The organism is Tannerella forsythia, assembly GCF_001006485.1.
Classification (GTDB): Bacteria; Bacteroidota; Bacteroidia; order Bacteroidales; family Tannerellaceae; genus Tannerella; species Tannerella forsythia.
Genome location: NZ_JUET01000076.1, coordinates 1 through 57,671, shown reverse-complemented (window position 1 = coordinate 57,671; position 57,671 = coordinate 1). Strand labels below are relative to the sequence as shown.

At 47.2% G+C, this 57,671-nt stretch carries 49 protein-coding genes and 1 pseudogene (1 of these 50 running past the window's edge); 27 read left to right on the top strand and 23 right to left on the bottom strand.

What is annotated here, in order from left to right; translation table 11 throughout:
- The 5 genes from Tanf_RS06745 to Tanf_RS06730 all read right to left on the bottom strand — a co-directional run.
- On the bottom strand, window positions 1-797 hold the 5' portion of the coding sequence (locus Tanf_RS06745; RefSeq protein WP_046825330.1) for a proline dehydrogenase family protein. 373 nt of this gene lie to the left of the window's left edge; 797 of the gene's 1,170 nt are visible here — the first part of the coding sequence; it begins with the start codon at window positions 795-797; the stop codon falls past the left edge of the window.
- Between the two features lie 87 nt (window positions 798-884).
- Complete coding sequence (locus tag Tanf_RS06740; RefSeq protein ID WP_046825329.1) at window positions 885-2,225, bottom strand: alpha-L-fucosidase; 1,341 nt, start codon at window positions 2,223-2,225, stop codon at window positions 885-887.
- 303 nt (window positions 2,226-2,528) lie between these two features.
- On the bottom strand, window positions 2,529-2,999 hold the full coding sequence (locus Tanf_RS15510; RefSeq protein ID WP_052449037.1) for an Lcl domain-containing protein: 471 nt from the start codon (window positions 2,997-2,999) through the stop codon (window positions 2,529-2,531).
- Window positions 3,000-3,449 (bottom strand): DUF2150 family protein, encoded by a 450-nt coding sequence (locus Tanf_RS15505; protein ID WP_052449036.1) that lies wholly within the window; start codon window positions 3,447-3,449, stop codon window positions 3,000-3,002. It lies immediately after the preceding gene.
- A gap of 20 nt (window positions 3,450-3,469) precedes the next feature.
- A complete protein-coding gene (locus Tanf_RS06730) occupies window positions 3,470-4,384 on the bottom strand; it encodes a hypothetical protein (protein WP_087879709.1) in 915 nt (304 codons plus the stop codon).
- 152 nt (window positions 4,385-4,536) lie between these two features.
- Here Tanf_RS06730 and Tanf_RS06725 point away from each other — a divergent pair, with 152 nt between their 5' ends.
- Window positions 4,537-5,118, top strand: coding sequence for a DUF4143 domain-containing protein (locus Tanf_RS06725; RefSeq protein ID WP_060828202.1), 582 nt, complete (start codon window positions 4,537-4,539; stop codon window positions 5,116-5,118).
- Window positions 5,119-5,196: 78 nt separating this feature from the next.
- Here Tanf_RS06725 and Tanf_RS06720 read toward each other — a convergent pair whose 3' ends face one another.
- Window positions 5,197-6,459, bottom strand: a complete 1,263-nt coding sequence (locus tag Tanf_RS06720; protein WP_046825328.1) for an amidohydrolase — start codon at window positions 6,457-6,459, stop codon at window positions 5,197-5,199.
- Window positions 6,456-7,814, bottom strand: coding sequence for a dipeptidase (locus tag Tanf_RS06715; RefSeq protein ID WP_014225858.1), 1,359 nt, complete (start codon window positions 7,812-7,814; stop codon window positions 6,456-6,458). Before Tanf_RS06715 ends, Tanf_RS06720 begins: the two co-directional genes overlap by 4 nt.
- Before the next feature lie 150 nt (window positions 7,815-7,964).
- On the opposite strand from Tanf_RS06715, the gene Tanf_RS06710 reads away from it, so the two are divergent.
- The 5 genes from Tanf_RS06710 (at window position 7,965) to gldH (ending at window position 12,473) form a co-directional block, all read left to right on the top strand.
- Complete coding sequence (locus Tanf_RS06710) at window positions 7,965-8,516, top strand: hypothetical protein (RefSeq protein ID WP_052449034.1); 552 nt, start codon at window positions 7,965-7,967, stop codon at window positions 8,514-8,516.
- A gap of 71 nt (window positions 8,517-8,587) precedes the next feature.
- Window positions 8,588-9,334 (top strand): tRNA1(Val) (adenine(37)-N6)-methyltransferase, encoded by a 747-nt coding sequence (locus tag Tanf_RS06705; RefSeq protein ID WP_046825410.1) that lies wholly within the window; start codon window positions 8,588-8,590, stop codon window positions 9,332-9,334.
- Between the two features lie 123 nt (window positions 9,335-9,457).
- Window positions 9,458-10,645, top strand: coding sequence for a serine palmitoyltransferase (gene spt / locus Tanf_RS06700; protein ID WP_014225855.1), 1,188 nt, complete (start codon window positions 9,458-9,460; stop codon window positions 10,643-10,645).
- 9 nt (window positions 10,646-10,654) lie between these two features.
- Complete coding sequence (locus Tanf_RS06695; protein ID WP_046825327.1) at window positions 10,655-12,010, top strand: PSP1 domain-containing protein; 1,356 nt, start codon at window positions 10,655-10,657, stop codon at window positions 12,008-12,010.
- A complete protein-coding gene (gene gldH / locus Tanf_RS06690; protein ID WP_014225853.1) occupies window positions 12,003-12,473 on the top strand; it encodes a gliding motility lipoprotein GldH in 471 nt (156 codons plus the stop codon). Before Tanf_RS06695 ends, gldH begins: the two co-directional genes overlap by 8 nt.
- A gap of 6 nt (window positions 12,474-12,479) precedes the next feature.
- Here the strand turns inward: gldH and lipB are convergent, their stop codons facing one another.
- From lipB to Tanf_RS06655, 7 genes are all read right to left on the bottom strand, one after another.
- A complete protein-coding gene (lipB, locus tag Tanf_RS06685; protein ID WP_014225852.1) occupies window positions 12,480-13,163 on the bottom strand; it encodes a lipoyl(octanoyl) transferase LipB in 684 nt (227 codons plus the stop codon).
- Window positions 13,160-14,002, bottom strand: a complete 843-nt coding sequence (gene mtgA, locus Tanf_RS06680) for a monofunctional biosynthetic peptidoglycan transglycosylase (protein WP_014225851.1) — start codon at window positions 14,000-14,002, stop codon at window positions 13,160-13,162. Before mtgA ends, lipB begins: the two co-directional genes overlap by 4 nt.
- A gap of 13 nt (window positions 14,003-14,015) precedes the next feature.
- Window positions 14,016-14,477 (bottom strand): DUF4293 domain-containing protein, encoded by a 462-nt coding sequence (locus tag Tanf_RS06675; protein ID WP_046825326.1) that lies wholly within the window; start codon window positions 14,475-14,477, stop codon window positions 14,016-14,018.
- Window positions 14,477-14,812 carry a DNA-directed RNA polymerase subunit omega gene (locus Tanf_RS06670; protein WP_041591334.1) on the bottom strand — a complete coding sequence of 112 codons (336 nt, stop codon included), beginning with the start codon at window positions 14,810-14,812 and terminating at the stop codon, window positions 14,477-14,479. The genes Tanf_RS06675 and Tanf_RS06670 overlap by 1 nt, the downstream gene beginning before the upstream one ends.
- A 28-nt stretch (window positions 14,813-14,840) precedes the next feature.
- On the bottom strand, window positions 14,841-15,647 hold the full coding sequence (locus Tanf_RS06665) for an outer membrane protein assembly factor BamD (protein ID WP_041590894.1): 807 nt from the start codon (window positions 15,645-15,647) through the stop codon (window positions 14,841-14,843).
- Between the two features lie 67 nt (window positions 15,648-15,714).
- Window positions 15,715-16,140, bottom strand: coding sequence for an ACT domain-containing protein (locus tag Tanf_RS06660; RefSeq protein ID WP_046825325.1), 426 nt, complete (start codon window positions 16,138-16,140; stop codon window positions 15,715-15,717).
- Between the two features lie 55 nt (window positions 16,141-16,195).
- Window positions 16,196-16,732, bottom strand: coding sequence for an NUDIX domain-containing protein (locus Tanf_RS06655; RefSeq protein ID WP_080948577.1), 537 nt, complete (start codon window positions 16,730-16,732; stop codon window positions 16,196-16,198).
- Between the two features lie 452 nt (window positions 16,733-17,184).
- On the opposite strand from Tanf_RS06655, the gene Tanf_RS06650 reads away from it, so the two are divergent.
- From Tanf_RS06650 to Tanf_RS06615, 8 genes are all read left to right on the top strand, one after another.
- Window positions 17,185-18,474 (top strand): alginate export family protein, encoded by a 1,290-nt coding sequence (locus Tanf_RS06650; protein ID WP_014225844.1) that lies wholly within the window; start codon window positions 17,185-17,187, stop codon window positions 18,472-18,474.
- A gap of 44 nt (window positions 18,475-18,518) precedes the next feature.
- Window positions 18,519-19,262: a (Fe-S)-binding protein gene (locus tag Tanf_RS06645; RefSeq protein ID WP_046825324.1), complete on the top strand. Its 744-nt coding sequence runs from the start codon at window positions 18,519-18,521 to the stop codon at window positions 19,260-19,262.
- Window positions 19,259-20,650, top strand: a complete 1,392-nt coding sequence (locus tag Tanf_RS06640) for a lactate utilization protein B (protein ID WP_046825323.1) — start codon at window positions 19,259-19,261, stop codon at window positions 20,648-20,650. The genes Tanf_RS06645 and Tanf_RS06640 overlap by 4 nt, the downstream gene beginning before the upstream one ends.
- Window positions 20,647-21,228, top strand: a complete 582-nt coding sequence (locus Tanf_RS06635) for a LutC/YkgG family protein (RefSeq protein ID WP_046825408.1) — start codon at window positions 20,647-20,649, stop codon at window positions 21,226-21,228. The genes Tanf_RS06640 and Tanf_RS06635 overlap by 4 nt, the downstream gene beginning before the upstream one ends.
- Before the next feature lie 42 nt (window positions 21,229-21,270).
- Window positions 21,271-22,830, top strand: coding sequence for an L-lactate permease (locus tag Tanf_RS06630; RefSeq protein WP_046825322.1), 1,560 nt, complete (start codon window positions 21,271-21,273; stop codon window positions 22,828-22,830).
- Between the two features lie 242 nt (window positions 22,831-23,072).
- Window positions 23,073-24,977 carry a biotin/lipoyl-containing protein gene (locus tag Tanf_RS06625; protein WP_046825321.1) on the top strand — a complete coding sequence of 635 codons (1,905 nt, stop codon included), beginning with the start codon at window positions 23,073-23,075 and terminating at the stop codon, window positions 24,975-24,977.
- Window positions 24,978-25,634: 657 nt separating this feature from the next.
- A complete protein-coding gene (locus Tanf_RS06620) occupies window positions 25,635-26,066 on the top strand; it encodes an META domain-containing protein (protein ID WP_014225838.1) in 432 nt (143 codons plus the stop codon).
- 273 nt (window positions 26,067-26,339) lie between these two features.
- On the top strand, window positions 26,340-27,899 hold the full coding sequence (locus Tanf_RS06615; protein WP_046825320.1) for an Omp28-related outer membrane protein: 1,560 nt from the start codon (window positions 26,340-26,342) through the stop codon (window positions 27,897-27,899).
- A gap of 146 nt (window positions 27,900-28,045) precedes the next feature.
- Here Tanf_RS06615 and Tanf_RS06610 read toward each other — a convergent pair whose 3' ends face one another.
- From Tanf_RS06610 to aspS, 9 genes are all read right to left on the bottom strand, one after another.
- Window positions 28,046-29,722: a putative transporter gene (locus Tanf_RS06610; RefSeq protein WP_046825319.1), complete on the bottom strand. Its 1,677-nt coding sequence runs from the start codon at window positions 29,720-29,722 to the stop codon at window positions 28,046-28,048.
- Between the two features lie 114 nt (window positions 29,723-29,836).
- Window positions 29,837-30,439, bottom strand: a complete 603-nt coding sequence (locus tag Tanf_RS06605; protein WP_014225829.1) for a response regulator transcription factor — start codon at window positions 30,437-30,439, stop codon at window positions 29,837-29,839.
- The gene (locus Tanf_RS06600; RefSeq protein ID WP_014225828.1) at window positions 30,436-31,128 is read right to left on the bottom strand and encodes a hemerythrin domain-containing protein; all 693 of its coding nucleotides are present in this window, start codon (window positions 31,126-31,128) and stop codon (window positions 30,436-30,438) included. The genes Tanf_RS06605 and Tanf_RS06600 overlap by 4 nt, the downstream gene beginning before the upstream one ends.
- Window positions 31,129-31,359: 231 nt before the next feature.
- The gene (ahpC, locus tag Tanf_RS06595; protein ID WP_014225827.1) at window positions 31,360-31,926 is read right to left on the bottom strand and encodes an alkyl hydroperoxide reductase subunit C; all 567 of its coding nucleotides are present in this window, start codon (window positions 31,924-31,926) and stop codon (window positions 31,360-31,362) included.
- Window positions 31,927-32,187: 261 nt separating this feature from the next.
- Window positions 32,188-34,164 carry a transcription termination factor Rho gene (rho, locus tag Tanf_RS06590; protein WP_041590892.1) on the bottom strand — a complete coding sequence of 659 codons (1,977 nt, stop codon included), beginning with the start codon at window positions 34,162-34,164 and terminating at the stop codon, window positions 32,188-32,190.
- A gap of 223 nt (window positions 34,165-34,387) precedes the next feature.
- A complete protein-coding gene (tilS, locus tag Tanf_RS06585) occupies window positions 34,388-35,707 on the bottom strand; it encodes a tRNA lysidine(34) synthetase TilS (RefSeq protein ID WP_046825318.1) in 1,320 nt (439 codons plus the stop codon).
- Window positions 35,708-35,782: 75 nt separating this feature from the next.
- Window positions 35,783-36,577: a zinc ribbon domain-containing protein gene (locus tag Tanf_RS06580; protein WP_041591332.1), complete on the bottom strand. Its 795-nt coding sequence runs from the start codon at window positions 36,575-36,577 to the stop codon at window positions 35,783-35,785.
- 206 nt (window positions 36,578-36,783) lie between these two features.
- The gene (locus Tanf_RS06575; protein ID WP_046825317.1) at window positions 36,784-37,881 is read right to left on the bottom strand and encodes a Nif3-like dinuclear metal center hexameric protein; all 1,098 of its coding nucleotides are present in this window, start codon (window positions 37,879-37,881) and stop codon (window positions 36,784-36,786) included.
- A gap of 14 nt (window positions 37,882-37,895) precedes the next feature.
- Window positions 37,896-39,668, bottom strand: coding sequence for an aspartate--tRNA ligase (gene aspS, locus Tanf_RS06570; protein WP_046825316.1), 1,773 nt, complete (start codon window positions 39,666-39,668; stop codon window positions 37,896-37,898).
- Window positions 39,669-39,953: 285 nt separating this feature from the next.
- Here aspS and Tanf_RS06565 point away from each other — a divergent pair, with 285 nt between their 5' ends.
- The 13 genes and pseudogenes from Tanf_RS06565 to Tanf_RS06500 all read left to right on the top strand — a co-directional run bounded on the left by Tanf_RS06565 (window position 39,954) and on the right by Tanf_RS06500 (window position 57,429).
- Window positions 39,954-42,401, top strand: coding sequence for an FtsK/SpoIIIE family DNA translocase (locus tag Tanf_RS06565; RefSeq protein WP_014225820.1), 2,448 nt, complete (start codon window positions 39,954-39,956; stop codon window positions 42,399-42,401).
- Window positions 42,398-43,042, top strand: coding sequence for an outer membrane lipoprotein periplasmic chaperone LolA1 (gene lolA1, locus Tanf_RS06560; RefSeq protein WP_046825315.1), 645 nt, complete (start codon window positions 42,398-42,400; stop codon window positions 43,040-43,042). Before Tanf_RS06565 ends, lolA1 begins: the two co-directional genes overlap by 4 nt.
- A gap of 41 nt (window positions 43,043-43,083) precedes the next feature.
- The gene (gene trxB, locus Tanf_RS06555; protein ID WP_014225818.1) at window positions 43,084-44,022 is read left to right on the top strand and encodes a thioredoxin-disulfide reductase; all 939 of its coding nucleotides are present in this window, start codon (window positions 43,084-43,086) and stop codon (window positions 44,020-44,022) included.
- 13 nt (window positions 44,023-44,035) lie between these two features.
- Window positions 44,036-44,818 (top strand): glycerophosphodiester phosphodiesterase, encoded by a 783-nt coding sequence (locus tag Tanf_RS06550; RefSeq protein ID WP_041591331.1) that lies wholly within the window; start codon window positions 44,036-44,038, stop codon window positions 44,816-44,818.
- Between the two features lie 7 nt (window positions 44,819-44,825).
- Window positions 44,826-46,307, top strand: coding sequence for a glycoside hydrolase family 10-like protein (locus Tanf_RS06545; protein WP_046825314.1), 1,482 nt, complete (start codon window positions 44,826-44,828; stop codon window positions 46,305-46,307).
- A gap of 5 nt (window positions 46,308-46,312) precedes the next feature.
- Window positions 46,313-46,807 carry a UpxY family transcription antiterminator gene (locus Tanf_RS06540; protein WP_236684398.1) on the top strand — a complete coding sequence of 165 codons (495 nt, stop codon included), beginning with the start codon at window positions 46,313-46,315 and terminating at the stop codon, window positions 46,805-46,807.
- 143 nt (window positions 46,808-46,950) lie between these two features.
- The gene (locus tag Tanf_RS06535; protein WP_046825312.1) at window positions 46,951-50,580 is read left to right on the top strand and encodes a glycosyl hydrolase 2 galactose-binding domain-containing protein; all 3,630 of its coding nucleotides are present in this window, start codon (window positions 46,951-46,953) and stop codon (window positions 50,578-50,580) included.
- Between the two features lie 1,096 nt (window positions 50,581-51,676).
- Entirely contained in the window at window positions 51,677-52,033 is a 357-nt protein-coding gene (locus Tanf_RS06525; RefSeq protein ID WP_046825310.1) for a hypothetical protein, read from the top strand.
- Window position 52,034: 1 nt separating this feature from the next.
- Window positions 52,035-53,453: a M10A family KLIKK metalloprotease karilysin gene (locus tag Tanf_RS14245; protein ID WP_074450159.1), complete on the top strand. Its 1,419-nt coding sequence runs from the start codon at window positions 52,035-52,037 to the stop codon at window positions 53,451-53,453.
- A gap of 477 nt (window positions 53,454-53,930) precedes the next feature.
- Window positions 53,931-54,356, top strand: a complete 426-nt coding sequence (locus Tanf_RS06515) for a hypothetical protein (RefSeq protein ID WP_014225809.1) — start codon at window positions 53,931-53,933, stop codon at window positions 54,354-54,356.
- Window positions 54,353-54,571, top strand: a pseudogene (locus Tanf_RS06510) (hypothetical protein); the annotation flags it as partial. The gene Tanf_RS06515 and the pseudogene Tanf_RS06510, both read left to right, overlap by 4 nt.
- 76 nt (window positions 54,572-54,647) lie before the next feature.
- Complete coding sequence (locus Tanf_RS06505) at window positions 54,648-55,256, top strand: hypothetical protein (protein ID WP_046825307.1); 609 nt, start codon at window positions 54,648-54,650, stop codon at window positions 55,254-55,256.
- A gap of 1 nt (window position 55,257) precedes the next feature.
- A complete protein-coding gene (locus tag Tanf_RS06500; protein WP_046825306.1) occupies window positions 55,258-57,429 on the top strand; it encodes a T9SS type A sorting domain-containing protein in 2,172 nt (723 codons plus the stop codon).
- The last annotated feature ends 242 nt before the right edge of the window (window positions 57,430-57,671 follow it).

Below are 57,671 nucleotides of genomic sequence, written 5' to 3'. Positions count from 1 at the left end.
GTTTTGAAAATCGGATCAGGATATCCCATCGCCGTGGCACGAGCACGCTCGTTTTCCATATAAGCTCCACGTACAAATTTTATTCCGGCAATGTATCCTTTTTCCTTGGCATCGGTAAGGATTCGATGCAGGTAGGGGAGGCGGTCATGACGATACATCTGAAGCGTAGCGAATACGATTGCACGCTCTTTATTAAAGAGCCGCATGGCTTCGTCCGTCATGCTGTCTATTGCATCCTGAAAACAATAATCCTCAGCATCCACCAGAATACGTACTCCATTCTCGTAGGCCCTTCGGCACAACGTCATGAAACGCTGTTGAAAAATCTCATAATCGCTGCTTTCCGCATCAGTCAACTGATCCGGATGTTCGGATGCTTTCGATAACAATGCATCGGTCGTTATCGTTGATGGTTTGAATACAGCATAAGCGATATCCGGATTATCCTTTGCATTATCGATTGAGCGTAAGGTTTCTTCCATGGTCTCCTTGATGCCATCGGGGCTCTGTTCTCCCTCTGCCGAAAAATCAAGCGTCGACTTAACACCGAAACGCTTCAACAGACGGATTGTTTTTTGGCAGTCTTGCAACGTTTCTCCTCCTACAAACTGTTTATATAATGTAGGCTTTACGATCCATCCTAAGGGAAAATGTATTTTCAATGCAAGATCGCTCCCCCACTTCGCAAGTTTTACGAGAGAAGGATGCTTAATGGTATTAAATAATATGTACGCATTTCTCAATTCTGCGTCTGTCTTTGCTTCAAAAGCAATTTTTGTGTTATTAAAATCCAACATATTGATGTGTATTTTCAGGTAAAAAACGCGCTGAATTAACCTTTATGAAACACCCCATCAATAGGATGTTTCATAAAGATATTTCTGTTAGTTTAGAGGCAATTCATTGGCAAATGTCAGTTCCAGCACATAATCGGGCGAATGGGGTTTGTCCGTAAATTTCAGCAGAATGCCGTCTCTATCTTGGATGAATCGAACGGATTTACGACTTTGGTACTCTACCGCACTTTTCAGTTTATTGCCCGCATAAGGAAGGAACAGGGCTTTATCGTCGAGATTCAGCACATGCACATACAGTGTTTTTCCTTTCTGAGTCGTTACTCCCCAGTCGCGCGGAGTGACTACTCCGCCCCGCGTACCCTGTATGGTGGGAGCATAGATTTTCATCCATTCACCCATTTCGCGAAGCCGCTGCACTGCCACGGTCGGCAACTCACCATTTGGCTGAGGACCTACATTCATCAGCAGATTAGCGTTTTTTCCGGCGGCTTTGACAAGATACTGAATCAATATTTTCGTCGATTTATAATCTTGGTCGGTAATTTTGTAGCCCCACATTCCATTCATTGTCTCGCATGTCTCAAGTGGCAACCGACTGATATCCTGTCCCGAAAGTCCAGCCTTGTTTTCGCCGGGCAGGTCTCGCTCAAATATCTGGATATCCTCCCCCGCGAACGGAGTGATGTGGTGATTATTCCCGATCAAACAAGCCGGTTGCAAACGATGTATCAAAGTATATTGTTCATTGAGATTCCATGTTTTGGCTGTCATCCCGTCGGGATAGATGTCCTTGTCCCACATTCCGTCAAACCATATAGCTCCGATGGGGCCGTAGTTAGTAAGCAATTCCGTCAGCTGATTGTTCATGAACGCACAATAATCTTCCCATTTGCCCTGTGTGGTACGACCGGTTCCTTTTCCTGTGCGTCCCAACGGATAATAATCGTCGCGTCGCCAGTCCAAATGTGAATAATAAAGGTGCAGACGGATGCCCTGCTTACGGCATTCATCAGCCAATTCGTGAATCACGTCACGTTTAAACGGCGTGGCATCCACAATATTATAATCAGACTGTTGGGTAGCATACATGGAAAAACCGTCGTGATGACGCGAAGTAATCGTGATGTACTTCGCTCCCGAAGCCTTGATAGCAGCAACCCACTCTGCCGCATTAAACTTGGCCGGATAGAAGCCCGAGGCCAGTTTGGCATATTCTTCCCAATTCAGGTTTTTGTTGTGCATGACCCATTCGCCATCGGCCAGCATACTATAAATGCCCCAATGGATAAAGATACCGAACTTGTCGTCCTGAAAAGTTTCCCGGGCTTTCAGATTGTCTGCCGAAGGCGTATAACCGGGCTGTGCCGGAGCGTGCACCAGGTTTGTGAAAGCCATCGTTGCACAAAGAAGTAATGTTCTTGTTTTCATAGAATAATTTTTGTTTATTACTAAAAAATAACGGGTACATGCTGTTACCCGACTTTACAAAGGTAAATGTTTTTTTCAAAAAGGGAGAAAGGAGATACTAAAATACCTTTTTAGAGCCTAAAACGCCTAATTTGGGGAATTTTCCAAGCAAATCAGGTCTCGTTTATCAGTTTATGACTTTTGTTCTGTAATCGTGCCTTTTGCACCCCATCCGTGGGATATCCCGGCAAGTCACTCGTGGAGTACGATGATACCCCACGAGTGGGGGGCTTATCGCGTCATGCCCGTGGGGGCAAGGCAAATTCATGGGCGGACGGGCCGCACCGAGAACCCGTAGTAGCGGCCGTTGTCGTACCAGCCGCGCGCGCCCGAATCGAAGCCGAGGTAGCGGGCGAGGCCGCTGTAGGCCGCGCAGAGCGAACTCGACCAGTAGTCGCCTCCGCTGCCGGCATAGTAGAGTAAGGAACCTTTGCGGTAGCCGGCGGCAGGCAGGAAGATGGAGTTGCCGTTCGGGCCCTTTACCTCGCAGCCGTTCACACCGTCCTGCGTCGTCCAGTTCCAAGTGCAGTGGTCTAAAAGTTCCCGAATTTCTTCCTTGGTCGGCATGCGCCACGGAGAGCCGAGCTTCCGGGTGGCGGCGTCGTCGGCCGCTTCGAGGGTGGTCTTGTTGTCGCCGATGAAGGTGCCGCCGGCGTCATACCAGATGCCCTCGGTCTGGCCGTCGGCGATGGTGTACTTGGTAACGTGCTTCCAGTCGGACTGGCCCGCCTGCATCTACTTGTAGGTTGCCCAAGTGTATTCTGCTTTGGGTTCTGTCTCGCCCCATGCGTAGTAGTCGCCGTAGTCGAGCATCGCTTTGATGGCTGCCTCGATAAGGGCGAGCTTTGCTTCGAGCGAAAGGGTCTGTGCCTTGATGACCGCCTCAATGGCTGCAAACTTGGTTTCGAGCGTGGCGTTCACGGAGGTGAGCACGTCGATGATGGCCTGCAGCTTGGTCTGCCGGTCAGCGTTCATCTTGTCGATGGCCTCGGTGAGCTTCCTGATGGCTTCCTCGTGATCGAGTTTACCTTTATTGATTTCTTCCACGACCTTGGTGAAGTCGTTGATGACCGACACGCTCAAGGTGTAATGGATATCGGGTGCGTCCTCCTGACACGAGGTGAAGAACGCGGGTGCTGCCAACAGCATGGCGATGGCAAGCAGAATGGATTGAATTCGTTTCATATTTCAGTTGGTTATTGGTTTTATTTTACGAAAGTATAGCGCAGGGTCACCAGTCCGAAGACAAAACGCTTCGGAGCGATGCCCTTGCGGTTGAAGAGCCGGTCCGTCTCGCCTTTCAGGCCGATGCTGAACTCCCGGCTCATGTCGGCCTCGATGTGGAGCGAGGCGGGAACGTAGAGCGTGTTGAACTTCTCGTGGCGGTTCGTGCTACGTATGCTGCCCGTGATGGTTACTTCCGAGTCGTTGCCGATGGTTGTTCCCTCGCCGATGGGCGTGGTTTGTCCGCCCTGCGTCTGCGTGTTGCTGATGTAGATACCGTACTCGTTGCCCTTGGCAAAGGTATAGCCTGCGCCCGTGCCCACCCAGATGTTGAGCCACTGCGCGCGGCGGCGGGGCCACAGCTCCATGAAGTTGAAGCCTAAGCCGAGTTTGGCGTTGTGGTAGTTCATCAGGTAGTTGCCGTACGCCTTGATGGGCGTCGTCTTGGTGTCGAGCACGGAGAAGCGCTGCTCACGGCGGTAGCGCGACCAAAGATACTCCGCCCCCACGCGCACCCAGGGGCGGATGGTGAAGTCCACGCCGCCACCCATGGCGGGCGACTGTTTGTAACTGCGCTTGGCATCGAGATTCTGATACCATACGTCGCTTGCCCACGACAGTCCGCCCTCGGTATAAATACTCCAAGTGCGGGTGCGCAGCTCGCTGCTTTGGTCTCGCGGCAGCTGTGTTCCGCTCCCGTCTGTGCTCTGCGCCTGTGCGCCGACGGCTACGGTTGCGGAGAACAGGACGCTGAGACCCACTCGTGCCCATCGGCCGCTGAGCGGCGGAATAAGCGGTTTTGTTCGCTTTCGCGCACCTTTTCTCGCCGTGGCATCACTCAAGCCGGGCTTGGTGCTGCTCATCCGGCTGGTCGAAAATGTTCGTCTTTTGTTCATACTTGTTGCTTGAATTAAATTAAAAGAGTTGATGATATTGTCGTCTTGTCTCACATACCTTATTATAACAGGCCACCTGTGAAGAACCCCATGAGCCGTTGCCGGAGGATGCGGCGGGTCTGTTTTTCTGCTGCAAAATTAAAGGTGAAACGATGGGAGGAAACTATCAAAGGAAGGTGGGCAAGTCCACTGCCGTGAGAGAACTCGGCAAGCAGTTCCGCTACTTTGTGGAGGTAAACCTTGAAAAGCAGCCCGGCCTGCGACAGCTGTTCGCAGGCTACATCAAGTATCTTTTCTTTGACTTGGGCGTCATGCAGACCATGCTCAACATCCCTGCCGCCGATATTCTTATGGCTACCGAGGTTGATTTCGTGAACAAGGGCGGTGCCTCCGAGATGTTTGCCGGATTGGAGATGATGAAATACGGCGACTGCTTCATGAAACCCGACCTGCACTACTGGCAGAATCATGCCAGGAACAGTCAGGCAGAGGTTGATTACGTCAAAGTCCAAAACGGCAAGATACTCCCCATAGAGGTTAAAGCCAGTACGCAGGGAAGCATGCAGAGCCTTTGGATTTTCATGCGCGAACGCAAGCTCTCCCGCGGCCTCCGTACATCACTCGAAAATTTCGGTCATCTGTCCTACTGCGACAAAAAGGACGATCATGCGGAACGGCACGTGGATATCGTACCGTTGTATGCTTTGAGCAACTTATTTATAATACACCCATAAACAAACATAAAACGTTCGAAGATAAGAAAACCCTCAAGGAAACGGGCAACCTCGGTCCGTACAATCGACTGTTCAATCTTATCGCTCTCTCTTCATCAGATCATAGGCCAACGCTGCAGTGTGCTCCATGATCTCGTCTTCGCCCGGCACTTTTCTGTCGCGCATCACGATGCGTCCGTCGCAGATCACCGTATCGACGCAACTGCCATTGGCGGCATAGACGAGATTCGACACGAAGTGGTGATTCGGTGAGAAGACCGGCTGATGCAGGTCGATCAGACACAAATCGGCCAGACAACCCTCGGCGATGCTCCCGGCATTGATCCCGAGTATCGCCGCACCGGCTTCGGTAGCGGCATACAGCATCCGGTCGCATCGCATGGCTTCCGGATCACCGCGCCACACTTTACCCAGCAACGAGGCCAGCTTCATCACCTCGATCATATCTAAATTGTTCGACGACGAACAGCCGTCTGTGCCCAACCCCACCGTCACGCCGGCGGCGCACATCTCTTCATATTTGAACCGATAGCCCGAAGCCAGCTTCATGTTCGAGGCCGGGTTATGCACCACTTTCACCCCGTGATCGGCCAGCATCCTGATCTCCTCGTCGTCGACATACAACCCGTGCGCCATGACAAGACGCGGCGAAAGCAGTCTTAATTTATTCATGTAGCGCACCGGCGTAAGTCCGAAACGTTGGAGACACTCCTTCGTTTCATACTCCGTTTCGGCCAGATGCGTATGAATGAGCAGGCCATGATCGGCGGCAAATGCATCGGCCCATTGCAGTAGTTCACCCGAAACGGTATAGATGGCATGCGGCCCGAGAGCGTAACGTATCCGGTCACTATAAGGCGAGGACCATGAGAAACGACGCGTGATCGTCTGTTTGTTTCGCTCGGCAACGGCCGGCTTGAAATGATCGAAGCACGCTTCGGAAAGGACGGCACGCAACCCCATTTCTTCGACAGCGCGCGCCGTAGCGTCGAGTTTATGATACATATCAAGAAACGCCGTCGTTCCGCTACGCAACATTTCAAGACATGCCAGCTTGGCCCCCCAATAGACATCCTCCTCGGTCAGCTTGGCTTCGTTCGGCCAGATCACTTGTTCGAGCCATGGCATCAACGGCATATCATCGCCATAGCCGCGAAAGAGCGTCATGGCCGCATGCGTATGGGCATTGATAAGTCCCGGGATGACGGCCTTGCCTCGCCCGTCAATTACCGTATCGGCCGGCCGGTCGATCATCGGTGCCACCTGCGCTATAGTCTGCCCCTCGATCAGAAGATCCGTCGGCCGACCGTTCCATTCGACGGATTGAATCAGGATGCTCATGGACGATAGTGGTTATAAAATTCCGCCACCGCCTCGATACCGGTATAAAACATATCCAGCCCGAAACTCTCGTTAGGCGAATGGATGGCGTTACGTTCCAGTCCGAAGCCCATCAGCACGGATTTCATGCCGAGGATTTTCTCGAAGGCGGGGATAATCGGGATGCTTCCGCCGCGGCGCACCGCCAGCGGCTGTTTGCCGAATGCAATCGTAAAACCTTTTTCGGCCGCCTTGTAGGCCGGCAGATCGATCGGGCAAACGTACGCGTCGCCGTCGTGTTTATGAACCACTTTGATCTTTACGTAGCGGGGAGCCACAGACACAAGATGGTCAATCATCAGCTGCGTAATCTTGTCAGGCTGCTGGTTCGGAACGAGGCGGCACGACAGCTTGGCGTACGCCTTCGACGGCAGGACGGTTTTCGCTCCTTCCCCCGTGTAGCCGCCCCAGATACCACATACATCGAACGACGGACGGCAACTGTTACGCTCAAGCGTCGAATAGCCTTTCTCACCAAACAGTTCATCCACGTCGATCGCCTGTTTATACTTCGTTTCGCTGAACGGCACCTGCGCAAGCATGGCTTTTTCCGTGTCAGACAATTCTTCCACATCGTCGTAGAAACCGGGAATCGTAATGCGCCCGTCGGCATCCGTAATATCGGCAATCAGTTTGCAAAGTACATTGATCGGATTGGCCACCGCTCCGCCGAAGTGTCCCGAATGCAGGTCACGGTTAGGCCCTGTCACCTCTACCTCCCAATAAGACAATCCGCGCAGGCCGGTCGTCAGGGAAGGCGTTTCCTCGCTTACCATACTCGTATCCGAAACAAGAATGACATCGGCGGCGAGCAACTCTTTGTTAGCCGCACAGAAATCGCCGAGACTGATAGAGCCGATCTCCTCTTCTCCTTCGAGGATAAACTTAAGGTTGCAGTTCAAAATCCCCGTCTGCAAAGCCGTCTCAAACCCTTTAACCTGAATCATCGCCTGCCCCTTATCATCGTCGGCACCACGTGCATAGACCCGTCCGTCGCGTATCTCGGGTTCGAAAGGGTTGCTCTTCCACAGCTCCAGCGGCTCGGGAGGCATCACATCGTAATGTCCGTACACGAGCACCGTCGGCGCCGAAGCCGAAACGATACGCTCGGCATACACCACCGGATTGCCAGCTGTCGGCATCACTTCCGCACGCGTCGCCCCCGAAGCGAGCAACAACTCTTTCCACCGCTCGGCACACTTGACCATGTCCGCCTTATGCTCGCTCTGCGAACTCACCGACGGGATACGCAACAAACTGAACCACTCGTCACGAAAGCGGTCCTTATGTCTTTCGATATACGTTCTTATTTCCATAACATTTTTTAATTTCAAGCCGTAAAAATACAACTATTTTACAAATCACAAAATCGCGTCGGAGAAAAAGAATTGTCCCGAATTTTCACTTGCCGGATAAACCTTCGGCAACCGAACACGTCTTAATATCGATTTTATTCTTTTGACGATATGAAAATGAACGTATTTTATATAGCTACGATGAGTTTCTTGTTGTGCGGCTCACAAACAAGGGCACAAGACAACGCCGTGCAGGGCGAAAAGTGCTGTCCTGAAAATATCGGCGAACGTATCAAAATGAAAGTCGAACGAGTAGCCGGCCGGCTCATGCTTGACGACCGGACGGCAGCCCGGTTCAAGCCAATGTACGAGTCTTACCTCAAAGAGTTGCAGGAATGCCGTTCGGAATGCCCAAAGGCCCGCCATGACGTCGCAAGCATTAACCGGCCGACAGACAAAGAGCTTGAAAAACGATTCAAAGAACATTTGAAAAATGAGCGTAAAAGGCTCGACATCCGCGAAAATTATTACGCTGAGTTTTCCAAGATACTCACCCAAAAGCAGGTGATGACGGTACTCTATCCCAAACGGCACAAACATAGCCATACAACCGAGAAACAGGATGATGACAACAGACGCATCCAAGATTTTATCAACGAACGACGGGAGATTCGGGAACATCATCGAATGCGCTTCGAGGCAGACGGAAAACAAGGGAGATAAACGGATAAACATGGCACCGCAATGATAAAAACATCTATCTTTGCGGCCGTTTCATCATGATTTTTTTGACGATGTCCAATCCGTATTTCCGTTTCAAACAGTTTACCGTATGGCACGACCGTTGCGCTATGAAAGTAGGGACCGACGGCACCCTGCTCGGAGCATGGGTCAATGTGCATGGCCGGATGCGGATGCTCGATGTCGGGACGGGTACCGGACTGATTGCGCTGATGCTGGCGCAGCGTAATACCGAAGCGCAAATCGACGCCATTGATCCGGATGCCGACGCTTACCTCCAAGCGCAGGAGAATATACGCCAGTCGCCTTTCCGCACACGTATCCGGATTGTTCACACTCCATTTCAGGCCTACGCATTGACTGTGATCAAACCGTACGATCTGATCGTCTCCAATCCTCCCTATTTCAAGGGATCAATGAAATGCCCTGAAAGAAAACGCCGGCTGGCTCGACATGATGATACCTTGACACTCGCCGATCTGCTTCACACGGGAAAAGCTCTTCTTGCCCCTCATGGACGAATCGCACTGATCCTGCCTTTCGCACAACGTGACGATCTGATAAGCACAGCCGAAAATGAAGCCCTGCATACCATACGCGAGACCCGCGTCATCTCAGTTGAAGGAGGCTCTCCCAAACGCCTGCTCATAGAACTGTCCTCCCTTCCTGCCGAAGCGATCACAGCCGACGAACTGATACTCGAAGACTGGATGCACCGACGCACAGCCGCTTACCGACAACTGACACAGGCATTCTACCTGTCTGAAAACAGCATATCGAAAGAGAAAAGCAAAGACTGACAATCACCCGACCGGGGCAGCGATACGTTAGTCAATATTTTAACCCCCATTGTATATATCTTGATTTTTTACTACTTTTGCCGCTGATTTTTTTTCAAAAGAAAAGGCAAACCTCGACAATATATGAATTTATTAAGAGAAAAACTAGCAAAATACGACGCTCCGCAACGGGCGAAAGCTGCCGGTATCTATCCATATTTCCGCGAAATCCAAAGTGATCAGGATACAGAAGTTATTATCGGCGGAAAAAAAGTCTTGATGTTCGGGTCCAACTCCTATTTGGGACTAACGAACCATCCGAAAGTCAAAGAAGCGGCGATGGAAGCGATCCGAAAATACGGTACCGGATGTGCCGGTTCGCGGTTCCTCAACGGCACACTTGATATACACGTGCAATTGGAGAAACGGTTGGCCAAGTTCGTCGGTAAAGAAGATGCTATTTCTTTCTCAACAGGCTTTCAGGTAAACGAAGGGGTCATTTCATGCATCACCGGACGCGAAGATTACCTGATCTGGGATGAGTTAAATCATGCTTCCATCATTGAAGGAATCCGTCTCTCATTCTCAAACAAGCTCAAATATAAGCATAACGACATGGAGTCGTTGGAAAAACAACTCCGTAGATGCGAGCCGGACAAGGTGAAACTGATCGTCACTGACGGTGTCTTCAGCATGGAAGGAGACGTGGCCCATGTGGCCGAAATCGTACGGCTGGCCAAGCAATACAATGCCAGCATCATGGTGGATGAAGCCCATGGAATCGGTGTACTTGGCAATCACGGACGCGGTACATGCGATCATTTCGGTGTCTCGAAAGATGTTGACTTGATCATGGGTACTTTCAGCAAATCATTTGCTTCGTTAGGTGGGTTTATTGCAGCAGATAAAGATACGATTAACTACCTTCGTCATCATTCACGTACATATATTTTCAGTGCAAGTTGTACACCGGCCTCTGTGGCTGCTGCCAACGCCTCGCTGGACATCATGCTGAACGAACCGGAACACATGGAAAATTTGTGGAAACTGACGCATTATGCACTGGACGGCTTTCGCCAAATGGGTTGTGAGATCGGACATACTTCAACTCCGATCATTCCGCTTTTCATCCGAGATAACGATTTGACGTTCCTCATTGTGAGGGAGCTTTTCGACGAGGGTATTTTTGTCAATCCGGTTGTTTCGCCGGCTGTTGCTTCGCAAGATACGTTGATCCGGTTCTCCCTGATGGCTACGCATACGCAAACACAATTGGATTACGCCCTTGAAGCTATCCGGAAGGTATTTAAAAAACACGATCTGATCCCCTGACAGCACACAATGGATTTCGTACAAAATACGGGAAACTGTGCCATGGGACGTGGAGGATGTTGTAAGCATTCGAAAGGCAAACTTTCTACATGCAACTGGCTCTGTGACCTTCCCGAAGCAGAGCACGCCACGGATTATGTCGAAGTGCAGTTTAAAAATACTCGTAAAGGGTATTATCTGAACGAAGCGAAAATTCCACTCAACAAAGGCGATATCGTTGCAGTAGAAGCGAATCCGGGACATGACATCGGCACGGTTACGCTGACGGGTAAACTGGTGTTGTTTCAGATGCGAAAAAATAATGTTCGTCAAGACAATACAACCGCCAAGAAGATTTATCGTATCGCCAAACCCGGCGATTTGGAACGTTACGAAGAAGCGAAAGCCAAAGAACACGAGACGATGATCCGCTCACGGCAAATCGCTGCCGATCTCGGCTTGTCGATGAAAATTGGCGATGTCGAATATCAGGGCGATGGAAATAAGGCGATCTTTTATTATATTGCCGAAGGACGAGTTGATTTCCGGCAGCTGATTAAGGTCTTGGCCGAAAACTTTCATGTGCGTATCGAAATGAAGCAGATCGGCGCACGACAGGAAGCCGGACGTATCGGTGGGATCGGTCCGTGCGGACGAGAGCTTTGCTGTGCTTCGTGGATGACGAACTTCGTATCGGTCGCTACAGAGGCCGCACGTTTTCAGGATATTTCCATGAATCCGCAAAAATTGGCAGGGCAATGCGCCAAGCTTAAGTGCTGCATCAACTACGAAGTAGATGCCTATGCCGAGGTACAAAAGCAACTGCCCTCGCGAAAAATCGTACTGGAAACAAAAGATCGGACGTATTATCATTTCAAGACCGATATTTTCAAGAAAGAGCTCACCTACTCTACCGATAAAATGATTGCAGCAAATATCGTCACTATCTCGGCAGCAAGGGTGTTTGAAGTCATCGGCCTGAACAAAAAGGGGATTAAACCCGATACGCTGGAGCCGGAACATCTGGCAGGAGCCAACGTCAAACCTATTGATACGCACGACATTTTGGATGGCAATGTCAGTCGATTTGACTCGGTGAAAAAGAAAAAGAAAAAACGGTTGGGAAACGGAGAAAAGAATGCCAACACCGAACAGTCCGGAGCAAACAACAAACCCGGCAACGAAAATCCGCGTGAGCGGATGTCAGGCGAAAATCGTCCGGAGACAAAAGTCGGAGACGCTCCTCGCCGAAAAAGCGGTAGAGGAAACCTTTCAAGAAATAACGACAATACGCCGCCAAAGAAAAACGAGGGAAATAATGCACCGAAGAACGACCGTCCCGCCTCGAAAAGAAAAACATCTCAAGAAAGGCCCTCCGATGAATAAAAGTCGACTCCGGCTGCTATCGGCACTATGGATAGTGAGACTTCTTCTATTATCTTGCACCAATACGGCACATTACGATTCCTATCAGAGGATTGAAAATCCCTGGCAAAAAGATAAGGAATATTATTTCACGTATGAAATCGAAGATATTACAATACCTTACGATATCTCATTAGAGATTCGAAACAACAATTTCTACCCGTACCAGAACCTCTGGTTGCTTTGTGCAGAAGAACGCCCTGTCGGACCCATGGTGCGCGACACCATAGAATGTATCCTTGCCGACAATTACGGCACATGGAAAGGCCATGGAATTTCGATTTATCATAATACGATTTCCGTTCGTAATCGCTATTTATTCCCGCACAAAGGACAATACACACTCTGTATCCGGCAGGGAATGCGTGACGAGCAATTAAAAGGTATTGAAACAATCGGGCTGCACATTGAGAAAGCAGAATGATAACAGTCAGCCAATGCCGCCCCGTGGGAACATCTCCTCAAAAAGACTTGCCAAACGTTTCTTTGCCACGTTAAAGTCCGGAACGCTTTTACATTCCGCAGCTAAAGAGGTCACTCCTTTATCTACCAATCCACATGGATGAATCAGGGAAAAATAAGACAGATCCGTCAAAATATTCAGGGCAAACCCGTGCATGGTCACAAAACGGCTGCTTCTGACCCCTATGGCACAAATCTTGCGAGCTTTCGGGGTATCAGTATCAAACCACACCCCGGAAGCACCGGTCATACGTCCGCCTTTCAACCCGTAGAGTGATAGAAAGCGAATGATCGTTTCCTCTAAACGGTCAATGTATGCTTTCAATCCCAAACCGAACTGCTCCAGATCAAATACAGGATAGCCGGTAATCTGCCCCGGTCCATGGTACGTAATATCCCCTCCCCGATTCGTGTGATAAAAAGAGATGCCGTGCTGATTCAATCTCTCTTCGGAAACAAGCAAATTCGTCTCCTTGCCATGCTTCCCCAATGTAAAAACCGGTTCGTGTTCACAGAAAAAAAGTACATTCTCACCGCTTTCACCCTGCACTTTTCTCGTAATTAAGTTATTAAATGCATTTGTTTGAACGATCAAGGCCTTTTCGTACGAGATACGCCCCAAATCACAAAATGTAAATGAAGAGGAAGTCATTCGGTAAATACTCCGGCGGAGTCACGGTTCACGGTATCCGTAAGCTGAGGATATCTTGTTTCTTCTTGTCCTGCAATCTCTTCGGGCAAAGACGTTTTTTCCTGCTCCTGATCCGCCTTTTTTCTGTTCATCTCCTCCGCTTCGGCTTTCATCGGACGTCGATATCCCAACGGCACACTTTCAACTTTACGCATCAGGGACAAGATTTCGCTTTGCCGCTGTAACATATACGCGGACGGACTGCCCGGATTCCGTTTCCGCGGATTAGGTAATGAGGCTGCAATGAGCGCAGCCTCACCCCGTGTCAATTCGATGGCTGACTTGGAGAAATATGTTCTTGAAGCTGCTTCGATCCCATAAATCCCTTTCCCCATTTCAATTGAGTTAAGATAAACCTCCATGATACGCTCCTTTCCCCATATCAGTTCGATCAGCACCGTAAAATACGCTTCAAGTGCCTTCCGAAAATAGGTCTTGCCCGGCCACAGAAACACATTCTTGGCCGTCTGTTGTGAAATCGTACTGGCTCCTCGGCGGCGACGTCCTTTTTCGGCTTCGTCCATGGCCTTACGGATTTGTTCTCGGTCAAATCCGTGATGTGTCATAAAAAGATTATCCTCCGAAGCTATTACAGCCAAAGGTACGGACTGTGAAATTTTTTCGATCGGCACCCAGCGATGTTTACGTGAAGGAACCGCCTGTTCACTCGAACGAATGAACATCAGCGGCGTATAATAAACCGGTATCCATTTGTAGAGAACGACAAGCAGAATACTAAAAAAGAACAAGAAGAGCAGCGTATTCCTGCCCCAAACAAGCAAGTGTTTGACAACCTTCATCGCAGAAAGACGCCTACCGTAACCGATCGAGCGAACGCACCAATGCTTCGTCTGCCCCGATTTGGCGAATCGCCAAATAATTCAGGATCAAACTCACTAAGGGGAAAGCAACAGCAATCCGCATGCTGAAATGAAATGGCTGAGAAACAGTTGCAATTTCCCAGAGAGAAAAAGCAAACAGCGCGTAAAAACCAATCATCAGCAAGGTGTTGAAAATACAAAAGCGGATTTGCAAGATCCGTTTCTTATAGAGAAATATCGTGACGAGCGCAAGCAAAGAGATGATGGCTGACAATGCCATCAAGCCCCATGTCGGATAAACCAATTCGTGAGGAGGCTCGGGCATGCTCATCCCCGAAGCACCAAAAACATAAAACGTCTTCCCCGACTGAATAACGGCCAACGGCAGAAACACGACAGCCAAATTCAATGCAGCGACAATCAGCAGATAAACGGTTTGAATACGCTGAATCATCAAAAATTATCTTTTTCTCTTGCAGGATTCCTGTGATACACCTTATCCTCAGTATATTCCTGAGTAGCAATAAGCGTAGGTTTCGGCAATTTTTCGTAGTAACGGGAGATTTCGATCTGCTCGCGATTCTCGAACACTTCTTCCAGGTTGTCGTTAAACGATGCGAACTCCTGCAACTTCTTTTCCAAGTCCTGCTTCATCTCGGCAGCAATCTGATTCGAACGTTTAGCGATAACCATCACCGTTTCGTACACATTATCTTCATTACCGTGACATAATTTGATCATGTCGCGAGTAATGGTCGTCGTCGGAGCGTTTGTCTTGCGATAATCCATCATTTTATCTTATCAAAGTCGATTTAAATTAATAACTTGTCGTAATTTGAGAGTTGGCATAGTCGAAAAACTTCTGTACCTGCTTCATATACTTTCCTTCCGGAAATTCATTCTTATAATTATAATACTCATCGACCACGTCGCGGTAACGACCTTGCAAACGGTCTTCCACACTGACAACAGCCAATTCGTATTTCGATCTGATTTTGAGAAATATCAAATCCTCCCGATATTTGGAGTAGGGATAGTCACGCAAAGCGTTATCAGCTGTGATCACACACGAACGATAGTTATTCCCCATATACGTCCCCAAATCGTAATATAACTGTGCAGCAAGCAGTTCTTTATATGCAAGTTTTTCCTGCAGTTCGAACAGAATTTCCTGTGCCTGTTTGGCACGCTCGCTCTGTGGGTAATACTCCATATAGAGTTGCATCTGTGAGATCGCTTCATACGTTTGCGACTGATCAAGGCGCGGATCAGGCGAGTCAAGATATAACCCGTATCCCGAATAGAAGCGTGATAGCTCTGCAAACTCTCCTTTCGGATAGGTGTTATAATATGTCTTAAAATATTCGGAAGCGGTCTGATAATCTTTTTGTCCGTAGTAGGTCTGTGCCAAGAGATACAATGACTCTTCAGCATAAGTAGACCCTTTAAATATCGGTACGACCTCTTCGAGCAGAGTAGCTGCCTTAGCGTATTTCTTTTCGTTGAAATATTTCTTGGCATACGAATACTTCAACTCATAGTCCGTACTTTTCAGCAGTTTATTGTACTCTCCGCACGAGGCGCACAACAAACCTGTTATCATTAGATAGATAATCTTTTTCATCTTCCTGCATTTGGCTTGCAAAGATAATGCTTCTCCCCGAAACTTTCCTCTTCTCGAACGTTAATATTTACAACTCATACAAGTCACTCATAGACGTCAGTTCCAATTCGCGCTCCATTAAGGCTCGGGCACATTCTTCAAGATTATCCGGACGAACAATCACATACCCTGAACGGCCTTCCGAAAAGGCATACATATATTCAATAAAAATTCCGGCTTGCGTAATGATATCCATCACACGTCCAAGTGCACCCGGTTGATTCGGACAACGGAGTTGAAAAACATCCACCTCCGTGACTGCATACTTATGACGGCGAAGTATGTCAAGCGCCCGATCCGTTTCATCCACAATCAGGCGCAAAATGCCGAAGTCCGCATTCTCGGAAACGGAAAACGCCGTCATATTAACTCCTTCCTGCCCCAATAATTGGGCAACTTGTGTAAAACGCCCCTGTTTGTTTTCCAGAAAAACAGATAATTGCCTGATTAACATACTAATTTTTATTTGGGTTCGACTATCATTCGTTGGGTTCTCAAAAAATCACTGATCAAAAATTTCCGGACAAAAAAATCTCAATCCCTTTCCGTATGGATTCCAATCCAAAATCACTTGTTTTCAATTTGCTTCGCGGTATCCAAAGCAATTCCGATGCATCATCGCACGCAATTGGCACAGACGAAGCAGGTACCTCACAGCGGAAAAACAGATCGGTCGTATGTACCCAAAATCCGGAGTAGAGGTAACGGTTGGGCAATGAGAATAAATAGATCGTACGCATTACGTCCAATCCTGTTTCTTCATGTACCTCACGCATAACACCTTCTTCGGCCGTCTCGGAACAATCACAAAATCCTCCCGGAAGATCGAAAGTGCCGCATGCCGGTTCTTGTGCACGCCGACAAACCAATAACTCATCACGCTCATTCAAAATGAGGGCTGCCGTCGATGCCGCAGAATTATAATAATACACAAAGCCGCAACCTTCACAACGCTTCGATTTACCATCGTGTATAACGAAGCCTGATGTCCCGCATTGGGGGCAATATTGAAAATCTTCCAATGGATGAACATTCATTTCCGTCATTTTGGGGTACAAACTTACAAAAATTTTCTCTTACCCGATAAGTTTTGCAGAGATTTACTCCATGAAACTTATGAAACAAGTTGAAATGCCTTTAAAACAGACGAAAATAGAAAAAACAAAACAAACAGTACAAACCCACAGTCGATAAAATAAAGTTAAAATACAACCAAAATAAATTGATATCATCAAATAAATATTAAAAAATCAAAGAAGGAAATCTTTTTTACACTTTTTATTTGGCAATACAAAGGAAGACTCCGTATATTTACGAAAAAAAAATGTGTAAAACATGCGATCTAAGTCACCACAAGAAAGCACTATATACACGCTTTTTGCAGATAGAAGGCGTGCAGGTATGATTGACATAGGTCTCTCATCCTTATTCCATGTATCATGCATCAATCAAGGACCATAGTATAATAAAAAATATGAATCTAAAACCGACCAAACCAATGAAAAAGTATGTATTTATTATCATTTGCCTTTTGATGTGCTTATGCCACATCAAAGCACAGGAAACAGAGAAAGACTCCAAATTCAAACTGTCTTTTTCCGAACGGGTCCGCCTGACGACCATTGACAAAGCCATTACATTGGACAAAGACAAAGATGTCTTAACATTCACACGATGGCGAACTTACCTGGGTGCGGAATACACTCCGAATACGCATTTGGGAATGAAACTTGAATTGGGCAATGAGGCCCGTATCTGGATGTCTCCTTCATCCAGGAAAACAACACTGGACGAAATCTTTGTCAACCAGTTATATATTAATTATCAAAACGTTGCCAACTTACCGCTTGATATTCGTCTCGGACGGCAAAACATCATGCTGGACGAAGGGTTTATCTGTATCGACGGTAATCCGTTGGTGGGTTCACGTTCAAATTACTTTAATGCGCTAAAAACGGTCTATCGCTTCAATGATCGGAATAAACTCACGGCATTTTTCACCTATAACACCAGAAAGGAAGAATTTCTTCCCATTCTCCACGAGAAAGATCCGTATCAGCCTCTGGAAGAACAAACAAACAGCGGATTAGGAGTACACCACCATGCGAAGATCAAGCAGCTTGACTGGTCAACTTATTATTTTTATAAGAATTATCTCAAGTATGATGCACTGCCGGAAGCTCATACTCATACGGTAGGTACCAGATTATCTTTGCCGTTTCTGAATGGTTTCTCTTTCACCACAGAATTTGCTTACCAGTTAGGGAAAGTTGATCGGTTCAACAGACAATCTTACGGAGGATATTCCCGTTTAGATTATAAATTAGGAGGATCTGTTCCTCTGCTTGACTGTATATCGGCTGGCGCATTCTATCTGAGTGGCGACGACCCCAAGACAGAGAAAATAGAAGGATGGGATCCCCTCTGGAGTCGTTGGCCGAAATGGAGTGAATCGTACGTGTATACGCTGATCGCTGAAAATAAAGGGAAAGCAGGCTATTGGTCGAATATCAATGCAATTAATCTCGGCTTTGGCGCTACACTCGCCTCGAATGTAAAGTTTAATGCCGACTATTTGCATTTATCAGCACCCCAACCTAACGAAACGGCTTTTTGTTCGGGCGGAGGAAAAACACGAGGCAATTTATTTATCATGAAACTCAGTTACCAGATTCATAAAAACTGGACAGGACATTTCCTTTTCGAACACTTTACTCCCGGAAATTTTTATTTCAATGGTGCCGACCCATATAACTGGGCGCGATTTGAGTTGAAGTACACATTATAATTCAATTAAATTAGTTGTTTCGATAATAAAAAAATTACGTGGTTATGAAAGTAGGATTATTTATTCCCTGTTATGTCAATGCCGTCTATCCGCACATCGGCATCGCGTGTTACAAACTGCTTACAAGTCTTGGGATAGACGTTGATTACCCTCTCGGACAAACCTGCTGCGGACAGCCGATGGCGAATGCAGGATTTGAAGGAGATTCGTTGAAGTTAGCCAAGCGCTTCGAGCAATTGTTCAAAAACTATACCTATGTCGTAGGTCCTTCGGCCAGTTGCGTGGCTTTCGTCAAAGAAAACCATTCCCGTATTCTCTCCGAGCACGGTGAACACGTCTGCGAAACGAGCAAACACATCTACGATATTACGGAATTTCTTCACGATGTAGTAAAGCCTGAACATTTTGCCTCTCATTTTCCGCATAAGGTCAGTTTGCACAACAGCTGTCACGGCGTACGAGAACTTCACCTCTCTTCCGCATCGGAGTTGACCGTTCCCTATTACAACAAGATTCGCGCTCTACTCGAGAAAGTGCCGGGCGTTACAGTCGTAGAGCCCGAACGCGTGGACGAATGTTGCGGCTTCGGTGGAATGTTTGCAGTCGAAGAGTCCGAAGTATCGGCCTGTATGGGACGCGACAAAGTAAAAGATCATATCGCTACCGGAGCCGAATATATTACCGGGGCCGACAGCTCCTGTCTGATGCATATGGGAGGTGTTATCGAGCGAGAGCACTATCCGATCCGTACAATCCATTATTTAGAAATTTTATCCGCACAATTATGAGTACTACACACGCCAAGGCAGCCAAAGCCTTTTTATCCGACAAAGTGAATGCCGAATGGCATGACAAAACATTATACATGGTACGTACGAAACGCGACCGACTCTCACATGCGATACCCGAATGGGAAGATCTCAGACATGCCGTACGCGATCTTAAACTCTACAGCAACTCACATCTGCCGGAGCTGATCGAGGAATTCGAAAAGAAGGCGACGGCCAACGGTTGTCATGTACATTATGCCAAAGACGCCGAAGAATATCGCTCGATCATCGAAGGGATTCTCCGTGACCATGGTGCACGCAAGTTAGTAAAGAGTAAATCGATGCTTTCGGAAGAATGTCACCTGAATCCATACCTGATCGAAAAAGGGTACGAAGTCATCGAAAGCGATTTGGGAGAACGGATTCTTCAGCTTCTCAATGCCCATCCGAGCCATATCGTCATGCCCGCCATCCACATTAAACGTGAGATTGTCGGTAAGTTGTTTGAAGAAAAATTAGGCAGCGAAAAAGACAATTTCGATCCCACCTATCTGACCCGTCAGGCGCGCAGGGCTCTTCGTCAAGACTTCCTGAACGCCGATGCCGGTATGACCGGAGGCAATTTTGCCGTAGCCTCGACAGGCGAAGTGGTCGTTTGTACGAACGAAGGAAATGCCGATATGGGAATGTCGTGCCAGAAGCTCAATATCTGCGCGTTCGGGATTGACAAGATCATCCCCGACCTCGAATCGCTGGGTATCTTCACGCGTCTGCTTGCACGTTCGGCAACGGGACAACCCATCACGACATATACCTCGCATTTCGGACGACCCCATACGGGAGGCGAACAACATTTTATCATCGTGGATAACGGACGCAGCAAGATTTTGGGTATGCCTCAACATCGCAAAAGCATGAATTGCATCCGCTGCGGAGCATGTATGAATACTTGCCCGGTATACCGTCGGAGCGGAGGATATTCCTATTCGTATTTTATTCCCGGCCCGATCGGCATCAATCTCGGTATGCTTCATGACCCGCAGAAACACAGCGGAAACGTCTCTGCCTGCTCACTATGCCTTTCATGTTCAAACGTTTGTCCTGCCATGGTAGACCTCGGCGAACAGATATACGTATGGCGTCAGAAGTTGGACGGATTCGGACAAGCCAATTCACAGAAGAAGATGATGAGTAAAGGGATGCAATTCCTGATGGAACGCCCGTCTCTGTTCCACTCTGCTCTGAAAATGGCTCCCATCGCCAATAAACTGCCGCGCTTTTTCCTGTACAACGGGTTGAACGCATGGGGCAAAGAAAGAGAAATGCCGTGCTTTGCCAAACAGTCGTTCGAAGCGTGGTGGAAACAGAATCATCAAAAGAAAAATACGAAACAAGAATCGAAATGAACAGCAAAGATTTTATCATTCATCGTTTGAAGGAAAACATTAAGGAGTCTTTTCCGCGTCCCGAAGTGAACATTTCACATGTTGTTTACCCCGATAAACTCAAACAGTTTATCGAGATATCAGCCGGAGTAGGCGGTCGCGCGGAAGTACTCGGCGAAGGCGAATCGATTGACGATGCCGTGCGACGTCTTTTCCCCGATGCGGTACGCATCGCCTGCAATCTTCCGGAAGTCACTTGCGCCACGTATAACCCCGACGATATCGATACGCCGGCTGAATTGAACGGCACCGATCTCGTCATCTGCCGCGGTATTTTCGGTGTGTGTGAAAATGCAGCCGTATATTTTGAACAGGAATACTTGCAACGCGGCATCTATTTCATTTCCGAATCCCTGCTGATGCTTCTTCCGAAAGACCAACTGGTCGATACCATGCACGATGCTTACCAACGTGTACCCAACGAACATCCCAGAGAATTCAGGGGCTTTATGTCCGGTCCTTCCAAGACGGCCGACATCGAACAGGCACTCGTTATGGGAGCACACGGCCCGCGTCAGGTTACAGTACTGCTTATATGATTACAATTCATTTATTTACAAATCCAATTAAATAAACATGTCATGAACATTTTATTATCTGTTTTCCCGATCCTGCTCTTGTTCGTACTGATGCTTGGTGTGAAGATGGCCGGGCACAAAAGCGCCTTCTTTACCCTTGTCGCAACATTGCTGATCGCGTGGCTTGCTGCTCCTATTCTCGGATTTACACCTGAGAATTATACTCAGGACGGGGTGTTGTGGGCTTTTGTGGAAGGCCTTCTGAAAGCGACTTTCCCGATCTTGATCATCATTCTGATGGCTATTTACAGCTACAACACGCTGCTTGAAAGCGGAGAGATCGAGATCATTAAAAAACAGTTCACCTCGCTCACGAATGACCGTGGAATCATCGTGCTTCTGCTCGTATGGGGTTTCGGAGGTCTGTTGGAAGGAATGGCAGGATTCGGAACAGCCGTTGCAATCCCCGCTGCCATCTTGATCAGCTTGGGATTCAAACCGGGGTTCAGCGCATTGGTATCGCTGATTGCCAACAGTGTGCCGACAGGGTTCGGTGCGGTAGGTGTGCCGGTGATTACGCTGGCCAATGAGGTCGCCCCTTCGGGCAGTGCGACGCCTGAAGCCATTTGCGACATAGCCTCGAAAGTGGTCATACAACTATCGCCTTTGATGCTCCTTATTCCGTTCGTGATCCTTACACTCACCGACAGCTCGCCCAAAAAGATTCTCAAACACATCTTGCTATCCTTATGGGTAGGCGGTATTTCGCTGATCGTGCAATATATCTGCGCACGATATTTAGGCGCAGAAACACCGGCCATCCTCGGAAGCGTGGCAGCCATTTTAGCCATTGTCGTTTATGCACGTCTTTTTGCCGGAGGACACGAACCTGCCGCAGTTTCGGCAAGCGAAGAACCTATTACCTTGTCGCGGGCTTTACGGGCATGGAGCGTCTACGGTTTCATTCTGTTTTTTATTGTCATCAGCGGACCTTTGGTGAAGCCGATCAATGAGTTTCTCCGGACACACCTTGTCAGTCATGTGCATCTGCCCATCTATGCCGAAGGCAAATATTTTTCGTTCGGATGGATATCCAATGCCGGATTGATGCTTTTCCTCGGTACGTTTATCGGCGGAATGATTCAAGGCGTTTCGGCAAAGAAACTGTTTGTAGTTTTAGCCCGTACCGTGAAAAATCTGAATAAGACCGTGATTACGATCATGAGCCTCGTTTCCATCGCATCGGTAATGAACTATGCGGGCATGATCGGAGTGATTGCTTCGGCGCTTGTTTCCGCTACGGGGGCTTACTATCCGTTGTTTGTTCCGCTGATTGGAGCCATCGGTACGTTTGTTACGGGCAGCGACACATCGTCGAACATTCTGTTTGGCAAGCTGCAAGCCAATGTAGCTTCTCAATTGTCGTATTCCGATCCTAACTGGTTAGTCGCCGCCAATACGGCAGGAGCAACCGGCGGAAAAATCATTTCACCGCAAAGTATTGCTATCGCAACGGCCTCGTGCAATATGCCTGGACGTGACGGAGAGATCCTTCGCAGTGCTCTGCCGTATGCCATCGGCTATATTATCCTGGCCGGACTGATGGTTTATTTTGCTTGTTGAACGAAAGGATTTTTTCTATTAAAGAAATTTTTCTCTAATTAGGGGATGTTTCTTCAGAAAAAGTATTTACTTTGCAGCAGCATGGTATTTTGTATTAAATAAAACTATCTAATAAACGAGATAAAAGAGATTGGTTTTCATTGCTATTCGATCGAAAATGCAGCGAAAACCTATCTAATAATAAGATAAAAGAGCAAACCAAATTATAAAAACGAATCTCATTCAAAAAAAAACGATTAATCATGAAGCAGAAACTTTTAATCAGAGACTTAACACTGAGAGACGGACAACAGTCAGCTTTCGCAACACGTATGAACCAGTCGCAGGTCGACAGAGTGTTGCCTTACTACAAAGATGCCAATTTCTATGCCATGGAGGTATGGGGAGGAGCCGTACCCGACTCGGTCATGCGATATTTGGGAGAGAATCCGTGGGACAGACTTGAAAAAATTAAAGCCTCCGTTGGTAACGCCTCGAAGCTGACAGCCTTGTCACGCGGACGCAATCTTTACGGTTATGCACCCTATCCCGACGAAATCATCGACGGATTCTTCCGTAACGCGGTAGCTTCCGGGTTGGACGTGATGCGTATCTTCGACGCTCTGAACGACGTAGATAACGTAAAATCGAGTGTTAAATCCATTAAAAAATATGGCGGCATGGCCGATTGCGCCGTGTGTTACACCGTAGACCCCAAGTATGACGATGTGTCGAAGGCCGAAACAAAAAAAAGAGGCTTTTTCAGCGGTCTTTTCGGGAAGAAAGAAGTTGAAGCCCCCAAGCATGAGTTAGTGTTCACCGATGCATACTTTGTGAACAAGGCGAAAGAGATGCTGGCTCTCGGCGCTGATATGATCACGATCAAAGATATGAGCGGCCTTATTCCGCCTTCGCGCGTGGCCACGCTGATCCCGCTGTTCAAAAAACACCTGAATGTTCCAATCGATTTCCATACACACTGTACACCCGGATTTGGTTTGGGCGCAGTTCTGACAGCGATCTATCACGGTGTCGATATTGTGGATACGAATATCTGGAATTTTGCAGGTGGACCGGCTGCCCCCGCTATCGAGCTGATCTACCTCTTCTGTAAGAAACTCGACGTCGAACTCGATGTAAACATGGAAGCTGTGGCAAAGATCAATCAGGAATTGCTGGGTATCCGCAAAGAACTCGACGCGTTCGATGCCGTAAAACAATTCCCGAAACCGTTTAACCCACTGACCGATACGCTTCCGGCAGAAATCGACCGTGAATTTGACAAAGCCATCGAAGCTGTACGCCACAACGACGAACCAGCCTTGCTGGCGGCTTGTCATGCCATCGAAGCTTACTTCAACTTCCCGAAACCGAATAATTTAGTGAAGGATGCCGAAATCCCCGGCGGAATGTACACGAACATGGTGGCACAGCTCAAACAGTTCAACTCCCTCGACCTGCTCGAAGAAGCTATGAAGCTGATTCCGAGCGTACGCCTCGACGCCGGTCTGCCGCCGCTCGTTACCCCCACCAGTCAGATTGTAGGAGCGCAAGCTGTCGTATCGGCTTTAAACATCAAGAACGGCCGGCCGAAATATGCCAACCCGTCCAATCAGTTCATTGCACTGGTGAAAGGGGAATACGGAAAAACTCCCGTTCCGGTCGATCCCACATTCCGCGAACAAATCACCGGCTCTCCGGTAGAAACGCCGTACGATACGTCGAACTATAAACGTCAGGACAATCCCGTACTCGAAGAGTTCGGAGGCGTGCAATTGGCCAAAGACGAAAAAGACAGTTTGTTGATGGAGTTGTTCCCTGCCGTAGCCAGCGGATTCCTCCGCAAAAAACGCGAAGAAGAATTCAATGCTCAGGCTAAACAGGCAACCCCTGCCGAGGAAGCGAAAAGCGAGACAAAGCAAGAAGCCGCACCGACAACCGAAAAAACAGTCAAAGGACACATCATGGAATGCCCGATGCCGGGAAGCATCATGCGAATCATGGTCAAAGAAGGAGACGTGGTGAAAAAGAATGACAGTCTGCTTATCCTCGAATCAATGAAGATGGAGAATGACATCACTTCCGACTATAACGGAACGGTACTTCGCATCTACGTGAAACAAGGCGACGCTATACAAGCCGGCGCCCCCATGATTGAAATCGGATAAAAGCAGATGCCCGCAGCACACTATTTATCGATTAAATGATAAAAGCGGGAGAACCAATTGAAAGGTTCATCCCGTTTTTTTTCATTTCCCCCCAATAAATCCGCCCCTTCTTTGGGGAATGTGATAGAGCAAAACTGTCACATTTTATGATCTATGAATATACTTACTTTGTGCCATGCACAAAGATAACATTCTTCACTTCAATCGACTGAAAATTAATCTATAAGAGATTATACATTAATAGTATCCCTCAAAGATAATTCTAATTGTGCCATGAGCACGCGTTTAAGACAGAAAATCCATGCAGGCCTTGACATTTCCTTTTCACGCGAAGCTCTTTCGGGGACTGCTCCGTGGTTTTTTATCTACACACGGAGACCTCTGCAAAACCTCATATAGATAGCGAAATTATAAATATAACTCATTGATTATCAATAGTGGCTTTTGGGTGTAAAAAGACTTTTGCAGAGGTCTCACACGATTCAACACAAACCCCAATTATTACGATGCCAGTAAAAAGACAAGCAGATACAAACGACCTATTATCAAGGATTTTATCAAATCTAATTTGTTAATTTTATCTAAAAACACCTCTTTTACAAAACATTTTGCTTTCTTTTCGCGTCTTATCGTTGTATAATTGATAAAAACATAACAATGAAAAAAATGAATGGGATGTTGGCGATGGCATGTATCGCCGCAATGATTGCCTGCGATAGCGGGAAGCGTGTAACGGCCGAGAAACTGATCGGTCGCTGGAAGATTGTGGAAGTAAACGGCAAAGCTGTAAAGGCAGAAAGAGCCTTCTTTAAATTCGTAAAGGAAGGCAACACCCTCCGTCTGCACGGAAATGCAGGGTGCAACCTGATGAATACGGAAACGGAATTTGATGCGAAGCAACCTTCCTCCTTGTCGTTTTCCGAACCGCGCGTAACAATAATGGACTGTCCTGATCTGGAAACGGAAAGCAAAATATTGGATGCTTTTGAAAAAGTAACGCAAGTAAAACCGGGACAATCGGAAAAGCAACTGCATCTTGCCGATAAAAACGGAAAAAGCATGTTGACCCTTGAGAAGGCAGCCCCATGAGGCCGCCTTTTCTATTTTTTTAAGAATATCACGTTTCGTTTTTCAACAAAATTATCCATAAATACTCTATCGAAAATTCGATCCATCTTCACTGACGACAGACAATTCACTTTCAATTTTTTTTTTTGCATACTTCGGGAGATATGCCTTCATATCCCAAGTTCATGAACAGTCTATAACGACCAACCATTCCAAAAATGAAACTTTTTTTACATTTTGTTCAAACAATAAATCCGTACTTTTACGCCGTATTTTAAACATAAACGTCAATAAATGAAAAATTATAGATCATTCAACCTTATTGCAATCATTCTATTCGTTTTAAGTATCTTCGGATGTTCCGATAAAAAAGAAAACATACCGGTATCGGTAACCTTGTCGGCCAACAAAACAACCATCAAAGCCAACGGGAAAGATTCTTTGACTTTTACCGTCAAAGTCGATGGAAAAGAAACGGTTGAAGGTGTGGTTATCGTGCCTTCATCATCGACCTCGACCGAAGGACTTAATCAGTTCAACTTTGCCACGTCAAAAACCGGCACCTATTCTTTTTACGCTCTATATGATGGACAAAAGTCGAACGAGATCACTGTCACAGCCACACAAGTTGTCATTAAGTTGATAACCGATAAGGCGAACCTCAAACCGAACGGCACGGACATCATTCGGTTTACCGTGAAAGCCGACGATGAAGATGTAACTTCATTGGCAGTCATTACACTGAAAGGAGAGAACGAAACGAAGCTCGAGAGCCATAGCTTTTCGACCGAGAAGTCCGGGATTTATACTTTTTACGCAACATACAACGGAGAACAGTCGGAAAAAATAACGATCCGATCGGCAACGGAAGCCGTTACGTTGACACTGAGCAAAAGCGAAATCAAAGCCAACGGCTCGGAGGAAACGGTTTTCACGGTTTTCGCAGACGGGAAAGATGTGACCGGGAAAGCCGTGATCATGCAAAAAGGATCGCTTGACACGGTTTACGACGGAAAAACATTTAAAACGACCGAACCCGAAACATATACCTTCTATGCCGTTTACGACAATGTAAAATCGGATGAGGTTTCTCTTAAAGCAACCTATGTGCCGCTGTCTTTCATCAAACAGTTTTGTATCATACAATTTGCATCGGCCGCCTGCAACACGTGCCCCATCATGACGCAAGCGATCAACGATGTAAGGAAACAACGACCCAACCGAATCGTCCCCATTGTATTGCACGTACAGAACCGCTGTATCAACTATGAAACACTCTATGGCGTACTTGGCAAAACAGCTGATATGCTTTGCCCCTCGTGGCCATCTTCACTGGTCGATCTCAACCAAAAGGTGAATATTTATCCGACGAGTACCCCCCAAAAATTGATCTCGGCAATCGATTACATGAATGCTTTCTGTCCTTCACAAACCGGTATTGCTATGGAGTCAAAAGTAACGGATGGAACGATTCAGTTCACAGCCAATATTCTGACGAACAAAACCGATCGTTATCATTTCTATGCGTTCGTTGTCGAAGACGGGATCGTATATGGTCAAATGATTACCCATGAGGAGGTAGACCTCAACTATGTACATAATCATGTGGCCACATATAAACTCTCCGATGACGACCCAAGAACAGGCATTGATTGGGGAGAAATCAGAACAGGAAAGAAAGCCTCCCGCACGTTTACGATCGATACGAAGCCGATCAAACTGAAACGAACCGTGAACCTGAATAATTGTCGGATTGTAGCGTATACACTGCGAACCGTCAATGGGGTACATTGTATTGACAATGTCACATCGTGTCCGGTAAACGGAACGGTAGATTATAAATACAGCAAATAATAGAAAAACTACTAATAAATAAAAAACGGGTCTAAAGACTTACCCCGTCATCGGTGATTAAAAAACGAGACCACGGAAAACGAAGCCGGCTACCCTGCAAAGAAGAGATGAGGTAGCCGGTTTTTGTATGCCCGAACTTCATGGGATCAGGCGAAAAACAGAATCATCAGTTGTGCTGTAAGCACACGCAGGAACATGGTCAGCGGATAAACGGTTGCATATCCTACCGCGGGGGCATCGTTACCGGCCGTTGCATTCGAGTAGGCGAGTGCCGGCGGATCGGTGGTGCTTCCCGCGAGCAGTCCCATTAATGTAAAATAATTCACTTGGTAGAAATACCGCCCAATCGCACCGATTATCATCAATGGCAAAACGGTAATGATGAAACCGTACCCAATCCATAAAAGTCCGCCGCCGTGGATGATCGTGTCCACAAAGCCTTTTCCGGCACCGATACCGACACAAGCCAAAAATATCGTGATACCGATTTCACGCAGCATCAGATTAGCGCTGGCCGTCGTGTAAGTCACCAATCCATATTTATATCCGAAACGACTCACCAAAATAGCGACAATCAACGGTCCCCCGGCTAATCCCAATTTTACCGGCTGCGGAATACCGGGAAAAGAAATCGGAATACTTCCCAGAAAGACTCCGATCGCAATCCCCAGAAAGATTGAAATCAGATTAGGCTCATTCAATCGCTTCATCGAGTTGCCCAGCGCTTTTTCGACTGCTGCAATCGATGCCTCCGTTCCGACAACATTCACCCTGTCGCCCACTTGCAACACCAGATGAGACGTCGCCACCAAATCGACCCCGGCACGACTGATCCGCGTGATGTTGATACCATACGATTTGCGCAACTTCAATTCTCCGAGTTGCTTGCCGTTCACCTCCGATTTTGTAACCAGAATACGGCGGTTGACGAACTGGCTCTCCAGATTTATCCATTCCTTACGATCCATCTGAATCTCTTCGCCGATGAACGTCTTGATCGCCTCCGCATCATTCTCGGTAGTGACAACCAATACCTTGTCGTTTTCGTTCAGCACCGTATCGGCCGAAACAATCTCCATCTGTTTGCTGTTATTGTACCAGATACGCGAAAGCACAAACTCCCGGTCTCCCACCAGTGCCGACAACTCGCCGACCGTTTTTCCGAACACCGCCGGATTCTTCACGAGCAGCGAAACAGGAAATGGTTCATTTTCATGCTTGTTATCTTCAGCATTCAAGCGTTCCGATTCCTTTTTCAAATCAATCCTGAAAAGAAAACGGATACTCACGATAGCAAGGATAATTCCCACAACTCCTAACGGATAAGCTACGGCATAGCCGAGAGCAATCGTAGGGGCCGTTTCGCCGTGTATATCGGAATAAGCTTGTTGTGCCGCACCCAGTCCGGGGGTGTTCGTCACCGCACCGGAAAGAATGCCGACCATCGTTTCCATCGGAACGCCCGTTACATAATGAATAACCAGTGTCGTCACCACTCCTAAACACACAACCCCGGCAGCCAGCATATTCAGCGTTATCCCTCCTTTTTTGAACGATGAAAAAAAGCCGGGTCCTACCTGCATCCCGATTGAATAGACAAATAGAATCAACCCGAACTCTTTGAAGAAATGTAAAATCTCCGGATGAATCGAAAAACCGAAATGCCCCAGAAAGATGCCGACAAACAACACAAACGTAATTCCCAACGAAATACCTCCGATTTTTACCTTTCCCAACAAAATTCCGCCAACAATAACCAATGATAACAACATCACGGAATGGGCGATTCCCTCGCCCCATAACAATTCATTCAGCCAATCCATAAACAATCTTATTTTTTAAAATTTGGCCACAAAGGTACATTTTTTTTTAGTTATGAGCCCTCCCTCCCACTATCGGATGGTCAATCCAAGTAATGAAAGAGCTTATAGAGCGGATCAAATGGAATCTTCTTCGACAAGATTATTCATCAGTGCGTACATCGCAAGTCCGGCAACAGATTTGATGTTTGTTTTACGAGTGATGTTTTTACGATGAGAGATGACCGTATGTACGGAGATGTGAAGCCGGTCTGCGATTTCTTTGCTCATCAACCCTTTAGCAACCAGAACGAGGACGTCTGTTTCTCGCTTCGTAAGTTCGTAGTTCATTGCATCCATCGGAAGTTTATGGGTGGATGCTGAGGTTTGAGCTTCGGTAAGTATTTCGGGAATACGTTCTCGTGCTTCCCTGATTTCGAGAATACCGTGAAAAGACTGTAGGACTGAGCTATCGATATATTGGTAGACAAGGGCGACGATCGTCATCCTGGGATAATCTTGCAAAAGACTGAAAACGGCTGGCCTCTTGGAATAAGGAAGCATGGTAGGATTAATCAGGAGGATATCAGGTCGAGCTGCGACGAGACGTTCCCTGAAATCGTCCATATCTTCGAGGGGAGGAAGTATTTCAAATTCGGAAAATTCTTTGAGAATCCGCATAAGCCCTTCGATTACGATGGCTGCGGGCTCGACAATCAGTATTTTTTCTTTGCGGCTCATTTCTTTTTTCTCTCGAGCATTTCTACATAGGGTACAAGAATCTTATCTTCAATCAGGGCATGTTTATTAAGATCGGTCGAAAGTTGAAAAATGTCAAAGACAAGTTCGATCGATTCTTTGGGTGAAGCGTTTGCGGGCAGATATTTGAAAATGATTTGAGTTAAATCATTTAATTTATCTTCGATGTTGCTATGCGCTTCGGCAAAATCGCGAATACGGTAAGAGTCATGGACCTCGCCGGACAAGAGCGCCTGAATATGCGGAAATACGGTCTGCTCTTCGTATTTGAAATGTTCTCCAACCTCGCTTTTGTAATCGTTAAAGAATCGCTTGAGCACCTCTCCATATTTGGGGTTTACTTTATCGATAACATTTAAAAGATGACATTCGATATGGGGCAGATGTTCGTACATGTAATAACGATGCGAAGCCAGAAGATAAGGAACAAGCAAGCGCATGTCAGTCGATTCGATCATTTTCCGTTTAGGAAGATATGAATCAAAGGCATAAACGTTGCACACAAGCAAAAAAAAGTCTGCCGATACATCGTTCATGAGGCATATTTCCTTTACACTTTTATCTCCGAATCCAAGAGGAATGCCAAAACGCGGCAACATAAGTATGAGACTATGATTAACCGAGATGAGATCGGCCAATTTCATTTTTTCCGAGAACAGCAATTTCTCCATAGATTTTTTCTTTTTTTGATGACAAAGGTAATTGTTTTTATCACAAAACCGGTCATTTTTTCTCCCTATTTATGGGGATATAATCTGATAAATCACCATAAAAGGGGATATCGTGAAGCCATTTGGATTAGCAGGTTCTGTTGAACGGGATTGAGGGAAGATGAGAAGAGGCTATCTGTGCACAACACACAAAGACAGCCTCTTCCCAAAAGAAAACCCTACATCTGTAACTTAAATCTTACCGACGAGATCAATGCTGGGTTTAAGTGTAGATGCACCTTTTTTCCATTTTGCCGGACATACTTCCCCGTCATTTTCAGCAACAAATTGAGCCGCTTCAACTTTGCGAAGCAATTCGTCTGCATTGCGTCCGATGCCGGTATCGTGAATTTCAGCGACCTTCACCTTACCCTCGGGATTTACAACAAACGTTCCACGATAAGCCATTCCGGACTCTTCAATCATCACGCCGAAAGCGCGCGAGAGCAATCCTGTCGGGTCGGAAAGCATCGGATACTTGATTTGGCGAATACTCTCGGAAGCGTCATGCCATGCTTTATGGACAAAGTGCGTATCGGTACTCACGGAATAAATCTCTACACCCATCGCTTTGAATTGATCGTAATTCTCGGCCATGTCAACCAGCTCCGTAGGACAAACAAACGTAAAGTCGGCCGGATAGAAGAAGAAGACAGCCCATTTACCTTCAATATCCTTGTTCGATACGGTTTTAAACTCTCCATTGTGAAATGCCTGAACTTTAAATTCAGGAATTTGCGAATTAATAATCGGTTCCATAATTTAATGAATTTGTTTTTTTATATAATACCAAATTGAAATCATTACAATTTCGACACAAAGATACGTATTTTTCTTTTCCCGTGCAACTTCCGTCCGGGAATATTTTTCGACGTCTCCATCTTCATTCATAGAGTTTTCTTTATTTCACACATTGACCATGCTTCTTGAAAACCTATCCGGACAAACAAGGCTATCCGTTCGATCTTCGACCTTCGGACAGCCCTGCTCCTGCTCTTATTCGTTTGATCAGATGATTGTTTATCCGTTCATCGAGGCCAAAAATTCCATATTATCAAGGGTATTTTCCATCTGTTTCTTCACAAACTCCATAGCTTCGATCGAGTTCATATCCGATAGGTATTTACGCAATACCCACATTCGGTTGATGGTGTTATCACTCTGCAACAAATCATCGCGGCGCGTGCTTGAGGCAATGATATCGACAGCGGGATATACTCGTTTATTCGAAAGTTTCCGGTCTAACTGCAACTCCATGTTTCCCGTACCTTTAAATTCTTCAAAAATCACATCGTCCATCTTCGATCCTGTGTCGGTCAATGCTGTAGCCAGAATGGTAAGACTGCCTCCGTTTTCGATGTTTCGGGCTGCACCGAAGAAACGTTTCGGTTTTTGTAATGCATTGGCATCCACTCCTCCCGAAAGCACTTTTCCGGAAGCCGGTTGGACGGTGTTATAGGCGCGTGCCAAACGGGTGATGGAGTCGAGAAGAATAACCACGTCATGCCCGCATTCCACCATTCGTTTAGCTTTATTAAGTACGATATCGGCAATTTTTACGTGGCGTTCAGCCGGTTCGTCGAATGTAGAAGCGATCACTTCGGCGTCGACACTGCGCGCCATATCGGTTACTTCTTCGGGGCGTTCGTCGATCAGCAGGATAATCATATACACTTCAGGGTGATTGGCTGCAATTGCATTCGCAATGTCTTTCAACAGCATCGTCTTACCCGTTTTCGGCTGGGCAACGATCAAACCGCGCTGTCCCTTACCGATCGGAGAGAAGAGATCGACCACTCGCACTGCAATATGATCAAACACTTTCGGCGATCGACGGGCAGTCAGCATGAATTTTTCATCCGGGAACAACGGGGTCAAATGATCGAAAGGCACACGGTCACGCACTTCTTCGGGTAAGCGTCCGTTGATTTTGTCGACTTTCACCAGCGGGAAATACTTCTCCCCTTCTCGGGGCGGACGGATAGGACCTTCGACGATGTCTCCCGTTTTCAATCCAAAAAGTTTGATTTGGGATTGCGATACATAAATATCGTCCGGCGAAGTCAGGTAATTATAGTCCGACGAGCGCAAGAATCCGTATCCGTCTTGAATGATTTCCAATACCCCTGTTCCTGTCAGGATTCCATCGAAATCGTACGCCGGCACATTATTGGCCGGAACATTGCGTTGGTTGGGATTGTTATTATTCGTCCGATTATTATATTGCGGCTTGTTCTTCCCCTCGTTCGGTTGTTTTTCGCGTTGAGGAGTAGGTGGTTGCATCGGCAACACTTGATCGAGCACCGAAGGAGTATCGTTCGCATGTTTAAATATCAGCCTCCTGGGACTTTCTTCCGGTTGCGATTCCGTCTTTTCTCTGCGAGCCGGATCGTCTGTTTTCACGACCGTTCCGGTTAGGGCTCCGGTTTCGACCGAAGTTGCAGAAGTCGTTTCAACCGGTTTCGTTACATGCTCGTTCACCGTTTCGGCAAGCGGCAACACTTCCGGAATAGGTTTTACCGTTGGAGATGATACGTTCTGTGTCGAATCATTTGTTTCTTGCGGCTTCTCTTCTATCCTCTGAATCTTTCTGGGACGTCCCGGTCTCCGACGAGGCTTTTCAGCGAGGTCGGTCGCTTCGACTTTAGGAGGAACAGGAGGGGGGACAATGGGGTTCTTACGCGGTCGTCCCGGTCTTCGCTTTACTTTTTCTGTTTGCGTGCTGTTATCGGAATCCGTTGGAGGAACAGCTTTCTCAGTAACCCGGTTTTTACGTGCAGTAGCCTGTTTAGCTTTCTGCTCCGATTTACGAGCTTCTTTTTCCTTTTCTTTTTCCATTTGGATACCGGCTAATGAAACAGCCTGCTCGTCAAGGATTTTGTAGATCAAATCCTGCTTTTCAAGGGATTTCATCTTTTTAATTCCCAAATCGCTTGCGATCTGTTGCAATTCGGGAAGTTCTTTTTCCGTGAGTTCAAGAATATTATATTTCTGCATACGATATAAATAGAGCAAATGAGTTTCGGTATTCCGGAAAGTCGATCATCCTGTGATGAACAAGATACCCTCCATACCTTCTTTGCTTTTGTTAATAATCAGTCAAAATTTATGTAGTCCGGATTGTTTGTCTTTTCCCCGAGAGAGAGATTATTCGTTTTTACCCTACTAACGGTTGAAGACGCTGCAAATATAGCGTTTTTTTTTATGAACGACAAATTTTTTACTCAAAAACAGTTGCAATCAACACATTTTTGGTAGTGCTCCCAACACGGTAACGATGATCCGTACGTCTGCCGACAATCCATACAATATTTTCTCCGGAGCAAAGCAACCACGTCTGTTCTTTTTGCAAGCGACTGAATTTATGGTCGGAAAAGTAGTCACTTAGTTTTTGGCGTCCTTTCATCCCGAAAGGAATGAACCAGTCTCCCCGACGCCATGTGCGTAAAGTCAACGGAAGGGTCAATTTATCGCAGTCGAAGGTGGCTACGCAAGGATGCTTATGAATAATAAACGAAGGATCGACGGCCCGTACTTCCGTTCGGAGGTTGATGGGAGTATGGAGTATGCCGTCGACTTCGACCGGATATATCGTTTCGTCTCGGTTGTGCTTTTGGGATAAGATCAGGTGTTCCCTGTCTTTCAAAATCTGATAATCGGTTTCGGGAGCAAAGAATGTTTTGCCCGGTTCACCGCATAGACTGTTGAAGATCGTCTGTGTCAATTCACGTGTAAATCCGTAAGGTTTAATCAGTTCATAAAGAACAGTGGGGGGCGCTTCCGACTGTAGCAGACGGCTGATAGAGATGCGCTCCCGATCGTCGAGCAGGCTGGCGCGTTTTTTTTCGATGTCAGACCGGTATATCATTTCAACATCAGACAAATGTTGGCTGGTTCGCAAGATCGCTTTCCGCACGGACGGGTTGATTTTTTCCATCAGAGGAAGGAGGCGGAGACGAATAACGTTACGGGTATATGCATCTGAAAGGTTCGTGCTGTCCTGCCGGTACGTTATTTTTTGCTGTTCTAACCATATTTCGATGGTAGATCGGCTGACGGCCATCAGCGGCCGGACGACGTATCCGTTTTTCGGTCGGATGCCGTGCAGTCCGCCGATACCGGTGCCCCGAATCAGGTTCATGAGTACGGTTTCAATGCTGTCGTCTTGATGATGGGCAACCGCAATAGCCTGAGCATGGTAAGTTGTGCGAAGCGTCTCGAACCATCGGTAGCGCAACTCTCGTGCAGCCATCTCGATAGAGATTTTGTGAGTATTAGCATATCCTACCGTGTCGAAATCTTTCTTTTCGAATGGGATTTGGAGCGATTCTCCAATCTGACGGGCAAAGGCTTCATCGCGATCCGCTTCTGCTCCGCGCAGGTGAAAGTTACAATGGGCTGCGATGCATGGGTAGTTCAGTCGGTTCAATACATGAATCAGAGCCACGGAGTCCGCTCCTCCGCTGAGCCCCACGATGATCTGAACATCAGGCTGGAGCAGATTGTGCTGTTCGATGTATTTGCGGATGGTTCGGAGCATATTGGGAGAATAAAAAAGCAGAGATACGGACAAGCATCCCGATATCCCTGCTGAAAACAATTTCCAAATATATAATTAAGACTTATTCTCTTCGGCCAACACCGGATCGATCATGATACGGCCACAGTACTCGCAAACGATAATTTTTTTGCGTAGCTTGATGTCCATTTGTTTCTGAGGCGGAATTTTATTGAAGCAACCTCCACATGCATCACGTTCGATACCAACAACAGCCAGACCGTTTCGCGCTCCTTTGCGGATACGTCGAAAAGCAGTCAACAAACGGGATTCGATCGTTTCTTCCAATTTTTTGGCTCTGTCGCGGAGCTTCTCTTCCTCCTGACGCGTCTCGGATATGATTTCCTCCAACTCGCTTTTCTTCATATCCAAATCCCCTTTTCGCCCTTCGAGTATTTCTTTACATTGCTTGACTTCCTGCTTCTTGACATCAACCGCAGCGTTCAATTCCCGGATTTTTTTCTCTGCAAATTCTATCTCCAACCCTTGATACTCCACTTCTTTCGAGAGGTTATCAAACTCACGGTTGTTACGCACATGATCCAATTGTGATTTATATTTTTCCATCAGTTCTTTCGACTCGGAAATCTTATTTTTATATGCAATCACATTCGTCTTATTCGTTTCAATATCGGTCTGATAGTTTTGAAGCCGCGTTTCCAGTCCGGCTATCTCGTCTTCCAAATCCTGCACTTCTAACGGCAACTCTCCACGCAACGTCTTGATCTTATCGATTTCCGTCATGATGGTTTGCAACTGATAGAGCGAACATAACCGTTCTTCTATCGTATATTCTTTATCTTCGTTATCAGCCTTACCCTTTGCAACCGGAGTCGAAGTTCCCTCTTCCATGATTATTCCTTCTGTTCGGGCAACGGTGGGGTGCGCTTTCGTTTTCTTTACTTCCGGAGCGGCTTTCTTTTTTCCTGTCTTTTCCTTCTCCGTTGCAACAACGGAGGACTTTTTCGTTGTTTCTTTCTTCTTTGCAGGCGCCTTTTTAGCCGCTGTTCCTTTCTTTTTTACCGTTTCTTCTTTCTTTGTCGCCATGTGCTCTGTTTCTATATATAATTTACGGGATTCGAATTTATTGTCGAAAATTGTACGGCAAAGGTAGGAAATTTTTTTGATATGATATCACGGAAGATATGTTTTGTGCATCTCTCGCTTTCATAGTGTCCGATGACAGCCAGCAGGATGCGGTCTTCCACATCAAAAAAATCATTGTATTTTGCTTCGCCGGTAATAAAGAGCTCTGCACCGGCAGCGATCGCTTCGGGTATGAGGAAAGCTCCGCTTCCTCCGCACAACGCGACCTTGCGGATTTTTCTTCCCGTAAGGTGCGAATGACGGAGAGAGTGCAGTTCCAGTGTCTCTTTGATGCGTTGTAAAAACATCCGTTCGTCTTCTTCTTCAGGCAACGAGCCGACGATGCCTGATCCGGCCTGCTGCCATTCGTTTTCGAGCGAATAAAAGTCGAAGGCCGGTTCTTCGTAAGGATGGGTGGCGAACAATGCACGAAGCACCCTGCTTTTAAGATATTTGGGCAGGATGGTCTCGATGCGAATTTCCGGTTCCCGATGGAGCGTACCGACACTTCCGACAAAAGGCTGACACCCTTCCGAAGCGCGAAAACTCCCTTCGCCCCGGATGTTGAAGCTGCAAGCATCGTAAGCACCGATATGGCCGGCCCCGGCCTCGAAGAGCGCCGTGCGTACAACTTCGGCCTGGGCTTCGGGTACGAATGTGGCCAGCTTCAGCAGGATGCCTTGTTGCGGGTTGAGGATGCGAACGTTTTGCAAGCCAAGGTATTCAGCCAGCTTGAAGTTTACTCCGTCTGTTGCATTATCCAGATTCGTATGAGCAGCATAAACGACCAGATCGTTCTTGCACGCTTTCATGATGCAACGCTGTACATAGTTTGCTCCCGTCAGCGACTTGAGGGGCTTAAACACAAGCGGATGGTGTGCAATGATCAGATTACATCCGAGTTCGACAGCTTCATCGATCACCGCTTCGGTCATATCCAGACAGAGAAGTGCGCCTTGTGCCGGCTGATTGACATCACCCACCTGAACGCCTGAATTGTCGAACGATTCCTGCAACCACAGCGGCGCATGACGTTCGATTTCTTGCAAGATATCTCTGATACGTAACATAGGCGTATGAGGATTTATTGTTTTCCGCGAATTTCCGAATCAATTTCCAGATGCAACTCTCTCAACTGACTTTCCTCCAAAACCGAGGGTGCATCGAGCATCACGTCGCGTCCGGAGTTGTTTTTCGGGAATGCCATGCAGTCGCGGATCGAGTCAAGCCCTGCGAAAATCGACACCAATCGGTCTAACCCGAAAGCAATACCACCGTGCGGCGGGGCGCCGTACTTGAAAGCATTCATCAGGAAGCCAAACTGCTCCTGCGCCCGTTCTTCCGTAAAACCAAGTATGTTGAACATCTTGTCTTGCAGTTGACTGTCGTAGATACGGATTGAGCCGCCACCGACTTCGACGCCGTTGATGACCAAGTCGTATGCGTTCGCACGAACGGCTTTCGGATCACGTTCGAGCAAAGGAATATCTTCAGGTCTGGGCGAGGTAAAAGGATGATGCACGGCATAAAAGCGCTGATCTTCTTCGTTCCATTCGAGCAGCGGGAAATCGACAATCCAGAGGCACTCGAATTTGTTTTTGTCGCGCAAACCAAGCTGATTTCCCATCTCCAGACGCAGTTCGCAGAGTTGCTTGCGTGTCTTGTTTACCTCGTCTCCGCAGAGGATCAGCAGCAGATCGCCCGGTTGAGCGCCGAAGGCCGCTTTGACTTCCTGCAATTTCTCCTGCGAATAAAATTTGTCGACACTCGACTTCACGCTTCCGTCAGCTTCTACACGAGCGTAAACAAGTCCTTTGGCGCCGATCTGAGGTTTTTTAACAAATTCGGTCAATCCGTCTAACTGTTTGCGGGTATAGCTTGCCGCTCCCTGCGCACAGATACCGCCAATATATGTTGCGTTATCGAATACCGGAAAACCCGCCCCTTGAAGTATCTCAGTCAGTTCGACGAATTTCATGCCGAAGCGTACGTCCGGTTTGTCCGATCCGTAATATTTCATGGCATCGTGCCACGTCATACGTGGGAACGGAGTATCGAACGTTGTATCAAGTAACGTTTTGAAAAGGTGTTTCGTCAGCCCTTCGAAGATGTTCAGTACGTCGTCTTGCTCCACGAAACTCATCTCGCAGTCGATCTGCGTAAATTCCGGTTGACGGTCGGCACGTAAATCTTCGTCACGGAAACATTTCACGATCTGGAAATAACGGTCGAAGCCCGAAATCATCAGCAGCTGTTTCAGCGTCTGAGGCGATTGCGGCAGCGCATAGAACTGTCCCGGATTCATACGCGAAGGCACCACGAAATCCCGTGCTCCTTCGGGGGTTGAATTGACCAATACGGGAGTTTCGACCTCCAGAAAACGCTCGTTATCGAGGTATCGACGTACTTCAAATGCCATGCGATGACGCAGTTCGAGATTTATACGGACAATGTTCCGGCGCAAATCCAGATAACGGTATTTCATCCGTAAGTCGTCACCGCCGTCCGTCTCGTCTTCGATGGTGAAGGGCGGGGTCATGGCCGCATTCAGAATGTTCAGTTCGGAAACGATCAATTCGATCTCGCCCGTGGGGATATGAGCGTTCTTGCTCGAACGTTCTTTGACGGTACCCGTTACCTGAATAACGTATTCGCGTCCGATCTTCTTATTGGCCTGCTCACAAAGTGAGGCATTTACTTCTTCGTTGAATACCAACTGGGTAATACCGTATCGATCGCGCAGGTCGATAAAAGTCATGCCACCCATTTTCCGTGTCCGCTGCACCCATCCGGCCAGTGTCACGTTTTGTCCTTCGTCGCACAGGCGCAATTCACCGCAAGTTCTTGTTCTATACATATTTTCCGATAACTTATTTCTTAAAAAACGCACAAAGGTACGGGATAATTTTCAAATTCCGCATCATAAAAGCAGATGAAAAGTTTTTAAGTTTCATCATATTCTTTCGATGCAAAGATAAAAAAGTTGTATTATGGATACAACGCTTAGCGTGTTTTCTTCATGCTTAACGTGTCCTCGGTCAGCTCGTTCGTTCAGCTTGATTTATTAGAGAAATATCGCTATCTTTGCCCGCTGAATTATTTCGTCCTGTGATTTGGTAACAGGGAGGGAATAAGCAAAAAAATGGCAAAAAAGACGGTAAAAAAGAAACGTTCGCAAGAAGCGGATAATGATATATGGGGATCACTGAGCGTCTTCTTTACGAATGAACGCTTGCGTTTTCTTGTGGGGCTGCTGCTCTGTTTCGCGGTGATTTATGTAAGCATCGCCATGGCTTCTTTCTTTTTTACAGGCGGGGCAGACCAAAGCGCCATCGAAAATGTGCCATTGAAAGACCTGTTGATCAACCGTGGACGCGTTCAAAACTGGGCCGGCGTGCGTGGTGCTTTTATCGCCGATCTGATCATGAACCGCTGGTTTGGCGTGGCGTCTTTCTTTCTGCTGTACTTTTTCGGGTCGTTGGGCGTCTATCTGATGGGCGTTTGCCGGATGTCGCTCATGAAACGCTTTTTGTTGTGCAGCTCACTGCTTATCTGGAGTTCGCTCTTTCTGTCGTTCGTTTTTCTGAAAGGTTACGAAGACTCGTTTCTATATTTAGGGGGGCGTCACGGATATGAATTGTCCGAGGTCTTGATTCGGAATATCGGCATACCGGGGACGGTGCTGTTGCTGATGGTCTCTTTGCTTGTCATTGCCATTTTTACGAGTAAACGTGTGATGCCATGGTTGCAACAGATACTTAACCTCTCGTGGTATCGGAACAGATTGACTGGAAAGCAGCAGGCACAGAACAGTCTGGATACGGAAGAAGACGACGAAGAGAAGGGTTATATGAGATCCAAAACCTATCATGCAACCACAGAAGATGATGAAGAACAGGACGAAGAAGATACGCCGGATATAACGGTAACATACGATGATGATCCGTACCGTACAGCAGATTTTGACGACGAGCCGCAAATCAGACCGATGGCTGATGGTGACAGAATCATCAACGGTGAGTCAGTATTTACGATCGAGGTGCCCAAAGAAGAAGAACCGTACGACAATTCGACCATGGGCGATTATGATCCTCGTCTCGACTTGTCCAGCTACCGTTTCCCGACACTCGACCTGCTGAAAAAATACGAACAGGCCGAAAGACCAGTCGACATGGCGGAGCAGACCGATAATCAGCGACGCATCAAGCAGACACTCGAAAACTTCGGTATCAGCATACTGTCAATTAAAGCAACGGTGGGGCCAACCATCACGCTCTACGAAGTCGTGCCGGCGCAGGGGGTGAGAATCTCGAAGATTCGTAACCTCGAAGACGATATCGCCCTGAGCCTTGCCGCACTCGGCATCCGTATCATCGCCCCGATGCCCGGTAAGGGAACGATCGGCATCGAGGTGCCCAACAAAGACCCTCAGATCGTTTCGATGCAATCCGTAATCAGTTCGCGCAAATTTATCGAGAGCAAATACGATCTGCCGGTGGCGCTGGGACGCACCATCACGAACGACGTCTTTATGTTCGACCTCTGCAAAGCCCCCCACCTGCTGATGGCCGGTGCTACGGGACAGGGAAAATCGGTCGGGCTCAACGCCATCATCACCTCGTTGCTATACAAGAAACATCCCGCCGAACTGAAATTCGTACTCGTCGACCCCAAAATGGTCGAATTTAGCATCTATGCCGAAATCGAACGTCATTATCTGGCAAAGCTCCCCGACGAAGAGAAAGCGATCATCACCGATTTTACGAAAGTGGTACATACGCTAAATTCGCTCTGTAAGGAAATGGATAACCGCTATGAGTTACTGACGAAAGCACACGTCCGTAACATCAAAGATTATAATGAGAAGTTTATCAGCCGTCGCCTGAATCCGGAGAAAGGGCATAAGTATATGTCGTATATCGTGGTCATCATCGACGAGTTCGGCGACCTGATCATGACGGCTGGACGCGACATTGAAATGCCGATCGCACGAATCGCGCAGAAAGCGCGCGCCGTAGGTATTCACATGATTATCGCCACGCAACGTCCGTCGACCAACATCATCACCGGAACGATTAAAGCAAACTTCCCCGTGCGCGTGGCCTTCCGTGTCTCTTCGATGATCGATTCGCGCACCATTCTCGACTCGCCCGGCGCCAATCAGCTGATCGGACGGGGTGACCTGCTCTTTTCGCAAGGTAGCGACATGACTCGTGTACAGTGTGCTTTTGTCGATACGCCCGAAGTGGAAGCGATAGCATCTTACATTGGACAGCAGGCCGGATATCCTACGGCCTTTGAATTGCCGGAATATGTGCCGGAAGGTGAAGCCGACAAAGCATCGGGCGTTGACCTCTCCGATCGTGACCCGCTCTTCGACGAAGCGGCGCGACTCATCATCCTCCAACAGCAAGGTTCTACCTCATTGATTCAACGTAAATTTTCAATCGGCTATAACCGTGCCGGACGGCTGATGGATCAACTCGAAGCCGCCGGCATCGTCGGCCCCTACGAAGGAAGCAAGGCGCGTCAGGTATTGATACAGGACGAATATTCATTGGAACAGAAATTAAATACATTAAAGTCATGAAACGAGTACAGTATATAATTATAATAATGTTATGGTTTTCGGTCGCAGGAGTTGTCACGGCACAGAAGGCCGAGGCGCTTTTAGACAGGGCCGCTGCTGCGTATGAATCATCAAACGGATTAAAAGCCTCGTTTGCGGCAAACATTCGCCACGAAAAACAAGGCGTTTCCGAAAGTTTCGAGGGCACCATACAAATGAAAGGAGACAAGTTCGTACTTATCACACCCGATACACGGACATGGTACGACGGTACGACGCAGTGGACGTACGTCGTCCGGACCGATGAGGTCAACCTGTCCAACCCCACAGGCGACGAGTTGGAGTTTACCAATCCGATGACCCTCCTTCGCTCTTATAAGAAAGGCTTCACGCTTTCCTATATCGGTCAAAGCACGTCCGACAACGGTAAAATGGCCGATGATGTGATGCTGACCTCGAAAAAAAACGGCGACGTGGCAAAGGTCGAAGTACAGATCGAGCGCGCCACCTCGTTGCCGGTACGCCTGACGGTGACCCTGAAAAACGGTGTGCGCAGCGTAATCCGCATCCGTAAGATGCAGACGGATATCAATCAGCCGGAGTACATCTTCCGATTCAATCCGGCTGATTACCCGGGAGTAACAGAAATAGATTTACGATAATAATAAAAATAAAACCAAAAACAAAACAAACAGTTAAGAATATGACAAACGAAAAAGTGCGTTGTTTGATTATTGGCTCGGGACCGGCAGGATACACGGCTGCCATCTATGCTTCGCGAGCTAATTTAGCCCCGGTATTATACGAAGGGATTCAGCCCGGTGGCCAGTTGACTACGACAACTGAAGTGGAAAATTTCCCCGGCTATCCGGATGGAGTGACCGGTACGGAGATGATGGAAGACATGAAAAAGCAGGCGTTGCGCTTCGGTGCCGATATACGTCAGGGAATCGCTACGGCAGCAGATTTATCGGCTGCACCGTATCAAATTACCATCGACGGCGAAAAAATGATTGAAGCGGAATCATTGATCATTGCCACCGGCGCATCAGCCAAGTATCTGGGATTGCCCGACGAGCAGAAATATTCGGGTATGGGAGTTTCGGCATGCGCCACATGCGACGGCTTCTTCTACCGCAAGAAGAAAGTAGCCGTTGTAGGCGGAGGCGATACGGCATGCGAAGAAGCGCTGTACCTTTCCGGACTGGCCTCACAGGTGTATCTGATTGTACGGAAACCTTTCCTGCGTGCTTCGAAAGTCATGCAGGAGCGTGTGATGAACGCACCGAACATTCAGGTGCTGTTCGAGCATAATACGGTTGGACTCTTTGGCGAAAACGGAGTAGAAGGCGCTCATTTAGTGAAACGCAAGGGCGAGCCGGACGAAGAAATGGTCGACATTGCCATCGACGGCTTCTTCCTGGCCATCGGACATAAGCCCAACTCGGATATCTTCAAACCGTGGCTCGCTACGGACAAAACGGGATATATCCAAACCGAGGCCGGCACACCTCGAACAACGGTTCCCGGTGTATTTGCAGCTGGCGATGTGGCAGACCCCCATTACAGACAGGCCGTTACGGCAGCAGCAAGTGGTTGTAAAGCGGCCATCGAAGCAGAACGTTATTTGATGAACCAATAGTATGCAGAACGATATGAGTATATTAACAGGAATAATCTCTTTCTGTATCTTTTTCACAAGCTGTTCACAGATAGACGAACCGGAGATTCTTACACCCAAAGTACGCGTCATTGCGCACCGTGGTTTCTGGCAGTCCAGAGGGGCTGCCCAAAATTCCATTGTATCCCTCGAGAATGCGGAGGGTATCGGGGTCTACGGGGCAGAGTTCGATGTACATCTGACGGCGGACAGCGTGCCCATTGTTTTCCATGATATAACGGTCAAGAAAATGAAAATACAGGAAATAAATTATGCAGCGATTCAGCAGATCGCGCTGGCCAATGGAGAAAAAATTCCGACGTTGCGCGAATATCTGGAAGCCGCCCGGCGTACAAAACGCATCCGCTTGATCCTTGAACTGAAACCGCATGCCACACCGCAACGAAATCGTTTGGCGGCACGTATGGTTGTCGATTTGGTACGGGAGAAAAAGTTGCAACATCGCACGGATTATATTTCGTTCAGTCTTGACGCGGCACGCGAATTTATTCGTTTGGCACCCGAAGCCGAAGTATATTATCTGAACGGCGAGTTGTCGCCCGAACAATTGAAACAAGAAGGTTTTGCCGGTCTTGATTATCATTACAGCGTGATGCGGAAAAATCGGCAGTGGTTCAACGATGCCAAACGACTGGGATTAGGTATCAATATCTGGACGGTTAATGATACGACATTGATGCGGGAAATGATTGATGCGGGAGTTGACTTTATCACGACCGACATTCCCGTTGAGGCGTTGAAGTTTATTCAGAAATAATACGGAGATGAGAAAGATCGTCGTGCTATTGTGGTGGTGTATCTGGGCCGGCAGTTTGTCGGCCGCAGATGACGACCACCCCAAACACGAAATTCGTGCCGTATGGTTGACGACGATCTTTGGCCTCGACTGGCCGACAAGTCCGGCAACGAACGAAACCGAACGAAACCGGCAGAAGCAGGAATTGCGTACCATCTTGGATCGTCTGCAAGAAGCCCACTTCAATACGGTTTTTGTACAAACCCGGCTGCGAGGCGATGTGATTTACCGCTCGCAAATAGAACCGATATCGGCCGTTTTTACCGGACAATGCGGAAAATGGCCGGAATATGATCCACTCGCATTCGTGATCGACGAATGTCATAAACGAGGCATGGAATGTCACGCATTTTTCGTGACCTACCCTGTCGGTTCGGCCAAAATGGTGAAAGAACAGGGATGTGCATCGGTTGTCAAACGCCATCCGGAGTTATGTATAAAACATCGTGGCGACTGGTACCTCAATCCCGGTCATCCGGGAACGTCCGATTATCTTCTTTCATTAGTGAAAGAGGTCGTAAAAAATTACGATATTGACGGTATTCAATTCGATTATATTCGTTATCCGGAGGGAGCACAATTTTTTCCCGACAAGAAAACGTATCAAAAGTACGGGAAAGGGCAAAGTCTTGAAAATTGGAGACGTGATAATATCAACCGGATAATTGCGCGTGCACATGATTGGGTAAAGAAGACGAAACCCTGGGTGCAGGTGAGCAGTTCTCCTCTCGGCAAATACAGCAAGAGGCAGCATCCGAATGCTCGATGGACTGCTTACGAAGATGCGTATCAAGATCCGCGAGCGTGGTTGAAAGCCGGAAAACAGGACATGATCGTGCCCATGATGTATTATCAGCAACAAGACTTTTATCCATTTGTCAACAATTGGCTTGAACATTCCGGACAGCGAAACATGGTAGTCGGTTTGGGAGCCTATCGCCTGAGTAAAAAAGAGGGCAACTGGAAGCTCTCCGAAATCACCGATCAGATCCGTTATGTGCGCCGTCAAGGAGTAAAAGGTTGCGCTTTCTTCCGGACACAGTTTGTGATTAAGAATGAGAAAGGGCTGTATAATGAACTGAAAAACCGTTTCTTTAAATATCCCGCACAGCTTCCCCCTCTGGTTTGGATGAATGAAAAGGATTCCGTGCCGTGCGCACCGCAGGAAATCGTCGTCGTACGTGAACAGGAACGGCTGAAACTCTCGTGGAAAGGAAGGAGTTCAGACGACTATACCTATACCATCTACTATTCACAGTCCGATTCGATTGATATGACCAAGGCTCAATCGATTCTGGCAACAGGTATCCGGGAGAATGTACTGTATCTGCCCATCGATCGGCATGAGGAAAAGGAGTATTCGTTTTGCGTTACCGCGTCGAACCGTTACCGGATGGAAAGTCAGCCTTCGCGCTCAACTTATTATTATCTCTCGGAATACGAAAAATGAACAAAATGAGCGCAGAAACATATATAAACTGGTATGTTCTTTATACTTCGCCGCGTGCGGAGAAGAAAGTCGACGAACGGCTGAAAGGAATGGGCGTGGAGAGCTATTTGCCTTTGCACCGCTCTCCGCAAGTCTGGTCGGATCGGGTGAAGATGGTTGATAAACCCCTCTTCTCGTCGTATGTTTTTGTAAGATGTTCGGAAGCGCAATTGATGTCGCTGTTGAAAGTATATGGCGTAGTCCGCATCATTTACTATTCGGGAAAACCTGCCGTTATTCGTCAGGAAGAGATCGATGCCATCCATTCGTTTCTGGAGCAGGCAGCCAACCACGTCCTTTCCATAGGAGAGGAAGTGGAGATTTTGAATGGCGCCATGAAACATGTTTCGGGAGTGATCCGCAAACTGGGGAAAAACCGGTTACAGCTCCATATCGAGCAGTTGGCAGTGACCGTAACCGTCGATCTGACGAGCGTAGCACCGGTCAGGCGGATAAAATAAAGCGATTATCCGCATCAAACGATCAAAAACCTGATGGTGCGAGCCTCCTTTCCGCAAACATTTTTTTAGACCGGACAAACACAGCATATTGAAATGAAAATTACACGAAACGAACATATAACAAATTATAATCAAAATAAATCATGAAGAAATGGAAAGAGCGGAAAAGAGCCGCAGGGGTCTTTTCTTTTTGTACGGCCATCGCGGCCTCGGTATTTCTCTGCGGATGCAAAGAGACGAAAGTGAGCAGTGAATCGTTCGAACGATCGGACTATTATACACGAGGGATAGGGCAATATCCCGGTAATCCCAAGGAAGATTTTTCTCCTTCTTTATCGCCGGATTATATGACTTATCGCAACATCGCCCTGCGCAGGGCTGCCTTCGCTTCTTCCGGCTACGACTACAACCTCACGGCACAACTTGCGACAGACGGGATCGTGACCGACAAGCAGCTGCAATACCTGAATCTCTCCACCCCCGAAGGTGACGTGCCGCGTCGTGAACGTGAATGGATGATCGATGAAGGCCCATATTCCAGAAACACCTTTATGGGTGATGATACGTACTTTCAGTTCTCGCTTGCAAATTACAGCGCAAAGGTCGGCAAACTTTCGCTCGTAGGAACGCTTGTGTATGACGATAAAGCAGCCCGGGACGGCTATGAGATCGTTTGCCTTACATCGGCCGATGGAAAGGAATGGACGGAAGCAGGCCGCCTGAGCGGAAACAACCTGCCGGGCGAAGCCGTATCGTACCGTGTGCCGGTAACCGATCCGAACAAGCAGACGGAGCAGATCGATATGTCGGTACGGAAACTGAACGAAACGATAACTTTCAAGCAGGAAGTCAACAGCCCCTATTATCGGGTGACTCTGAAGATGGCCGGCGCTCATAGTTGGGTGTTTACGGAGGCGAATTTCTATGATGCCGAGGGACTCGTGGAGATGAAACCGTCGAAGTTTTTCAACAGCGCATGGATGAGCGCCTCTGCCGGCGAAGAATGGCTGTATGTCGATCTGGGAAGCCGTTCCGAATTCGATAAAGTCGTATTACGCTGGATTAACAAAGCCGTTCGCGGCAAAGTGCAGGTATCCGACAATGCGCAGCAATGGGACGATGTAGCCGACCTTCCGGGCGGCGAGGCGCTGACGGACGAGATCACCCTCGACAAAAAATATAAAGGACGTTACGTGCGTGTGCTGATGCAGGAAGCATCGGACGGAAACCGCTATATCCTGAGCGAAATCGAAGTGATGGGCGTAGGAGGATTGGTGCCCTACCCTGTCGAAAGACCGGCCGTAGCAGACGGGCGGATGTCTCTCTCGGGCGGAAGCTGGATGATTCGCCGTGCATCGGAAGTGACGGCTACGGGCGAAGAGATTTCGACACCCAACTACAAGCCGGAGAACTGGCTCGTTGCCACCGTTCCGGGAACGGTATTGAGCAGCTTCAAAAACGCCGGCGCCATAGCCGAACCGAATTATGCCGATAACCAATTGCATATCTCCGAATCGTTCTTCTACTCCAATTTCTGGTATCGCGACGAATTCGAACTGCCCGAAAACTTCAAACAGGATCGTCTGTTCCTCAATTTCGACGGTATCAACTGGAAAGCCGACGTGTATCTGAACGGCCACAAACTGGGACGTATCGAGGGAGCTTTCATGCGGGGCAAGTTCGACGTGACCGACCTTGTCGTTGCGGGGAAGAATGTGGTTGCAGTCGAGATTGTGAAGAATGCGCACATCGGCGCCATCAAAGAGAAGAACCGTCAGAGCACCGACTTTAACGGAGGTATTCTGGGCGCCGATAATCCGACGTTCCATGCGACGATCGGATGGGACTGGATCCCGACCATGCGCGGACGCAACATCGGAATATGGAACGACGTATCGCTCACAACGACGGGCCATGTCACCGTCGCCGATCCGTTTGTGCGCTCCGTACTTCCCCTGCCCGATACGACCTCGGCCAAGCTGACGGCCGGCATCATCGTCCGGAACTGGGATACAAAAGCCGTGCAAGGTACGCTCGAAGGCAAAATCGGCGAAATCACGTTTGAACAGCCGGTCGAGCTGGCTGCGGGCGAAGAAAAAACAGTCGTTTTCGACGCGACAGCTTATCCGCAGTTGAACATGCGACATCCGCGCCTGTGGTGGCCGAAAGGGTACGGCGCTCCGAATCTTTACGACGCGAACTTTACGTTCAAAGTTGGCGATAAGGTGTCCGATGCACGCAACTTCAAGGCCGGCATCCGTCAGATGACGTTTAATGAAGATAACCGTATATTGAGCCTCTTCATCAACGGACGTCGCTTTATCGGTCGCGGCGGAAACTGGGGTTTTAGTGAGTCGAACTTGAACTATCGCGGTCGCGAATACGACATCGCGGTGGCCTATCACGCCGATATGAACTTCACGATGATGCGTAACTGGGTCGGCATGATCGGTGACGAAGAGCTTTACGAAGCCTGCGACCGCCACGGCATCATGATCTGGCAAGACTTTTGGCTGGCCAACCCTGCCGACGGCCCCGATCCGTATTACCCCGAGATGTTCATTGCCAATGCCGAAGATTACGTGAAACGTATCCGCAGCCATGCGTCCATCGCCATTTATTGCGGTAGAAACGAAGGATTCCCGCCGGCTCAGATCGATCAGGCGCTGCGTCGCATCGTCCGGGAAAAACATCCCGATATACATTATATCTCCAGCTCGGCCGACGACGTGGTGAGCGGACACGGCCCCTACCGCATGCTCCCGGCAAAAGAATATTTTACGCTGAAAACGGGTAACGACAAGTTCCACAGCGAGCGCGGGATGCCCAACGTCATGACGTACGAAAGCATGCTCCGCACCTTCTCGCCCGAAGGGCTTTGGCCGCAGGATCATCAGTGGGGAATGCACGATTATACGCGTGAAGGCGCTCAGGGATGTACCTCGTTCAACGAAATCATCGCCAAGGGATACGGTGAGCCGCAGAGCGCGAAGGAGTTTGCCGAACTGGCGCAGTGGGTGAACTATGACGGGCACCGCAGTCTCTTCGAATCGCGCAGCCTCAACCGCAAAGGGCTTCTCATGTGGATGAGTCATCCCTGTTGGCCCTCGATGGTTTGGCAGACATACGATTATTATTTCGAGCCGACGGCCGCCTATTTTGCCATCAAGAAAGCCTCCGAGCCGTTGCACATCCAGTGGAATCCCGCCACCGACGAAGTAGAAGTCGTCAATTACAGCGGCGGCATGCGCAAGGGATTGACAGCGAAAGCACAGTTGCTGAATATGAACGCGTCCGTAGTCTGGGAAAAAGAGGCGACCGTCGACAGTCATGAAGATACGACAGACAAATGTATCCGTCTCGAATTTCCGTCCGACCTCTCGAAGGTGCACTTTATCAAGTTGACACTAACCGAAAACGGAGCGGTTGTTTCCGAGAACTTCTATCATCGGAGCCTCGAAGAAAACAATTATCAGGCATTACGCGAACTGCCGAAAGTAAAATTACTCCCTGCGATCGATACTCGGAAAGATCCCGACGGTATTTGGCATGCCACCGTCACGGTTGAAAATACGACGGCAACGCCCGCACTGATGATCCGCGTGAATGTGACCGGAGAAAAGGACGGCTTGCAATTCCTCCCCGTATTCTACTCCGACAATTACTTCGCCCTGCTTCCCGGCGAGAAGAAAACAGTTAACATCCGCTGGAAAGACGAAGATACGCGCGGCAATACCCCGAAAGTCCGGCTGTCTGGGTACAACGTAGAGTAACAGACCTTTTTTCTCAAATATTTAGTACTTACCCAAGGTTGCGTTTATCGAATGTAATCTTGGGTAAGTTCGTATAATCCCCCCATCTCATTTAAATTCTTCTAAAAAGTATAGCCCTTCGGGCGTTGAGTTGTTGAATTGTTGAGCTGTTGAGCTGTTTTGACTGTTGGCTGAAAGCCGGCTACTCGATGACCATTAACAACTGACAATTTGAAAAGAAGCCCCGCAGGGGCGCGTTAATTCAGCCCAATGTGTAATCTGATCCGAACGCAATTGACGCAAATAAGCGCAATTGAAAACGTGTGGTAGCTGAATACTGACGAACCATTAAACCCAAATTACGCGATACCCTGTTCGGCGTTTACCATTAATAATGGATGTGCGAATGTACGACAATGGTTACGTCAGGCTTACAGCCCTCCCAACGGAGATATTGCTTTTCCCCAACGCTTCGCTTCCGCTCTTCCCCCTTTGAAGGGATAACATCCCCCCTTCGCTCCGCTTTTCCCCCTTTGAAGGGGGGGAGGGGGGATGTTCCTCTGCGTTCGGATACCGTGTACCCGGCATAACATAATTCAGTTGTTAATTGTTATGCGTGGTACACGCCGAATCATGTACCTGAAAAATAACCATTAACCATTGACAATTAACAATTAATTTGTCATTCAGAGCGAAGCGATGAATCTCCTCCTTTTCCCCGCGAGATTCCTCACTACGTTCGGAATGACAAAGGGGGATCTAAATCAATATTCATTCAGGCTTACAGCCCTCAAAAAAACAAAACAGGGGAATCAATACCCCACCCTTGCGGAATGGGGCTGAAATAAAACGGGCTTTCAGCCCTTGGTTGGAATATGGTTAACGGTTATTTTCCGGACACAAAAAAAATATCCAAAAAACAGACAAAATATTTGCATCTGATCAAAAAAATATTTATATCTTTGCCGTACATAACAATAAAATATAAGACTATGGAAAGAACAACCGATACTCCACCGGGATAAGCCGATGCGCCTCGCAAACCGCACCGGAGGCGCAGCGTAAAAGAAATATCCGGAACGCGAAAAACAAGTATCAATTTTAAAAATAGAAAAACATGAAACAGCAAATTATTTTATGGATAGGTGTCCTGCTTCTGCTGATAGGAGGAGTGGGATGTAAGAAAGATCAGTCTTCTTGTTGTGATAAAGAGATAATAAAAGATGTATCAGAGTTAACAGGGATTATTTCTTATAATACAGAGGTTAAACGATGGTATATCTCGGTGTCCGATGCGAATAGTTATGATAATGTGACTTTATATTTTCCTTGTAATCTAGACAGTAAATACATGAAGGAAAAAGAAAAAGTGATATTTTCAGGACAAATATCTAAATCAACATTAAAGATTACACTTCCTGCGGGAACAACTTCTTATTGTATAAATCTAATGTCAATCAATAAAATCAATTAATATGAAACGATTTATTCTTTTGTTTTTTCTATCTACGATTGCAATATTCAAAGTTTATTCACAGCGCCTATACGATAATGGCCCTTTAACAGGGGACAATAACTATGTTCTTCAAGGTTCAAAATGGAATAAAACTACCTTGAAATACTATATTTATAATAGTTCGTCCCATTTGACGACTACAGAAAGAGAAAATGCCATTAGAAGCGCTTTTGCATTATGGAGTGATAAATCTACTTTATCTTTCATACAAGTATACAATCCCAATCAAGCAGATATAAAGATTAAATGGGAAAAAGGGAATCATGGTGACGGATATCCTTTTGATGGAAATACAGGTATATTAGCACATGCATTTTATCCCCCACCGGCAGGAGGAAATTATGCTGGTCATTTGCACTTTGATGATGATGAAAATTGGTCGATTAATGGTTCTGGTATTGACTTAATTACAGTTGCGGCACATGAGATCGGTCATCTATTAGGAATTGAGCATTCCAATGTTTCTTCTGCTCTAATGTATCCTTACTATACTGGCATAAAAAGACAGTTAGACAATGATGATTGTCTGGCTGTTTGGGATTTGTATGGATATCCTTTCTCCATCTCCGGCCCTTCGTCCGTCTGCGATCAAGCAACCTATACGGTAGAAAACCTGCTATCGGGCGCAACGGTGCAGTGGAGCGTATCGAATCCGAATATTGCCACCATAAACAGTTCAAACGGAGTACTTACTTGCAGAGGAAACGGCATATGCGAAGTACGAGCAACCATTAACAATTCATCTGTTGCATTAACTCCACTGAAAATATGTCTTGGCACTCCTATTTCACAAGACATTACACTGACTGTCGAGAGTTTGAATTCTAACGGTACTTTATGTACCGATAATCCCAATGCCATAATGGCCGATCATCCGGGAGGTAATCATTTGGGATACATACGCGAATATGAATGGAGAATCAGTAACGGTTGGCAAATCGCTCATCATCCGGGCGATAACGGCATATATGCTGATCACTTCATTGTTACAGTTATTCCATTAAGCCCATTGCCCGGAAGTCCGACGGTTTCAGTGCGTGCACGTAGTGAATGTGGTTGGGGAACATGGAAAGAAGTCCAGATACCGGCGGTTTCCTGTAGTAGAACGATATCTCCCTTCACCCTCTCGCCGAACCCTGCAACGGACGAAGTAATCTTGCAGTTGATGGAGACGGACGAAGTCAGCGGATTAAGCGTACTCTCGACCGACAGAAGCGCTTACGAAATCCAGCTCTGGAGCGGTATGACGATGCTGCGCTCGTTCCGGACCGATGAGCCGACATTCCAAATCCCGATGGCCGGACTGCCGGCAGGACTGTACTTCGTGCGCGTCGTCAAAGACGGACAGACGTACACACAGAAGTTGATTAAGAAGTGATGCCCTTCGGGCGTTGAGGTGTTGAGGTGTTGGCTGATAGCTGACTGCTTGAAAACTGATAGCAGACCACTGTAACAGCCCCGCAGGGGTGCGTTAATTCAGCCCAATGTGTAGCGAAGCGAAGCGTTGGGGAAAAAAGAATACCCACTCTTGCGAAGAGGGCTGTAATGATATGAAATGTTGATTTATTCAATGGTGGAGATGTTTTGCTTAAACAAACTTGCATGCTTTGCGTAATTTTACCGCCAAGTTCGCAATAGATTACGTAAAGGACGCAAAAAAACAGACAAAATATTTGCATATAATCAAAAACTGTATCTATCTTTGCAGTATCTCATAAAAAACACAAGGCTATGGAAATAACAGCCGACACTCCACCTGACAAGCCGATGCGCCCCGCAAACCGCACCGGAGGCGCAGCGTAAAAGAAATATCCGGAACGCGGAAACAAGTATAAACGTTTAAAAACAGAAAAACATGAAGACAAAAATTATTTTATGGATAAGTTCCCTGCTTTTGCTAACAGCAGGAGCGGGGTGCGAGAAGAACAAGGACTACGAGGTTCCTACGCAACTGACCGGTACTCGGTGGGATCTGGCTGGAATAGTAGATACAAAGACTGGGAAAATCACTCCTCTTGCACCGAAAGGCAGCTACTGGTTTAAATTTATTTCCGAAACAAAAGCCAGAGGAGGTTCAGTGTTGAATATTATGGCAATAGATCTCACATCACCTCCTTTTTTTAATATAGAGACAGAAATTGGAGATAGCCATAACGGTGATGCCGCGTTGTTTTATCGTATCATAAGAAAGCTCGAATCGTACACATGGGAGAAAAATGAACTGAAATTTTTCTACGACAATAAACAATATTACTTACTTTATAAATACTCGAAGTCATGAAAAAGACTATATTTTCTATTTTAGGCTACTTGTTTTTTATACAATTCCTAAGCGCACAAATAACGACCAATGAAGCTCCTTTTAGCTTTGGTAGCACTCCGTCTCAATTATTAAGAAGTATTTCTACGCAAGAGCTATCTGCACCGGATATGGCGATAATACGGGCAGAAGATAAAGTCAATGACACTCCACCTGACAAGCCGATGCGCCTCGCAAACCGCACCGGAGGCGCAGCGTAAAAGAAATATCCGGAACGCGAAAGATAATTATGAACGTTAAAAAAGAAAGAACATGAAAACAAAGAAAAAAACATTATTTCTAAGCTTGTTATTTCTATGGATAACCACAGGAATGACAAGCTGCAACAAGGATGATGATCAGCTATGGGAGATATCGCCCGATGGGAAGCAAGCCGTTATAGAGCGGAAGATAAATGGTCTCGCTTTTAAATTCTGCCTGCTTAACGAAAAAGGGGAACCGGCTACCGTCTTTAAAGAAGGAGAAAATTTCAGCTTTTATTTCCAAATAAAAAATGAGACGGGAAAGGACTGTTATTGTGATATCTACCAATGTGCTAATGCGACGGATTTCTTTTCCATTTCAGGTTCATCCGGAGAATCTGTTGGAAAATCTTACGAAGCATTGCCTCAAACTCTCGAAGGTCTTGGAGATTTATTCAAACATGGAAATTCTTATACTTTTAAAGTACCATGGGGTCATCCTGAAGAATCGATCGTTCAAGGTGGAGATTTTCGTTATAAGAGCCTAAAGAGGGAGCCTCTTAAAACCGGAAGTTATTACACCAGTTTCTCTCATAAATTTAAATTATTCCCTGTTTCGGGAGATAAACACATAGAAACAAATGACTTACATTTCAAAATTAATTTTAAAATCCAATAAGATGAAAAAGACATTATTTACAGCCATATTCCTGTCCACATCTATTTTAGGAATATACGGACAAGTAGAGACAAGGTTCTTTCCGAACAGAGACGCTTTGCAACAAAACCGTCTGCTGAAAGAACACCGGAGGGTAGCGAAAATAAAAGCAATGCCTCCTCTCGATGTACAAAAAATAGCATCCGCAAGACAACAGGAAAAGGACGACAATGTGCCGTTTCGTTTTGGAAAAGGATTCGACACCCATATCACCTTAGCCGACGGAGAATGGACCAATACAGAAAACGGAAGACTTTGGACAATGGCGATTGAATCGAAAGGGGCCTACTCCATTAATTTTGTATTCAACGATTTCTACTTGCCCGAAGGCGCTGAGCTATACATATCCAACGAAGAAGGAGATATGCTTTATGGTCCGGTTACCTCGAAAGTAAATACGGAGAACGGTCATTTCCTGACCGACCTGATCAAAGGGGATAAGGTAACCATCTATTTGTTCGAACCTTCGAACAAAAGAAACGAATCTCAACTGACAATAAAACGAGTTGTGCATGCATACGAAAATATGTTTTCCGATATGGCATACGGTCAGATAGGAAGTTCGGGGAATTGTAACAACAATGTTGCTTGTTTTCCTGCTTGGAGTAAAGAGTCGGATGCTGTAGCCTTAGTACTTCTTTCTAACGGTACGGAATGGTGCAGCGGTTCATTGCTGATGACAGCCAATCAAAGTTTCAGACCGTATTTTCTCTCGGCATTTCATTGTATCGATACGGATATCCCGAAAGGATCATTATCATCATCCGAAATTTCCAATGCCGAAAATTGGATGTTTAAATTCCAATACAAAATGTCGTCATGCAGCGGAGGTTATGCAACAAGTGGAGTAACCTATAATCGGGCAACATTCAGGGCGGCGTGGAATAATACCGATTTTGCATTAATGGAATTGAGAAACTCTCCTGCCGGCGATTCCCGCTTTTCGTGGTTGGGATGGGATCGAAGCGGAAATGCACCGACTGCAGGTACGGGGATTCACCATCCGTCGGGAGACGTCATGAAAATTTCTTTTGACAATGACTTAATTACAGAGACGGCAGCAGGTTCAACAAATTCAGGTACTACTCATTGGTTCGTAGACATTGACAATGGGACTTTAGAACACGGTTCATCAGGTTCTCCTTTGTTTAACCCACAAAAAAAAGTTATAGGACAGCTGCATAATGGCTATCCAGGGTGTAACTCCTCTAAACAATTTTGGTATGGATGTTTTCATCGTTCTTGGACGGGAGGAGGCACAAACAGCACGCGGTTGAGTAATTGGTTAGACCCGAATGGAAGTGGTGTAATAACAACGAATACCTCAAAATCCCCTACTGTCTCCGGCCCTTCGTCCGTCTGCGATCAAGCAACCTATACGGTAGAAAACCTGCCGGCGGGAGCTATCGTGGAGTGGAGCGTATCCAATCCAAATGTTGCTACGATCAGTAATAACGGACTGTTACGGGTGACAGATCAAACCTTTGCACTAACCAATATACAAGCCAACATTTTTACGGGAGGAGAAAACCCGTATACCATCAGAGAAGAACGTGTAATGACCGGTCAACCTAAATTTCAGGTACAGCTTCTCGGCTATTCAGGAAGCAATTCTGCCAGTTTCTTTGCGTCACCTCAAGGAGAAAATGGAGACTTATATCGTGTTCCATTGAATTATTATTGGAGTTATACGAAAATAGACGGAAGCGATTATACTTTAATCGGGAATTATCAGAATACATCATTCATAAACATCCAACCGGTTGTCACATTCCCCGGTCCCGGCACCTATATGATCACGGTACAAATCACAGGATATCCTTGTTATATACCTTTGGCAAGGTATGAATACAGTTGTGGCTCAAACTACTTCTTCACCCTCTCCCCCAACCCGGCCACGGACGAAGTGACTTTGCAGCTGACGGAGACGAATGAGGTCAGCGGATTAAGCGTGCTCTCGACCGACAGAAGCACTTACGAAATCCAAATCTGGAGCGGTATGAGGATGCTGCGCTCGTTCCGGACGAATGAGCCGACGTTCCAAATCTCGATGACCGGACTGCCGGCAGGACTGTACTTCGTGCGCGTGGTCAAAAACGGACAGACGTATACGCAGAAGTTGATCAAAAAATGAGAAAAGTAAAAAACTAAAAGTGAAAAGTGATGCCCTTCGGGCGTTTGGATGTTGAAATGTTGAGTTTGTTGAGTTGTTTGATTGTTGGATGGAAGCTGATGGCTGAACGCTGAACACTGATCGCTAACGATCATGTCAGGCTTACAGCCCTCCGAACAAGGTTGGACGGGACCCCACCCTTATGGGATGGGGCTGAAATATATCGGGCTTGCAGCCCTTTCGGGTAATGGTTATGTACAGGG

Coding starts and splice junctions, on each gene's coding strand:
- Tanf_RS06740 (WP_046825329.1), bottom strand. CDS start 2,225: ATGAAAACAAGAACATTACTTCTTTGTGCAACGATGGCTTTCACAAAC.
- Tanf_RS15510 (WP_052449037.1), bottom strand. CDS start 2,999: ATGCAGGCGGGCCAGTCCGACTGGAAGCACGTTACCAAGTACACCATC.
- Tanf_RS15505 (WP_052449036.1), bottom strand. CDS start 3,449: ATGAAACGAATTCAATCCATTCTGCTTGCCATCGCCATGCTGTTGGCA.
- Tanf_RS06730 (WP_087879709.1), bottom strand. CDS start 4,384: ATGAACAAAAGACGAACATTTTCGACCAGCCGGATGAGCAGCACCAAG.
- Tanf_RS06725 (WP_060828202.1), top strand. CDS start 4,537: ATGGGAGGAAACTATCAAAGGAAGGTGGGCAAGTCCACTGCCGTGAGA.
- Tanf_RS06720 (WP_046825328.1), bottom strand. CDS start 6,459: ATGAGCATCCTGATTCAATCCGTCGAATGGAACGGTCGGCCGACGGAT.
- Tanf_RS06715 (WP_014225858.1), bottom strand. CDS start 7,814: ATGGAAATAAGAACGTATATCGAAAGACATAAGGACCGCTTTCGTGAC.
- Tanf_RS06710 (WP_052449034.1), top strand. CDS start 7,965: ATGAAAATGAACGTATTTTATATAGCTACGATGAGTTTCTTGTTGTGC.
- Tanf_RS06705 (WP_046825410.1), top strand. CDS start 8,588: ATGTCCAATCCGTATTTCCGTTTCAAACAGTTTACCGTATGGCACGAC.
- spt (WP_014225855.1), top strand. CDS start 9,458: ATGAATTTATTAAGAGAAAAACTAGCAAAATACGACGCTCCGCAACGG.
- Tanf_RS06695 (WP_046825327.1), top strand. CDS start 10,655: ATGGATTTCGTACAAAATACGGGAAACTGTGCCATGGGACGTGGAGGA.
- gldH (WP_014225853.1), top strand. CDS start 12,003: ATGAATAAAAGTCGACTCCGGCTGCTATCGGCACTATGGATAGTGAGA.
- lipB (WP_014225852.1), bottom strand. CDS start 13,163: ATGACTTCCTCTTCATTTACATTTTGTGATTTGGGGCGTATCTCGTAC.
- mtgA (WP_014225851.1), bottom strand. CDS start 14,002: ATGAAGGTTGTCAAACACTTGCTTGTTTGGGGCAGGAATACGCTGCTC.
- Tanf_RS06675 (WP_046825326.1), bottom strand. CDS start 14,477: ATGATTCAGCGTATTCAAACCGTTTATCTGCTGATTGTCGCTGCATTG.
- Tanf_RS06670 (WP_041591334.1), bottom strand. CDS start 14,812: ATGGATTATCGCAAGACAAACGCTCCGACGACGACCATTACTCGCGAC.
- Tanf_RS06665 (WP_041590894.1), bottom strand. CDS start 15,647: ATGAAAAAGATTATCTATCTAATGATAACAGGTTTGTTGTGCGCCTCG.
- Tanf_RS06660 (WP_046825325.1), bottom strand. CDS start 16,140: ATGTTAATCAGGCAATTATCTGTTTTTCTGGAAAACAAACAGGGGCGT.
- Tanf_RS06655 (WP_080948577.1), bottom strand. CDS start 16,732: ATGACGGAAATGAATGTTCATCCATTGGAAGATTTTCAATATTGCCCC.
- Tanf_RS06650 (WP_014225844.1), top strand. CDS start 17,185: ATGAAAAAGTATGTATTTATTATCATTTGCCTTTTGATGTGCTTATGC.
- Tanf_RS06645 (WP_046825324.1), top strand. CDS start 18,519: ATGAAAGTAGGATTATTTATTCCCTGTTATGTCAATGCCGTCTATCCG.
- Tanf_RS06640 (WP_046825323.1), top strand. CDS start 19,259: ATGAGTACTACACACGCCAAGGCAGCCAAAGCCTTTTTATCCGACAAA.
- Tanf_RS06635 (WP_046825408.1), top strand. CDS start 20,647: ATGAACAGCAAAGATTTTATCATTCATCGTTTGAAGGAAAACATTAAG.
- Tanf_RS06630 (WP_046825322.1), top strand. CDS start 21,271: ATGAACATTTTATTATCTGTTTTCCCGATCCTGCTCTTGTTCGTACTG.
- Tanf_RS06625 (WP_046825321.1), top strand. CDS start 23,073: ATGAAGCAGAAACTTTTAATCAGAGACTTAACACTGAGAGACGGACAA.
- Tanf_RS06620 (WP_014225838.1), top strand. CDS start 25,635: ATGAAAAAAATGAATGGGATGTTGGCGATGGCATGTATCGCCGCAATG.
- Tanf_RS06615 (WP_046825320.1), top strand. CDS start 26,340: ATGAAAAATTATAGATCATTCAACCTTATTGCAATCATTCTATTCGTT.
- Tanf_RS06610 (WP_046825319.1), bottom strand. CDS start 29,722: ATGGATTGGCTGAATGAATTGTTATGGGGCGAGGGAATCGCCCATTCC.
- Tanf_RS06605 (WP_014225829.1), bottom strand. CDS start 30,439: ATGAGCCGCAAAGAAAAAATACTGATTGTCGAGCCCGCAGCCATCGTA.
- Tanf_RS06600 (WP_014225828.1), bottom strand. CDS start 31,128: ATGGAGAAATTGCTGTTCTCGGAAAAAATGAAATTGGCCGATCTCATC.
- ahpC (WP_014225827.1), bottom strand. CDS start 31,926: ATGGAACCGATTATTAATTCGCAAATTCCTGAATTTAAAGTTCAGGCA.
- rho (WP_041590892.1), bottom strand. CDS start 34,164: ATGCAGAAATATAATATTCTTGAACTCACGGAAAAAGAACTTCCCGAA.
- tilS (WP_046825318.1), bottom strand. CDS start 35,707: ATGCTCCGAACCATCCGCAAATACATCGAACAGCACAATCTGCTCCAG.
- Tanf_RS06580 (WP_041591332.1), bottom strand. CDS start 36,577: ATGGAAGAGGGAACTTCGACTCCGGTTGCAAAGGGTAAGGCTGATAAC.
- Tanf_RS06575 (WP_046825317.1), bottom strand. CDS start 37,881: ATGTTACGTATCAGAGATATCTTGCAAGAAATCGAACGTCATGCGCCG.
- aspS (WP_046825316.1), bottom strand. CDS start 39,668: ATGTATAGAACAAGAACTTGCGGTGAATTGCGCCTGTGCGACGAAGGA.
- Tanf_RS06565 (WP_014225820.1), top strand. CDS start 39,954: ATGGCAAAAAAGACGGTAAAAAAGAAACGTTCGCAAGAAGCGGATAAT.
- lolA1 (WP_046825315.1), top strand. CDS start 42,398: ATGAAACGAGTACAGTATATAATTATAATAATGTTATGGTTTTCGGTC.
- trxB (WP_014225818.1), top strand. CDS start 43,084: ATGACAAACGAAAAAGTGCGTTGTTTGATTATTGGCTCGGGACCGGCA.
- Tanf_RS06550 (WP_041591331.1), top strand. CDS start 44,036: ATGAGTATATTAACAGGAATAATCTCTTTCTGTATCTTTTTCACAAGC.
- Tanf_RS06545 (WP_046825314.1), top strand. CDS start 44,826: ATGAGAAAGATCGTCGTGCTATTGTGGTGGTGTATCTGGGCCGGCAGT.
- Tanf_RS06540 (WP_236684398.1), top strand. CDS start 46,313: ATGAGCGCAGAAACATATATAAACTGGTATGTTCTTTATACTTCGCCG.
- Tanf_RS06535 (WP_046825312.1), top strand. CDS start 46,951: ATGAAGAAATGGAAAGAGCGGAAAAGAGCCGCAGGGGTCTTTTCTTTT.
- Tanf_RS06525 (WP_046825310.1), top strand. CDS start 51,677: ATGAAACAGCAAATTATTTTATGGATAGGTGTCCTGCTTCTGCTGATA.
- Tanf_RS14245 (WP_074450159.1), top strand. CDS start 52,035: ATGAAACGATTTATTCTTTTGTTTTTTCTATCTACGATTGCAATATTC.
- Tanf_RS06515 (WP_014225809.1), top strand. CDS start 53,931: ATGAAGACAAAAATTATTTTATGGATAAGTTCCCTGCTTTTGCTAACA.
- Tanf_RS06505 (WP_046825307.1), top strand. CDS start 54,648: ATGAAAACAAAGAAAAAAACATTATTTCTAAGCTTGTTATTTCTATGG.
- Tanf_RS06500 (WP_046825306.1), top strand. CDS start 55,258: ATGAAAAAGACATTATTTACAGCCATATTCCTGTCCACATCTATTTTA.